The following is a 57671-nucleotide window of genomic DNA, read 5'->3' on the forward strand; positions in this document are numbered from 1 at the left end:
GTCACTAATATCCATAAAGAAATAATTATAAAACTAAAAGTCAACTTATCTACTTTAGGATTTGTTTTAAAACCAATAGTTTCTTTAACAGAAAATAAGTTAATAAAGTAAGCAATAATTAGCATTACAATTAAAAATAGTACTAATTCCGATTCTCCAAAAAAGTCTTTGAAAAATTGGGTATAAACATCCAAAGTTGGCATCTTAATCCATATAGATTCTCTTCCTAAATTATTTAAGATAATTCCTATTACAGGAATATACATCACTATACTTACAATTCCTATTATTAAAGTGTATATGAAAAACTTTTTTCTAGATTCTTTAACGGATATTATTATAAAATACAGAAGTATTAAGTATTGCGAGATGAGAGTAAATAAAGCAAATAGATGACTGTATATCATCAGTGTTGAAAAAATGCAAAATAAAATTGCTGTTTTGATGTTTGGCAATTTTATAAATTTAATTAGGTAGTAAAACGATAATGTTGTTGTTAGAAATAACAAAGAATACATTCTACCTTCTTGAGCGTAATATATACTGAAGAAATTTATAGTTAATAATATTGCAGCATAAATACCCGTTTTTTTTGAACAAAGCTCCTTACCTAAAAGATAAATTGCGTAAACCCCAGCAACACTTAATAGAGCAGAAAGCACTTTTAACACTAAAGCTGTATAACCAAAAATATTAAAAAAAATGTATGCTAGAAGAAAATATAACGGCGGATGAGGGTCAGAAGTAACGATTGAATTATATAATTCCGACAAAGTAAAATTTTGATTGGATTCAATCATTGTATAGATTTCATCAACCCAAAGACTTTGATAATCTAAGTTGAAAAACCTCAAAACTATTGCTACAATTATAATTATAGTCATACTATAATTATTCTTAATCCAAATAAGTAATTTCATTTTATATAATTAACAATTTAAACTTTAATATCTTAATTTTCAGTAAAAAGCAAATACAATTCTTTCACAATTTTAAAACTTGTATTCATTCCTAATTTTGAGCCTTCGATATCTTTCCATTTTTTTAATGGGAATTCTTGACCTTTAGGCAAAAAATTACTTTTACGCAATCGTATAAAAACCTCTACGTCAAAAAGCCAGGAAGTATGAAAACTTTCACTGAAAGCAATTACTGCAGCATCCTTTGAAAAAATTTTGGCACCACATTGCGTATCATATATTCCCAATTTAAATTTTAAATTGATAAGAGTAACAACAATTCGCCCTATTATATGCCTGTACCACTTTCTTTTAATTTCTGCATTTAATAAAAGTACTCTTGATCCAAAAATAAATGAGGTTTCATTTTTATGTAACTCTTCAAACATTCGAATCATCTCTGTAACAGGTGTAGAAAAATCGGCATCAAAATAACCGATAAAATCAAATTTTTGTTTATCTAAAATATGGTTTACCGTTTTATAAATGGTATTCGCTTTTCCTTCATTTTTTTCATAATGAACTACTGAGCATCGTTCTTTATTTGAAGCTGAAAATTTCTCAATAACTTTGAGAGTTCCATCAGTACTTCCGTCATTTGCTAAAAAAATAGCTACATCAGAATGCTCTAATAAATAAAGCAACGAATCTACTTTAAGCCTCTTTTCCTCATTATAACAAGGAAAAATAATTGCTATTTTTTGCATAGACAATAACAAGATAAACCTGGGATTTGAAAACCAATTTTTTTCAACAACAAACTTGTTATAAAATCAGCTTTTAATAAGGTGTTTATAAAAAAAGTTTTTGCTTTACCGCCTTCCCAATTATCAATTGAAGCTTCCTTGTCTTTCTTTAGAAATTTGTCTAATTTCCTAAACATAAGCAATGTGGTAAAATAATACCCTTTGTCAATTATTTCAAACTCATTCTTTTTTAATAATGAATATAGTTCTGGTAAAGTATATCTTCGATAATGCCCCAAAAGAACGTCATGACTAGAAAATACAGATTGAAAAGCGGGTACTGCAAAAAAATAATGATTCTTTTTATTCGACTTCAACAAATCGTCTAAAATTAATTTTTCGTCTTCTAAATGCTCTAAAACGTCCATACATAAATACAGACTCGGCTCTTCAGTCGGATATTTTTCTAAATATTCTTGAAGATTTTGCACATAAATAACCTCACTATTATTGTTATTAATCTTTAATTGCTCTATAACTTCTGGAGTATAAGCGGTATCGATGGCAAAATATTGGCTTGCCATATTTTTTTTAACCAATGTATGAATCACGTAAGCATCTCCACTTCCGATATCCACAATTCTATTAACTGGGAATGCTATTTTGGATTGTTTCAAAAAAGTATGTAAAACATTTTTCCTAGACGTTTCCCAAGGATGTCTATTGTATTTACTTTTGTCTTCTAATCTAGAAAATTCTGATATATCCATTTATAAATTTTTTAAACATTCCTCCCACTCCAAAACCTCAACACCAAATACTGTTTTTATCTTACTTTTGTCCAAAACACTAAAAGCAGGTCGCTTCGCTGGAGTTGGATAACTGCTAGTTGGAATAGGCTGTAAATCTATTTCAATTTTATGAATTTCAAATATTTTTTTAGCAAAATCATACCAAGAACATTGCCCTTCGTTGCTGAAATTGTAAATTCCGTAGTCAGATGCTGAACTATTTTTAACATGACACGTAGTAATTATTGTTAGTAAGGCTTTCGCCAAATCTACAGCATTTGTTGGTGTTCCAATTTGGTCATTTACTACAGAAAGTGTATCACGTTCTTTCCCCAGTCGCAACATCGTTTTCATGAAGTTATTTCCGAATTCAGAATAAACCCATGAAGTTCGAACGATGAAATACTGCTCTAAAATGGCTTGAATCGCTTTCTCACCGTCTAATTTTGTTTGGCCATAAACTCCTGTAGGATTTGGAGTATTTTCTTCTGTATAGGATTTTGTTGCCGTTCCATCAAAAACAAAATCAGTAGAAATATGCAGTAAAACCGTGTTTGATTCTTTGCAGGCTTTCGCCAAATTTTGAGCACCAATTACGTTGATTAATCGTGCCTTTTCCGGTTCTGATTCGGCTTTATCCACAGCGGTATAAGCTGCAGCATTGATGCAAAAATCAGGATTCACTTTTTGGAAAACACTTTTGCATTGCTCCAAATGGGTAATATCCAATTCAGATGATGCGTAAAAATCAAAAGTAATATCCGAATACTGATTTGCAATACTTTGCAACGCTTGACCCAATTGACCTGAAGCTCCAGTAACTAAAACTACCATGCTTTTTTTGCGTTTTCTAAAGTGGGTAAATAAGTATCCTTTTCTGAAATAATTAAGTTTTGAGAACGAAATTGCCAGTCAATATTTAAAGTTGCATCATTATATATAATGCCTCCTTCAGATTCTTTGTTGTAAAAATTATCGCATTTGTAGAAAAAAGTAGCCGTTTCACTCAGGACCAAAAACCCGTGTGCAAAGCCTCTCGGTACAAAAAACTGTTTCTGGTTTTCGGCGGATAATAAAATGCTTACATGTTGCCCAAAAGTTTCAGATTCGGGACGAATATCTACCGCTACATCCAAAACTTCTCCAGATAAAACCCGGACCAATTTGGCTTGCGCATGATTTCCCGTTTGATAATGCAATCCTCTTAAAACACCTTTTGAAGAAAAAGATTGGTTGTCTTGTACAAAATGTACGTCCTGATTAACTCCTATTTGAAATGCTTTTTCATTAAAACTTTCCATAAAATAACCTCTTTCATCCGAAATGATTTTAGGTTCAATAATAAAACATCCTGAAAGAGTAGTAGGTATAAAATTCATGTTTTTAAATAAGACTTAGTAAATGAGTTCCGTAACCACTTTTTAATAGAGGTTGCGCTATTTTTTGCAATTGTTCAGCGTTGATATATCCCATTTTAAAAGCCGCTTCTTCAATAGAACCAATTTTTAATCCTTGGCGTTCTTCAATGACTTGTACAAATTGTGAGGCTTGCATCAAAGAATTAAAAGTTCCAGTATCAAACCAAGCAGTTCCTCGGTCCAAAATACTTACCTTCAGTTTTCCATTTTCTAAATATGCTTTGTTCACATCGGTTATTTCAATTTCACCTCGCAAACTGGGTTTGATATTTGAGGCAATTTCAACTACATTATTGTCGTAAAAATAGATTCCAGGAACGGCAAAATTGGATTTGGGCTTCAGAGGTTTTTCTTCTATGGAAAGTGCTTTTCCGTCATTGTCAAAATTTACCACGCCGTAGCGTTCCGGATCATTGACATGATAAGCATAAATAATTCCACCATCAGGATCATTATTGGCTTGCAATAAATCTGCTAAACCGGTTCCGTAAAAGATATTATCTCCCAAAATTAGGGCTACTTTATCGGATCGAATAAACTCTTTTCCGATGATAAACGCTTCTGCTAAACCGTTGGGATGTTCTTGAACTGCATATTCAAAACGGCAACCCAATTGCGAACCATCGCCTAACAATAGTCTAAAAAGTGGCAAATCATGCGGTGTAGATATGATCAGGATTTCGTTGATTCCTGCCCACATTAAAGTAGACAGTGGATAATAAATCATCGGTTTATCATAAATAGGCATTAACTGCTTACTTACCGCTAAAGTAAGCGGGTGCAAACGTGTTCCTGAACCTCCAGCGAGAATAATTCCTTTCATAATTATGCAGTTATTTCACTTCTTTGTCTAGTTTTTTGTTTCTTATAGAATCCAATGAAAAAGACAATGAAAATGTAGAGACCTACAAAAAGTGCTGGTAACATGACCGGAATTGTAGCTTCACGTTGAACATTGTCAACAATGCTCAATTCTCGAATGATTTTTTCAGTATTTACCAGTTCCAGTTTATAGTAACCCAATTCACTGACTAGAGTACTTTTAGTTTTTAAGACGTTGTCAATCTCACTGTTCTCATTGTTGTAATACATCAACTTACTGTCGGAACCGTACTTATTATCGCCATTAGAAAAATTATCTAAAATGCCATTCACTTGATTCAAAGTCTGTTCAGTGTACTTGATTTTATTTTTCAAGTTCTCCACTTCATTTTTTTGAATTAAGGTAAAATAACTATTATTATTCAAGAAGTTCATCAGCGGGTCAACTGTGTTTTCCCTATTAATCTTATCTTTACTGATAATTAAAATTTGATGGTACTCATATTTCATGCTTGTCATCTCATCCTTTACTACTTTTTCCATACTGCCGTCTTCAGCAATAAGTTTAAGCATTTCCATATTGGATTCCTTCCCATTAACAAAGTCGTACGGATCAATTATAGCTTCAATCTTAATTTCTCGTAGTTTTTCAGGATATTTAATTCCGATGGATTTCAAGAAAACGGTATCCTTGTCCTCTATTTTTATATTCAGTAAATTGATCTTATTGTACAGATATTCAGTACTATTAAAATTAGGCAATACTATAATTTTATGATCGTACTTTTTCTGTACAGAACTTAAATAAAATCCGGCAGCAAGACCAAGAATGAGCAACAATACAATTGCTATTCCATGCTTGATGAAAAACTGAATGCTGTTAAAAATAAAGTAGCCAAAATTGCCTATACTTTTGCCAATTTTTTGGGTCAATTGGTTCAAATCTATTTCTCCAAGATCTTTATCGGGAAGTTGTTGATTCATTTTCTAAACTTATTTTACATTAAATATTTGTTCTAAAATCTTGATGGTAATTAGGTATGTTGGCTTTACACCAGTTGTTCCTAGACCTCCAGAAGCCAATGTACTTCCCGTTTCCAAAGGATTATCCGAAGCATAATACGCATAACGTACTTTTACATTTGGATTGATGCTTTTTCTAATTTTTGATGCCGACTGAATTGCTTTTTGGTAATAAGCACCTTCCATTTCCAATCCAATAACACCCCAAGTAGAATCGTGGAAAAATTTCAATAAATCCTTATTTTGTAAAGAAGTACCTAAAACACTCACCATTGGTCCTCCAAAGACAGCAATGTCATTTCCTTCAAACATTTCTGGAGTCAACTCATTTTCAAAAGAATAATTATCTGCTGTTCCTTCATTAATGTGAGCCGAAGGAATCATAATGTCTCCTTTTCCACCTTGCAAAATTCCAGCTTTACCCATGATAGAAACAGATTCTACATTAAGAAGTACCTTTCGGTCTTTTTCAATTTGGAATGGTTTTAATAGTTCATCAATGGTTTCATAAGCTTGTTCTCCAAATGCATAATCCATGACAATTATTACCGGAGCATCTGCATCAATTTTTGCCGTTGGAAAAGCCGTTTTTTTCCAATCAATTTTTGCCGTGTCAAAGATTTGCACGTCTATATTAGTTCCTGAACTATCAGGAAGCGAAATCATTCCCGCCTCTTTTGCAACCACTTCTACTTTTGATCGAACCTCATCTGCTCCAGAGCGACTCAATTCTTCAAAAATAAACATATCCGACTTCTCCTTAAACTTGGTTTTTAAAACCGTGGTAGCAAAAATAGAATTCATCACACTGTGCATATTGGCACTAATTACATGAATCGGTCGGTTTAAAAGATTGTGGTCTTTTAAAACTTCCTTGATGTTAGTAGCCCAAATTTCGCCGTGAATATGGTGTCCCAAACGTTCCCTTAAAATCGGACTGAACGTGATGGTTCTTTTGTTATTTTGCAACACTTCTTCCAAAGCCAATTTCCCCAACCAATAGATGACGTGTAAAAAACGATCTGGTTTTTCTGCTATAGCAAATGCATCATAAATGTCTAAAACCTCAGCAAAACTGCGGCCTAAAATATGGGACAAATGCGAAACCGCTTTCTCCTTCTCGATTTGCGTCAGCTTCTTAGTTTGCATAACTGCTTGCTCTAGCTTGTACCAATCGCGAGTCAATTCGCCACTATCGTCCAATAAAACTGCGTTTTTAATCTTGTGCGACTCAATAAAAATAAACGTCAAGTGTGTCAAAATATCGTAAATATCCGATCGTCCACGAGTGATTTCCACATTCATTTGCTCCTCATCAATACGATAGCAATTTCTCTTTCTCTTGGGTGGAACAATCGCTTTAAAATGCGAACGCGAATAGCCTTCGTCCGAAGTTAAATTGATAAATCGGCATTCTTCAATCCCAATTGGAAGTCGTTCAATAACATATAAAAGTCCACTTAATTCCACTTTATCTCCCGCAATAGATCCATAAATCTCAGGTCGTAAAGACAATAATGCTTCCCGCAATGTATCTCCCGAAACTCCCATCGGTTTATAAAATCCGCGGTTGAACAAGTGGCGCATTGTAATGTACATTCGCTCAATTGCTGCTGATGATTCTTGTGCTCTTGAACGTGTTATATTTTTTATTTCTATCATATTTACTTTTGTTTTTATTCTCAAGTAGGAATTTAGCATTTGCAAATGAGGTATATTTGAATTGATAATTACATTTTACTAGCGCAAACTCGTGTTTCTACTTTATAACCCACAAATGTAGGATTTTTATCTTTACTTCGAGAGGGAAGAATGAATTCTTCTTTTCATTCAAAAAAACTAATTTAATTTGACAATTGTAACGTCATTGAAGGTTCGTAAAAAGAAAACGGTTTCCCTAAGTCGTCTTCATTACTGTTTTTATGCCATTTTCCACCTGTGAATGTAAATGAAAATGCTTTTCTAACACTGTAACACATTACTTTGGGTGCATACGAAATTTCAGTTTCAGTTGTTCCCGTTTGTTGATTTACACTCGTTTTTTCCACTTTATTCTTTTCAATGCGCATTTTTTCAAAAGCTACAAATATCCCGTTTTCCGGCATTTGGATATTCAGATCATAAATATCAAATTGATGTCGGAAAATTCCCTTTTTTACCGTAACAATTAAATCTTGCGTCAATAATTCTTCGCCGGGAAATCCATTTCCATCCACCGAATAAAGATGCAGTTTTAAAGTTGCTCCTTCAATCGGACTGTCAGTAAAAAGTTTTATTTTCTTAATCCACTTTGTTTTTTTGTATTTCTCAACATACGGAATGAACTTGGCATCCATTTTTGGACCGTTGTCAAATGCTTCTAAAATGGCATTTTCAACTTGTCCAATTTCCAAAATCCTTGGACTTCTGGCTTTTTTAATAACCACGTCTTCTAGTTCAAACGTCTTACTTTCCAAAACGACTTTCGCAGCGTTTGCAGCCAAAACGGTTTTACGTTCAAAACCTAAAGCCGAGAAAATTAACTTGGCATCCGCCGAAACTTGAATACTAAAAGTGCCGTTTTCTTCCGAAGTGGCCGTTTTGTTTTGATTTTCTACAAAAATACTGACATAAGGAATTGGGTTTCCTGAGGTATCTGTGATGGCGCCTTTGGTTTGGGCAAATGCAGAACAGCTAACTAAAAACAATATTATAAATTTCATTAATCCTTGATTATTTTGTCACTATTAAACTAACTGCCATTCCGTAATATTTATTATAAAAAGGATTGGAATTAGATCCTAAAATATACTTTTTCTTGTCCTTATTACTTGAAACCCATTTACCTTCTTTTAACTCCCAAATATTGTTTTTACGCAAAGGAATTACGCCAATGGATGGTGCATATTTTAAAACCTTCTCCGAAGTTTTACCTTCCACTACACTTTGAGTAACTACGTTTTTTTCTAAAATAGTTTGGTCAACACTGTAGCTATTTTCATCAGTAATTAACCACTCAAGGCCAATGAAAATTCCGTTAGTTGGAATCGAAATTTCTTCTGAAGTCACATCAATAGCGTTATCATTTCTGCCCTTTTTACAAGAAAAAATAATAGAATTAGTAATTTCATTTCCAGGACTTCCGTCCAAATTAACTTTGTAAAAGTGCAATTTCATTTTTGCTTCTTCGATTTCAGAATTTGTATTGACTACCACCGTTTTGATGGTAGCGTATTCCTTAATTTTATTGGAATGTTTAAAGAATTTAGCCTTCGTAATCGACTTGTTTCCTATCCCAGAACTGAAGGGGATTTCCGAATGAGAATAGGTGTCAATCACTTTCTGATCTGATGATATCTCAGGGAAATTGCTTTGGGCTTTCATTTGAAAACCAATAAAAATCAACACTAGAATACAAATTTTCTGCACCATTAAATTTTATCTTTATTAAAAAAATCAGCAATCTTTCGATCATTGCTCAACCGCGGAATTTTATTCTGTCCACCTAATTTTCCAATCGATTTCATGTAAGCATTGAATCCATTGGGTTCAACAGAAGTGATGACTAATTTTCGCAACACTTTTCCCACAATCAAATCATCATAATAACTGTTTTGCTTTCGCATTGCATCATCAATTTTCAAGGTGAAATCTGCTAAATTATCCGGTGCGTTTTCAAATTCAATCAACCATTCATGATACGGTAATCCCGTTTCTGGAGTAATTTGTGGCGCAACCGTAAATTCATTCACACGAACCGAAGTTGCTTGCATTGCTTCTTGTAAAGCTTCTTCCACTTCCTTAGCAATCACATGTTCGCCAAAAGCCGAAATATAATGCTTGATTCTCCCCGAAACAATTACGCGATACGGTTTCAATGAAGTAAATTGAACCGTGTCGCCAATATTATAGCGCCACAATCCCGCATTTGTTGAAATAATTAACACATAATTTACATTCAATTCCACCTCACCAATCGTATAACTTTTAGGGTTTTCGTTGAAAAATTCTTCCGATTTAATGAATTCATAAAAAATTCCGGCTTTCAAAAGCAATAACATTCCTTTCTCCGTTTGGCTATCTTGATAAGCGAAAAAGCCTTCCGAAGCTGGAAACAATTCAATACTATCGACTTTCCTTCCTATCAAGTTTTCAAATTTCGCACGATACGGTTCATAATTTACACCTCCGTAAATAAAGAGATTGAAGTTTTTAAACAATTCGCCCACAGGCTTATTCGATTTTTCTTTTAATTTTTCAAAATACATCTGAACCCATGATGGAATTCCCGAAATGACCGACATATCTTCGTTAATGGTTTCGTCAACAACTGCATTTACCTTGGTTTCCCAATCTTCAATGCAATTGGTTTCCCAACTTGGCATTCGGTTTTTCTGCAAATAATTAGGAACGAAATGCGCCACAATTCCAGAAAGTCTTCCGAAATTAATACCGTGTTTTACTTCTAAAAGCGGACTTCCTTGCAAGAAAATCATTTTTCCAGCAACAAAATCGGCATTTCCAGTTTCGTGAATGTAAAGCAAAATCGCATTTCGAGCGGCTTCAATATGAAAAGGCATTGATTCCTTGGTCAGCGGAATGTATTTGGCACCCGAAGTCGTTCCCGATGTTTTAGCAAAATAAAGTGGTTTTCCCGGCCATAAAATATCCGATTCGCCATTTACAACACGTTCCACATACGGCTTCAAATCCTCATAATCTCGAACGGGAACATTTTTAATAAAATCCCGATAGCTTTGAATTTCAGTAAAATGATGGTCTTTTCCAAACTGCGTGTTTTTAGCAGAAGCGATTAAATTATTAAATACTTCATGCTGGGTTTTAACAGGCTGTTTGGCCCAATTCTGGGTCTTATTATAAATAATAGAAGCGAAAATTTTTGCTGCAAATGCTTTTATTTTAACCATAGTTTATTCAAAATCAATAAATTGTGTTGGATCGATGGGATATCCGTCTTTCCAAAGTTCAAAATGCAGGTGAATTCCTGAAGATTGTTCGCCGGAACTTCCTCCAATAGCAATAACTTCGCTCGTTCGAACCACGTCTCCTTGCGAAATGGTAAGTGATTCACAGTGTTTGTAAACCGATAAAATTTCATTGTTATGCCGTAAGATAATCACGTTTCCATTGGTTGGCGTCCAATCGGCAAATATTACCGTACCGTTTGCCACAGCTTTAATTGGTGTGTTTTTTGGCAAGGCAATATCCACAGCAAAGTGTTTTTCCTTTGCATTGTATTTCTCGGTAATTGGTCCTCGAACGGGTGGAAAAAGTACTAAATCCACTTTTGGTTTAGCTTTTTCAAATAAGTTGTATTTGTCTTCCAAAGCAACCTTTTTTCGAAGCTCAAGTTCTGCTTCTGAAGGTTTTAAATTTGATGTTGCATTATCATTCAGTCCAGGTTTTATAGAGTCCTTACTCAATTTCATGTAATCCACATCCCCCGTAAGTGCTTTTCTAACAGAGGTTATGTATATTTCATTATTATGCAAAAGTGAAGTCAACGAATCTGATTTTAACGCTAAATTTGTGGCTTCTTGCTTTAATTTTGAAGAGGAATAACCAGGAATATATTCTTTTAAGGGTGTAAAAGCAATGATGTAAGTGGTGACAAAGATGATAATTACCGCGCCTAAACTTCCTACTAAAAACACGTTCATGAGCGTTAACTTCAGTGAAAAAATTTCTTCAAAAGTTTCTTCGTTCAAGATGACCAACCTGTTTTTTGTGAACAGTTGTTTCTTTATACGCTCTTTTCGAAATCTTTTTAGGGCCATAGTTGCTTTTTGTATCGCAAATATAGTGATTTATAGGATTTTTGATTTAAGCACGTAGCGAAATTTGGCAGAACTGCATTGCTAAAAAAAATTTGATTTATATTTAACACAGCATTAATTGCAAATAAAGCGACTGATTAATAGCAGCAACATAATTTTATTTATCTTTGCTGCATATTTACAAATTTGCGCAAGCATAAATAATCAGATTATGGGAAGACTTGGTACAACGGAAATTATTTTAATTGTTGTGGTCATTTTATTAATGTTTGGAGGTAAAAAAATTCCGGAATTGATGAAAGGGTTGGGAAATGGAATCAAGGAATTTAAAAATGCTTCCAAAAAGGACGAAACGCCACCTATGACGAAGAAAGAAGAATAGATAGTACAAATAGTACAGTACGTAAATCCTCAAATTATGTTTGGGGATTTTTTTTTGTTCTAGAATGTATAGCAGAGAAATGGTATCACTTCCCTGCTTTTCTTTTCTATTACAAAATCATCGTCAATTGAACGCGTTTTCTATCCTCGTCCACTTCCACCACTTTTACTTGAACATGCTGGTGTAACTTCACCACTTCATTCACGTCACTTACAAAACCGGCCTTCAATTGCGAAATATGCACCAGTCCGCTTTCCTTAACACCGACGTCTACAAAACAACCAAAAGCTGTAATATTATTTACAATTCCTGGCAAAATCATGCCGCTTCGCAAATCTTTTATTGTTTTTACGTTCGGGTCAAATTCAAAAACTTTCGCGGCTTTTCTTGGATCTAATCCAGGTTTTTCAAGCTCTTTAACAATGTCTTTCAGCGTTAAAATTCCCACTTCCGCAGTAGCATAATTCTCTAATTTTATTTGTGAAATTTGCTCTTTATTTCCAATTAATTCTTTCACCGAAATTTTCAAATCCTTCGCCATTTGTTCTACAATTTTGTAGGTTTCAGGATGCACCGCTGAATTATCTAACGGATTTTTTCCGTCTTTAATTCGAATGAAAGCTGCCGCTTGTTGGTAGGCTTTTTCGCCTAAACGTGGCACTTTTTTAAGTTGTTTTCGGTCTTCAAAAGGTCCGTTTTCAGAACGATAAGTGACGATATTTTCCGCCATCTTCTCGCCTATTCCACTTACGTAACTCAGTAATGATTTGCTTGCGGTATTGATGTTAATTCCCACTGAATTTACACAACGAACGACTGTATTATCTAATTCTTCTTTTAACTTTGTTTGGTCTACATCGTGTTGGTATTGTCCAACTCCTATCGATTTTGCGTCAATTTTAACCAATTCTGCCAATGGATCTGAAAGTCGTCTGCCGATAGAAACCGAACCACGAACCGTCACATCATAAGTAGGAAACTCATCCCTGGCAATCTTACTTGCCGAATAAACCGAAGCACCCGCTTCCGAAACCACAAACACTTGTACCGGTTTATCAAAGGCAATTTTCTTTATAAAAAACTCCGTTTCCCGACTGGCCGTTCCGTTTCCAATGGATATTGCCTCAATAGCATAAGCGTTCACCATCGACCGAATCTTCTTCATCGCCATCGTCGTGTCGTTTTGTGGCGCATGCGGAAAAATAGTTTCGTTGTATAATAAATCGCCTTTTTCGTCCAGACAAACGATTTTACAACCACTTCTAAATCCTGGGTCAATAGCTAAAATTCGCTTTTCGCCTAAAGGTGGCGCCAATAACAATTGTCCTAAATTCTGTGCAAAAACATCAATTGCTTTCGCATCTGCCTTTGCTTTCGCTTCTTGCAATGTTTCATTAGAAATCGCCGGTTCTAGCAAGCGTTTGTAACTGTCTTTTATGGCAATTTGGACTTGTTTTGCACTCTCATTTTTGCCTTTTAGTACATTTTGTTCAATGAAATCGATTGCCTCGTCACTGTCGATTTCAATTTTCAACTTAATGAAACCTTCATTTTCCGCACGAAGCATTGCTAATAAACGGTGTGATGGCGCTTTTGACAACGCTTCACTCCAATCAAAATACTGTTTGAATTTTTGAGCATCGTCTTCCTCCGCTTTCTTCTTAACCACTTTCGTCGTTACCGATGCTTTCCGTTGAAATAAACGACGCAAATTCTTCCGAACATAGATATTTTCGTTAATCCATTCAGCAATAATGTCCCTAGCTCCTTGCAAAGCTACCTCTTCATTAGCAACTATGTCGTTTAAATATTTTGAAGCCACAGAATCCACATCATCTGCATGCTGACTCATGATGATTTTTGCCAAAGGTTCTAAACCTTTTTCTCTTGCAAGATCTGCTCTTGTTTTTTTCTTCTTTTTAAAAGGTAAATATAAATCCTCAATCTCTTGTAAATCAAAGCTTTTTTCAATCTTGGCTTTTAATTCTGATGATAGTTGGCCTTGCTCTAAAATAGTTTTTAAAACCGAATCTTTTCGCTTGACGATTTCTTCATATTGCTTGGAAAGTTTGGCAATATCTTCAATTTGCACTTCATCTAAATTTCCCGTTGTATCTTTTCGATACCGCGATATAAAGGGAATTGTACAATCTTCAGAAAGTAATTTTAAAGTGGCTTCTATATTTTTATCCGCGGTATTAACTGCAGATTTTATGAATTGAATTTGGTTCATGTAAGAAAATTTAACGCAAAGATGCAACGGTTTTCGCAAAGTTTGCAATGGAATATTCAATATTAAGAATATTTCTGTTTTAGAATATCGTTGCTGATTAAATTCGTGAATTGACAATTAAAGAATAAATTTACCAGAAATAAATTCCTTAAAAATTACACTTTTCATGACCACTTTTTACATTCTTTTAGCAATCAACATCTTTGCTTTTTTATTAATGGGTTATGACAAAAAACTGGCAAAAAGAAAAAAAAGTCGTATTTCTGAAAAAACACTTTTAATGTCAGCCTTCCTTGGTGGAAGTTTAGGTTCAGGAATTGGAATGCTTTATTTCAGGCATAAAACTTCCAAAAACAGTTATTTAGTAAAGTTTTGGAGTATTGTTATTGTACAAATAATCCTACTTTATATTGGTTATGATTTTATAATGAAATAAAGCGATTGGCTTTCCAAAAATGATAATTAAGTTCTTCTAAATTCTAATTAATTCTGTTTAATCTTCCACCTTATAATTCCGAATCATAAAATCTAACGCAGATTGAACGATTTCTCCCATAGAAGTCGCATTTTTAAAACTAACGTCGTGCGTCATTTCATAAATTTCTCCCTGCAATTGTTGGATGTGTTCTAAAGGTGCCAATTTTGTGGATTTCATTGCTGCAACTAAACTTTTTAAGCGATCGTGCGTGTCTACCAATCGTTTTACAATTACAGAACGTTCTTCAATTTGGTACTGAATAACAGATTTTGGGTTCAACCGATCTTGAACCAGTTCAGAATATTTATAGTTTTCTTTAAAAAGGTGGGGTTTATAAAGCTTAAAACTGCCTTCGTAACTTTGTTGGTCAAAGTCAATCGCACGAATTTTAAAAATACGTTGGTCAAAATCATAAATCGGAATCACCACAAAATTATAAGAACGCATATCACCTAATAATCCAATCATGCAACGCTCATTAAACTTAACAAATTCTTTAGCTATTTGGGTTCTTTCATTTTCGTTGCAATTCTTTAAATTCTCTTCTAAAAAAACATCACCTGGAATTCCAACAATGTGCTCTTCTATTAAAGTGTCTTCAAAAACTAAAAAATTGATGGTATTTGGCGAAATAATATGCTCTAATTCCAGACCAAAAATACGCGAAGCATCCGCCTTTTTTACGTAGAAATGCGTGTAATTATCATTCAGAATGTTTCTAACTTTGATCCTGAATGGTTTTGAATTTCCAAAAGTGCAAAAATCAATATTATCAACGCTCAAGTGTTCCAAATTGGTATCGTCACCATCAGAATGCAATAAAGTGTAAATTTTCTTTAAACTGTTGTCAAGTTCTTCCCTTTCAAATTCATTATAATACACTCTAACCCACAAAGTATCTTTATCTTCTTTATCATATACGCCAACACTTCCTTGAAAACGAAGTAAATCATCATAATAAACCCGAGTTTTTGTGAGTCTTTTATATTTTTGAAGGTAACTTCGTAACGTATCGTTAATAGGATAATATTGCTTCTTAAGTTGTGGTTTCTGTTGACTCATTTTTTTTATTTGGTAATGAAGTAAGTTAGCGTTTTAAATTTAAATAAAGAAAAAATCCTGTAGTAATAACTGATCTATCAATAATAGCAGCATTACTACAGGATTATTTTAAAATAGAATTGTATTTATTTACAAGCAATTTTATCCACTCTTGTTTGGTGTCTTCCACCTTCAAATTCTGTATTTAAAAAAGCTTCCACCATTTCAACCGCTTGATTTATAGAAGTATATCTAGCGGGAATACTGATGATGTTGGCATCATTATGTTGACGCGCTAAAACCGCAATTTCTTTGATCCAACATAAAGCACCACGCACTTTTGCATGCTTATTAACAGACATGTTGATACCATTTCCGCTTCCGCAAATTACAATTCCAAAATCTACTGCAGCATTTTCAACATCAGTAGCTACTAAATGTCCAAAATCAGGATAATCTACACTATCTGGAGTATCCGTTCCGTAATTGGTTACTTGGATTCCCTTCGATTCAAGCATCGTAACAATTGCTCTTTTATATTCTGGACCTGCGTGGTCATTTCCAATTGCGATTTTCATCATTATATGTATATTAGTTGTGTGCTACAAATTTACTTTAATGTTATACTACAAACCAAAAAAAGTGCCTTCTTATTTTTAAGTTGAAAATCAGTATTTTACGTTATTAACAATTTATAATTACTTGACAATCAATGCTTTTTTGCAATAAAATTGTAAACTAATTGTAATGTTAATAACGTTTCTTAATGAGTTGGAAATCAGTTAACCTTAAATTAACAACTTTTGTTGATAAGTTGAGATAGAATTTCAGAACTATTATTTGTTTGTTCGGATAAAAATCTTAATCCAAAATTGGTAATTATAAACCTACAAAAGTTTGGCTTATTTTTAGAAAAGTTATCAGCATACTTTCTGATTTTGTTAACAGATATCAACACCTAAACTTATCTACAATTTCATTCTATTTCAGGTTATCAACCATTGTTAATAACGTTTTAAAAGACGTTGAAAAGGAACACTTTACAATTTATAATAGTGTTAGTAAGTCGGAATAAGTAACTATAACTTGATTTACCATACGTTTTTAAGAAAGTTATAGTAGCTATTAACACGCTATAATAACCATTAAAAAATTAATTTAAATTTCCTTTTCTTTTTTATTATTTAAATAAGTGTTGACAACTTAAACAATTTTTAAATCGTTATTGTCTTCCAGTTCTTTCAAAATAAGTTGAACTACTTCAAAATCGTTGGGATGAATCTTAAGTTTAATTCCGCCCAAAGCATTTCCGTAAAAAGGAACAATGTTCATCATCGTTTCATTTTCAAAATAATATTGAATCTCTTCCTGATCTAAAATGTGTTTTAAAACCACAATCTCATGTGGATAATTAAAAATAGCAATGGTTTTAAATTCTTCCATGGTGTATGAACAAAGCCTATAAACGTTATTTTTTCATTAAATCTGACTTTCGAGTTAGAAAGTTAAGTATCTTCTTTGTAATTTTCAACATTATATAGAAAGATTATGAGTAAAATACCTAAAAAATTAGGAAAAAAAGAGAAAGATTTCTCTGGAAAAATAGTAAAAATACTAGCACAGCATGCAAATAGAGCATTTAATTACAAGCAGATAGCTACACTTTTAGAAATAGACGATACCAAAGGCCGGAATGAAATTATAAAGGATTTAAAGATTTTAGCTTCTAAAAAAGAAATTGTTGAAACGGAACCAGGAAGATATCTTGTAAAAGCAATAAGTCAAGATTATTACGAAGGAACCATTGACATGACCGGACGTAAGACCGCTTATTTTGTTTGTCCAGAACTGGAAGAAGATGTTTTTATTCCAACCAATAATTTGAACCGAGCTTTAGACAAAGACAAGGTGAAAGTCTACGTTTACAACCGTAGAAAAGGAAAACGTCCTGAAGGTGAAGTGATTGAGGTTGTTGAAAGAAATAAAACAGAATTTGTAGGAGTTATTGACATCCAAAAGAATTTTGCATTTGTTTCTACGGCAAATCCAAAAATGTATACGGATATTTTTATTCCAAAAGACAAATTAGGCGAAGCCGAACAAGGTGATGTGGTTTTAGTTCACATTGAAGATTGGCCTAAGAAAGCCGACAGTCCTTTTGGTTCTGTAGTGAAGGTTTTAGGTAAACCAGGAGAACACAATACCGAGATTCATGCTATTTTAGCCGAATACGGTTTACCAGCTGAATTTCCAATTGAAGTTGAAGTTTTTGCACAAAAATTAGATACGTCTATTTCTGAAGAGGAAATTGCAAAACGTCGCGACATGCGAGAAACGTTGACCTTTACAATTGACCCAAAAGACGCAAAAGATTTTGATGATGCACTTTCGTTTAAAAAATTAGAAAATGGAAATTACGAAATTGGTATTCACATTGCCGATGTTTCGCATTATTTGCAAGAAGGGACTATTTTAGATGATGAAGCGTACCAAAGAGCCACTTCGGTTTATTTAGTGGATAGAGTAGTGCCGATGTTGCCTGAAGTATTATCTAATTTTGCTTGTTCTTTACGACCAAATGAAGAAAAATATACGTTTTCTGCGGTTTTTGAAATTGATGAAAAAGCACAAGTTGTTAACGAATGGTTTGGTAGAACGGTAACGTATTCGGACCAAAGATTTGCATATGAAGAAGCTCAAGAAATGATTGAAACCAAAGGAAATAAAATTCCAGCTGAAATTTCAATCACGGGTGAAGAATATATTGTGGGTCCAGAAATTGTCGATGCAACATTGAAATTGGATGAACTTGCTAAAATTCTGCGAAGAAAAAGAATGGCTGATGGAGCAATTTCATTTGATAAAGTAGAAGTAAAATTCAACTTGGACGAGCAAGGCGAACCGGAAGGCGTTTATTTCAAAGTGTCGAAAGATGCGAATCATTTGATTGAAGAATTCATGCTTTTGGCCAATCGAAAAGTGGCAGAATTCATTGGAAAACAGAAGAAAACGTTTATTTATAGAATTCACGACGAACCAAACGAAGATAAATTATTTGCAATGCAAACCTTGATTGCAAAATTTGGTTACAAAATTGATTTACGTGAAAAAGGAAATATTTCGCAATCACTGAATCAATTGATGGCGGATGTTAATGGTAAAAAAGAGCAAAATTTAATTGACACTTTGGCCATTAGAACGATGAGTAAAGCCAAATATTCAACAGATAATATTGGACATTATGGTTTGGCTTTTGATTATTATTCGCATTTTACCTCGCCAATTCGTCGTTATCCTGACGTAATGGTACATCGACTATTGCAGTTTTATTTAGACGGCGGAAAATCTGTAAGTGAAGAAGTTTACGAAACTAAATGTCAACATTGCTCTACGATGGAAGGTTTAGCCACAAGTGCAGAACGCGACAGTATCAAGTACATGCAAGTGAAATACATGCAAGACCACAAAGACGAAGAGTTCTTGGGTGTTATTTCTGGTGTAACTGAATGGGGAATTTTTGTTGAAATTATTGCCAATAAATGTGAAGGAATGTGTAGAATCCGTGAAATAAAAGACGACTATTACACGTTTGATGAAAAGCAATATGCTTTGGTAGGCCAAATGTCAAAACAATTATTACAACTTGGTGACGAAGTGATTGTGAAAGTAAAAAATGCAGATTTAGTTAAAAAACAATTGGATTTTACATTGATTAGAAAAAATGAAAAATAGATTTATGAAGAAGATTGCAGTTTTAATAGCGTTAGTAGTTAGTAGTTTAGGTTTTGCTCAAGTAAATAAGAACCTTGGAGAATTTGACAAAATCAATATTTTTGATCGAATTTCAGTACAGCTGATTCCTTCGACTGAAAACAGAATTGAAATTACCGGAAATCGTTCTCAAGAAGTAGAATTGGTGAACAACAATGGAACGTTGAAGATCAGAATGGAGTTTGGAAAACTGTTAGACGGAGATGATATTTCGGCTAAATTATATTTTAAGCAAATTGATGAAATTGACGCCAGTGAAGGTTCTTATGTAATTTGCGATGCACCCATAAAACAGACGGCAATGAAAATCAACACCAAGGAAGGTGCTGAAATCCGATTGGTTTTAGATGTCAAGAAAGTCAATTTAAGAGCGGTTACTGGTGGAATTTTAAAAATAAAGGGTTCTGCTACCAATAGTGATGTTTCGATCGGTACAGGAGGCGTTTTGCAAGCAGTGGATTTGCAAACTGTTCAAACTACGGTAAAAATTACAACAGGTGGAGAAGCTGATGTTCGTGCAAGCGAATTAGTGGATGCCAAGGTTAGAGCAGGAGGGAACATCACCATTTATGGAAGTCCACAACAAATCAATAAAAGCACCACTTTAGGTGGTTCTATCCACGAAAGTAAAAGGTAAGTTGGTATAAAAGTCGGCTCTTTTCTAAAATTCAAGTATATTTGTGATTGCTCAATGATAAATTCATTCAATGATTGAAGATATTTTATTAGGAATTCCACTTGGTATTTTGCTATGCTTTATGATTGGTCCTGTTTTCTTTGTACTCTTGGAAACAGCTGCAATTAAAGGTTTTAGGGCCGCTTTAGTATTTGACACTGGAGTAGTCATGGCTGATTTAGTTTTCATCGCTATTGCCTATTTTAGTAGTTATCGCCTTATTAACAACATAAAAGACGAGCCCGCCTTATTCATTTTTGGCGGACTAATAATGGTTACTTACGGCGTTATTTCTTTTGTTAAACAGAAAAATGCCATAAAAAAACTCGACTTTAAAGATCAAATTGAACTCATCAAGAAAAATTATTTCCAATTGTTGATAAAAGGCTTTTTGCTTAATTTTATCAACGTTGGAGTTCTTGGTTTTTGGTTGTTAATTTTCATCACTTTTGGTCCACAATTAGAACTTAAAACTTCAAGATTAGCGGTATTTTTTGCAACAGTAATTGCTACCTATTTGGTTGTGGATATTGTTAAAATTCTTCTAGCAAAACGTTTAAAAAGTAAAATGACACCTGCCAATATTCTTAAAATTAAGCAAGTTACCAGTGTTTTACTCATTATTTTTGGAATAACCATCATGCTTCAGGGCTGGTTTCCAAGTGACCAAAAATTAGTGAAGCAAGCTTTAGAACAGATCGAACCGCATCACGATTAATATTTATTTCATTATTCTGATTATAATTTGCCATTCTGAATTTGTTTCAGAATCAAATCTTTCTGTATTTTTTAAATCATAATCCTGCTTTCCGTTAAATCTTTTCCCGCAAACACTGCGAGAAAAGGATACCACTGTAATCAGGGATATTTAAACAATCAATAGGCTTCTTTTTATCTTTTGGCTTTTTAAAAATTACGTTATATGAGAAATTTCCACTTTCTGTTATTATTCCTCTTTAGTTTTAGCGTTAACGCTCAATCAGATACAATAATTTCTGCAAAAAGAAGCGTAATTGCTTTAGACAAAGTAAAAACAATTTACCGAGGATTTGCAAATCCCATTTCAATTGCAGTTTCTGATTGTAAATCGTTTAAAGTTGAAGGAATAGGTTTACAAGAAAAATCAAATGGAAAATATGTGTTAATTCCCGGAGCTGGAACTGAATCGAAGATTGTTGTTACAATTACAAATTTTGATGATTCCATTTCGGTTGAAGAACACACTTTCATCATAAGAAATTTTACGAATGCAGTTACTAAAATTAATGGAAGTTATTGTGATAATTGTATTTTACTTTTTAAAAAAGAAGATTTAAAGGATGCTTATATTGATGTTAGTTTTCGAGATTTAAATCTTGATTACAAAACTGAAGTAACTGAATTTACAATTAAAATTTCTAAAAAGGAAAGGATAGTCATTAAAGGAAATCGTATTTCTGATGAAGTTTACAAACTGCTAAAAAGTAATCAAAAAATTGTAATTTCAGATATTAAAACAAAGTTTGAAAGTTTAGGAAATATAATGATTTGTCGAATTCCTTTAATTCTTTTAAAAGTTGAATAATGAATTCCACCAATATGAAAAAAATATTTTAGTACTTTTTTTCTTTTCAACTCTATGCGTTAACGCTCAATTAGATACAATAGTTTCTGTAAAAAGAAGTGTCATTGCATTAGACAAAGTAAAAACAATTTACCGAGGATTTGCAAATCCCATAACAATTGCTGTTTCTGATTGTAAATCGTTTACTGCTGAAGGAATTGGTTTAATGGAAGTTTCAAAAGGAAAATACACCATAAGTCCAGGTCAAGGATTAGAATCTAAAGTTATTATTACAATAATCAATTTAGATGATTCAATTTCGATTGAAGAACATGTCTTTAAAATAGCCAATATTCCTCAAATTATGGCTAAAATAAACAATGAAAATTGCTATAATTGCATAATTGAGCTAACAAAAGATGAAATTAAAAATTCAGTTATATCCATTGGAATTAATGATTTTAAATTCGATTTAGATTTTGAGGGTGAATACTTTAGAGTGAACGAATTTGATATCGTTCCAAAAGGAACTACAATTAAAGTTCAAGGTAATACATTTTCAAAAGATGCATTGACTCTTATCAATAAACTTAAAGTTGGTGCAATTTTTTCTGTTGAAAACGTACGATATGCAAATCCTCATAACATTTGCAGAGGTGTTGTTTATCCAATTAAAATTATGAATATTTATTAAATTTTATTTGATACTTTCCGGTACAATAGCCACTATTAAAATGGCAATCCATAAGTATAAGAATGATTTTTCCCTATCAATATTGAGTTAACATTAATTTTAATGTATTAAAAATTTGAAAAAAAATAATTTATTACTTAATAATTTAATAAAATTTTTAAAATATATTTGCTTCGAAATTTTAAAATATGCACCTTATCATTTATTAACACACGCCATTATGAAAAAATTATTAGGATTATTTTTAGCTGTTATTACATTAACAGCTTGTTCTAGCGATGATAGTAGCTCGAGTAACTCAAAAACAAAGGCAATGATTACATTGCAAAAAACTTCAGGGGAGCCTGTTTCTAATCTTACCGTTTACGCATACGAGCAAGATACTTGGGAAGTAATAGGTGACAAGCCTTTATTTGCTGATTTTCAAGCTGCGTCAGACAGTCAAGGTGTTGCTACTTTTTCTAATATTTATAAAGAAACATCTTTCAATTCAATTAACAATAATACTAATACTTTCCGCTTTTCTGCTCATTATACTTTAAACGGAATTGATAAAATAAAAGTGGTAGCTATAACTTTTCAAAAGGGAGATACCAAATCAGAAACTTTAATACTTAACTAAATCCTGTTAAGTTGCATATTTTAATTTCACTTTTTTTTATTATATTTTATCATTTTTCTTCCTAAAAATTAAAGCTTTGATTCTTATCAAGAAACTTAAAGTTTGTGCAATTTTTTCTGTTGAAAACGTACGATATGCAAATCCTCATAACATTTGCAGAGGTGTTGTTTATCCAATAAAAATAATGATTAAAGAGTAATCTCAATCAACTTTTCCTGCAAGGTTTTCAAAACCTTGTAGGTCTTGTTATTGATACCTACAAGGTCGAAAAAAGACCTTGCAGGAAAAGCGAAAAATGTAGGATTCGAAACACTTCTTTATCTATTTTTTTCTAAAAATTTAAACACAAAAAAACCCTCAAGTTTCCTTGAAGGTTTTAGTGACATCTTCCGGATTCGAACCTTGCCTTTATCTAATTTTTCCTAAAAATTAAACACAAAAAAAAGAGATACATTTCTGTATCTCTTCTTGAGGCATCGTCCGGATTCGAACCGGAGTAGGAGCTTTTGCAGAGCCCAGCCTAGCCGCTCGGCCACGACGCCATTGTTTAAACGGATTGCAAATGTAACTAAAAAGTTTAAAAGTTTAAAGTTTAAAGTTTAAAAAATTTATTAAAATTAAATTCCTCTAACTTTCAATCTTTTAATCCTTATATCATTTAACTACGGTATTCCTCCATTTCAATCGTAACGCGTTCTACATCACCACCAATAGGAGGATTTATTTTTGAAACCGCTAATAAAATTCTAGATACTGAAGGTATTTCATCAAAAATTCGCTTGATAATTCTATGAGCTACATGTTCTAAAAGTTTGGATCGTATCGCCATTTCTTCTTCCACGATGCGATTTAAATGCACATAATCTACAGTATCATTTAAATCATCCGTTTCGGCCGACTTTCGTAAATCAGTTTTTATTTCCAAATCAACTATATAATCAGAGCCAATTTTTCCTTCTTCAATCAAGCAACCGTGGTTGGTATATACACGGATATTCTGCAATTTTATCGTTCCCATTTCATTCTATTTTTATTCAACCCCAAAGTTAAGTTGTTTTAAATGATTTTTAAAAAACTTTAAACTTTAAACTTTAAACATTTTCTATCTTTGTCAAAATTACAAAATAATGTCAACAGAAGAGAAATCATTGAATTTCATTGAACAAATTATTGAAGAGGATTTAAAAAATGGTTTATCGAAAGATAAATTGCGTTTTCGATTTCCTCCTGAACCTAATGGTTATTTGCATTTAGGACACGCGAGTGCTATTGCACTAAATTTTGGTTTAGGAATTGATTATCAAGCTCCTGTAAACCTTCGTTTTGACGATACTAATCCTGCAAAGGAAGAACAAGAATACGTTGACGCCATAAAACGTGACGTAGAATGGTTGGGTTACGAGTGGTCGGAAGAACGTTATGCATCTGATTATTTTCAGGAATTATACGATTGGGCTGTGATGTTAATCAAATCTGATAAAGCGTATGTAGACAGTCAATCTTCTGAAGAAATGGCTGCTCAAAAAGGAACACCAACAACTCCAGGAATTGACGGACCATTCAGAAACCGTTCTGTTGCAGAAAATCTTGATTTATTCGAAAGAATGAAAAATGGAGAATTTGCAGAAGGCGTTCATATTTTAAGAGCAAAAATCGACATGAAATCAACTAATATGTTGATGCGTGACCCGATTATTTATAGAGTTATCAATAAATCACACCATAGAACAGGTGACAAATGGTGCGTTTATCCAATGTACGACTGGGCTCACGGCGAAAGTGATTATTTGGAACAAGTTTCACATTCATTTTGTACGCTTGAATTTTTGCCACACCGTGAATTATACGATTGGTTTTTGGACCAAGTTCGTGATGAAAATAAAGTACGTCCGAAACAACGAGAATTTGCCCGTAGAAACCTTTCGCACACCATTGTAAGTAAGCGAAAATTATTACAATTGGTAAACGAAAAACATGTAACAGGTTGGGACGACCCAAGAATGCCTACGATTTCAGGTTTGAGAAGACGTGGTTATACACCAATTTCACTTCGAAACTTTACCAAAACCATTGGTATTGCCAAAAGAGAAAACCTAATAAGTGTTTCTGTTTTAGAATTCTGCATTCGTGAAGATTTGAATAAAATAGCACCACGAGTTATGGCTGTTTTAGACCCAATTAAAGTGGTAATTTCTAATTATCCAGAAGATAAAGTGGAATGGTTAGAAGCTGAAAATAATCAAGAAGATGAAACTGCAGGTTTCAGAAAAGTGCCTTTTTCACGCGAAATTTACATCGAAAGAGAAGATTTTATGGAAGAAGCACCTAATAAATTCTTCCGTTTGTCTTTAGGAAAAGAAGTTCGGTTGAAAAATGCGTACATCATTAAAGGTGAAAGTGTCACTAAAGATGCAGATGGAAATATTACAGAAATTCAAGTTTCTTACGATATTGATTCTTTAAGTGGAAGTGGGACAGAGGCAAGTCAACGAAAAGTAGCCGGAACTTTGCATTGGGTTGACATCAAACATGCGATTCCAGCTGAAATTAGGCTTTATGACCGCTTATTTACTGATGAAACACCTGACGGACACAAAGAGAAAGATTTCCTTGAATTCGTTAATCCAGACTCTTTAAAAGTAATTACTGGATATGTTGAACCAAGTTTATTAACCGCTCAAGCAGAAGATAAATTTCAGTTTCAACGTTTAGGATATTTCACGGTTGATAAAGATACCACAGCTGAAAATTTAATTTTCAACAAAACCGTTGGACTTAAAGACGCTTGGGAAGAAAAAGGTAAGAAAGAGGAAAATGCAATCAATAATTCTTTGAAAGACATCAATAAATACTTCAAAGTTGATGCAGAAAATCAGAAAATAATTGAACAAGCGATTGCTCAAAATATCGAAAGTATTTCTGATTTTAGTTTGTTGCAAAACGCGATTCGCAAAAATACCAACAACAATAAAAGTTCGCTTTTGTTTGCCAATTGGTTATTTAAATATTCAAAAGCCATCAAAATTTCAGATGTTGAAATGGAAGCTTTGCAAAAATTGTACGGCATGTCCTTGAAAAGTGAATCTCCATTTGTAAGAATGGAAGCGATTCAACTTTTAACACAAGATGTTGAAAATTTAGCACATTTCAAAAATCAATTAACTGAGATGTTAGAAAAAGATAAAAGTGAAGAGGTTAAAATTCTAATTTCTGAAACTATCTAGATTATAGTTTAAATCGATGAAAAGCCTGCAATTGGCAGGCTTTTTTTATTATTGAAAATTCTGATTGTTTTATAATATTTAATCAATTTGTACTATTGAAAGTGGCTTTAAATTAGGCGATTTAAGCTAAGAACAAGAAATTTATATGGAACATTACCATCTTTAGGATTTTTCTTTAAGCAATAGCGTTTGTGTTATTTTCACGATTAATTAAAACTACTTTAACGGCTTATTAACAACATTAACGTAAATTGTTTGTAACTTTATTAAAAATTAATAAACACACAAAGCTATGTCAGTAAAAGATAACGGAGGAACAGTATTAGCGCTTTTAGCGGGTGCTGCAATTGGAGCAGGATTAGGAATTTTATTTGCTCCAGAAAAAGGAGAAAAAACAAGAGGTAAAATCAAAGACAAGTACGACGGTCAAAAAAATGACTTGATGGAAAAATTTGGTGAATTATCTGAAACCGTAAAAACGAAATTTGCTAAAACCAAAGTAGATTTAGAAAAAGGTTTTGATGATTTGGTTGACAATGCAGATGAGAAATCAGAAGAAGTAATAGCCAAGTTAGAAAAAAAATTACAAGAGTTGAAAAAAGCAGCTCACAATTCATAATTAATTTCTATAATTGAAATTATTAATTCAATAAAAAAGAGGCCGTAAAGCCTCTTTTTTTTATTCCTTTAATTCTCGAAATTAAATTCTTGAATCATAATTATCACCATCTTCTGGTTGTTCTTCATCTTTTAAATTCTGATAATCGTCAGAAGGTTTAAAATCGTCAGAAGCCTTTTTTGCTTTTTTATTTGCAATACGGTTTCTGTTTCCTTCTTTCATTGCTTCACCAATTTGGTTTGAAGCAGAGAATGAAGCGACCATATTATTTAACATGTCACTTCCAGCTTGTGGCGAATTTGGTAGCAAAATTAGATTCGAATTCGTATCAGCACCAATTGCTTGCAAAGTATCATAATGTTGCGTAACGACAATCAATGCAGAAGCTTCCTGCGAGTTAATTCCCACTTTATTCAGAACATCTACACTTTCAACCAATCCACGAGCAATTTCACGTCTTTGGTCGGCAATACCTTGTCCTTGTAAACGTTTACTTTCAGCTTCTGCTTTTGCTTTTGCAACAATTCTAATTCGTGAACTTTCAGCTTCAAATTCAGCAGCCGTTTTTTCACGGTCAGCCGCGTTAATTCGGTTCATCGCATTTTTCACTTGAATATCTGGATCGATATCAGTTACCAATGTGTTGATAATATCGTAACCATAAGTAGTCATTGCTTCGTTCAATTCTCGTTTTACAGCGATTGCAATATCATCTTTTCTTTCGAAAACATCATCCAATTTCAATTTTGGAACTTCAGCACGAACTACGTCAAAAACGTAAGCCGTTATTTGGTCGTGTGGATATTCTAATTTGTAAAATGCATCATACACTTTATCTTGAATCACCTTAAACTGAACCGAAACTTTCATTTTCACAAAAACGTTGTCTTTCGTTTTAGTTTCAATAATAACGTCTAATTGTTGAATTTTCAAATTTACTCTACCTGCAATTCTATCTACAACCGGAATTTTTAGTTGTAAACCGGAACTTCTTACACTTGTAAATTTTCCGAAACGTTCGATGATAACTGCCGTTTGTTGCTTAACGGTAAAAAATGAAGAGAGAAATAGGAAAAATCCTATTACGAGAATGACATAAAAAAATACATCCATTGCTTTTGGGTTTTAATTGTTTATTAAATAAGTCGCTTATAAGAAGGGAAAGTTACAACTTATTTTCAACAAAAAATCCTTTTAAAATTTGACTTCTAAAAGGATTTATTTGTTTTATAAACTTGCGATTGCTTTTTCAATCCGCTTGATCGTTTCTTCTTTCCCGATAATCTCAATGATATCAAATAGGTGAGGGCCTTTTAAAGCTCCTACAACGCTTAATCGCAGAGGTTGCATTACTTTTCCCATTCCTATTTCAAATTCAGTCATCCAAGCTTTTACAGTCGTTTCCACATTCAGTGAGCTGAAATCTTCTATTTCGTTCAACAAATCAGCTACGTTTTGCATTAAAAGAGGTGTTTCTTCCTTCCAATTTTTTGTTGCTTTTTCGTCGTATTTTTCTGGTGCTACGAAGAAGAAATCTCCAAGTTCCCAAAATTCTTCTACAAAATTCGCTCGTTCTTTAATTGAACTTACAATTTTCACCAAAGTCGTGTAATCAATAGAAATTCCTTTTTCATATAAGAAAGGTGCAAACGCTTTCGCTAAATCATCATCACTTTGCAACATTAAGTAGTGGTGGTTGAACCATTTGTTTTTCTCCGGGTCAAATTTGGCTCCAGCCTTGTGAACTCGATTCAAGTCAAATGCTTCTACTAATTCTTCAAGTGAATATAGTTCTTTGTCCGTTCCGTCATTCCAACCTAGCAAAGCCAAGAAGTTAACAACAGCTTCTGGGAAAAATCCTTTTTCTCTATAACCTGATGAAATCCCTTCAGCAGTTTTCCATTCTAATGGAAATACGGGGAACCCTAATTTATCGCCATCTCGTTTTGATAATTTCCCGTTTCCAACAGGTTTCAAAATCAAAGGTAAATGTGCAAATTCAGGAGCTTCCCAACCAAATGCTTTGTAAAGCAAAAAGTGGAGTGGAAGGGAAGGCAACCATTCTTCACCACGAATCACGTGTGTCGTTTCCATTAAATGGTCGTCCACAATATTCGCTAAATGGTAGGTTGGCATTCCGTCGCTTTTGAACAAAACTTTATCGTCAAGTAAATTCGAATCAAATTTTATATCGCCACGAATGATATCTTTTAATTCTAAAATTTCATTCACAGGCGTTTTAAAACGAATGACATAATCTTCTCCTTTTGCAATTCGTTCGGCTACTTTATCCGCTTCAACGGTTAGTGAATTGTCCAATTGTTCCCGAATTGTATGATTGTAAATGAACGTGTTTCCTTGTTCTTCGGTGTTTTTACGCAATTGGTCTAAATCTTCCGAAGAGTCAAAAGCATAGTAAGCCCAACCGTTTGCAATCAATTGTTCGGCATAACTTTGGTACAAATGTTTCCTTTCGCTTTGACGATAAGGACCAAATTTTTCGTTCTTTCCAACCGTTTCATCAGGCGAAATCCCTAACCATTCCAAAGCTTCCATAATGTACTCTTCAGCACCTGGAACAAATCGGTTTTGGTCGGTATCTTCAATTCTCAAATAGAAAGTTCCGCCGTGTTTTTTAGCAAAAAGATAATTGAATAACGCGGTTCTAACTCCGCCAATATGTAAAGGTCCCGTTGGACTTGGTGCAAAACGCACACGAACTTGCTTTGACATTTTAGGTATATTTTTTTGCAAAGATAAGATATGTAAAATCTTTATTGCCACAGATTATAAAGATTAAAATGATTTAATCTGTGAAAATCTTTTTAATCTGTGTCATAAATTATTCCTTATTGCCTGTAATTTAAGCATTTTCACTATCATTTTCTTTAATTCTTGGAAGTTCCCCTCCATTTCTTTCCTAACGCAGAATTTTTAAGGTTTAATGAGTCGGGTCGGGCTGCCACTCCCGCTTTTATTGCTTTCTGCAAAGCAATAAAGAGCTCCGTTCACATCCCTAACTCGAATAATTTTGATTCATGAATTCCCTTTCATTTTTTAAAGATTCATTTTATACGAATATTTCAATGTTTCGGGAACTTTGCAAGACTATTAATTTGTGAAAATTTGTGCAATTTGTGGTTTATAACTTAAAAACCACTAACTTTTTTTAACATTTTAAGTTCATATAAATCATTACTTTTAGCGGTTATAATTAAAAGTGATTTCAATTTGGAAAACAAAGCATTGATTTATCAGAAATTAGAAGCATTTATCCGTAAATTCTACACCAACGAATTGATAAAAGGAATTTTATTTTTCGTCGGCTTGGGATTACTGTACCTTTTGTTTACACTTTTCGTCGAATATTTCCTTTGGCTAAAACCAGTAGGAAGAACGATTTTGTTTTTGACATTTATTATTGTCGAAGTTCTTTTAGTCGTTCGTTATATTCTTTTTCCAATATTCCAATTGTTCAAAATCAAAAAGGGAATTGATTACAATCAAGCGTCAATCATTATTGGAAATCATTTTGGCGAAGTCAGTGACAAGCTTACTAATTTCTTACAACTTTCAAAAGATGAAAATTCTTCTGAATTATTAATCGCTTCAATTGAGCAAAAAGCAAAATCGCTTCAGCCAATTCCATTTCAGAACGCCGTTAATTTCAAAGGAAATAGAAAGTACATTCCTTTAGCGATATTGCCAATTCTGTTTTTTGCATTTTTCTACCTTTCAGGAAATAGTAAAATGATTAGCCAAAGTTTGAATCGTGTGGTGAATTACAAAGAACAATTTACGCCACCAGCTCCGTTTGAATTTGTAATTCTGAATAAAGATTTACAAACACAAGAAGGAACAGATTTTACAGTTCAAGTGAAATCCGTTGGAAATGTAATTCCTGAAAACGCGATGGTTTATATAGATAATGAAAGTTATTTTATGGAAACTTCCAAAGCAGGAGTTTTCGAATATACTTTTTCAAAACCACAAAAGAACATTTCGTTCCACGTGGAAGCCAATAAAGTTTCTTCACACGATTACGAATTGAAAGTAGTGGAAGTTCCTACTATTGCAAATTTCGAAATGACGATTCAGTTTCCATCTTATTTGAATCGTAAATCTGAATCCATTCAAGGAACAGGAAATGCAATTGTTCCCGAGGGTTCAAAAATTACGTGGAAAATGGCAACTCAATCCACAGATATGGTAGAATGGACTGATTTTAAGACTAAATCTACTTTTACAGCTGATAATAACAGCTTTAATTGGAGTAAAATTATTTCACAAAACACAGAATATCAAATTATTACTTCAAATAAGAACGTTCAAAGCTTTGAGAAATTAAACTATCAACTATCCGTTATTAAGGATCAATTTCCTGTTATTGCTGTAAACAACGTTCCAGACAGTTTAAAAGTAGATGAAAACGTAATTGTTGGTCAAATTTCAGATGATTACGGTTTGTCGAAATTGCAAATTGTCTATTATCCGTCGAATGCAAAGAACAAAACATTTAAGAAAGAGTTAGCTGTAAAGCGTGATGTTTTTGACCAATTCATTTTTAGCTTTCCTGGAGATTTACCTGTAGAAGAGGGAGTTTCTTATGAATATTATTTCGAAGTTTTTGATAACGATGCTTTGCATAATTTCAAAAGTACAAAATCAACTGTTTTTTCTGAACGCATTCAGACGGTGCAAGAAAAACAAGACGAGTTGATGCAAGAACAAAATAGCAATATTAGTGGTTTGCAGAAATCATTAAAATCGCAAGACAAGCAACTTTCAGAATTAGATAAACTGCAGAAGTCGAACAAAGAGAAATCAAGTCTTGAATTTAAAGACCAACAAAAAGTAGATGATTTTATCAAACGTCAAAAACAACAAGACGAAATGATGAAACAATTTACGAAGAAGATGGACGAGAATTTGGATAAAATCAAATCGGATAAAAAGGATGAATTCAAAGAAGCTTTGCAAAAACGATTAGAAGAAAGCCAAAAAGATTTAGAAAAAAATCAAAAGCTTTTGGACGAATTGCAGAAGTTGAACGATAAAATCAAGCAGGAAGAATTGTTTGAGAAAATGGAACAGTTCAAACAAGTCAGTAAAAACCAAGCAAAAACTTTGGAACAATTGGTGGAACTTACAAAGCGTTTTTACGTTGAAAATAAAGCAGAACAAATTGCGGATAAGTTGGAAGAGCTTGCAAAGAAACAAGAACAATTATCTGAAAAAGAAGATAAGAACAATGCCGAGAATCAAGATAAAATCAACAAAGAATTTGATGCAATTCAAGAAGATTTAAAAGAATTGGAAAAGGAAAATGAGGAATTAAAAGCTCCGATGGATATTCCGATGGACAAAGAGCAAGAGAAAAGTATTGACGAAGATTTAGAAAAAGCGAAAGAAGAACTTCAGAAAGACAATGCCAAGAAAGCAAAGCCGAAACAAAAAAGTGCTGCGAAAAAAATGAACGAAATGTCGGGTGCGATGGAAGAAAGTACGGCTGGTGGCGACAAAGAACAAATGGAAGAAGATGTTGCGATGTTGCGTCAAGTAATGGATAATTTACTTTCGTTTTCATTTTCACAAGAAGACTTGATGAAGAGTTTTCAAAATTTGAAACGTGGTACGCCTTCGTATAATAAGTATTTAAAAACACAGCAAGATTTACGATTGCAATTCCAGCATGTAGATGATAGCTTGTTTGCTTTATCGTTACGTAATCCACAACTCAACGAGACTATTACAAAAGAGATTGGAAACGTACATTATAATATTGAAAAAGCGTTAGATAATTTGGTTGAAACCAATGTTTCTCGAGGTACGTCTCACCAACAATACACGATTTCAGCTGCAAATAAATTAGCGGATATGTTGAGTGATGTTTTGAATAATATGCAAATGTCGCTTTCAGGTTCAGGTCAAGGCAAGCCAAAACCAAGCTCCGGAAAAGGGGAGATGCAATTACCAGATATTATGATGAAGCAAAAAGGTCTTGGAGAAAAAATGAAGGAGGGAATGAAGAAAGGTAAAGAAAGCGGTAAGAAAGAAGGTGAAGGTAAAGAAGGAGAAAGTGGACAAAAACCAGGTCAGAAGCCAGGTCAAAAACCGGGACAATCGGGTAGTGGTGGTAAAGATGGTGAAGGTGAAAATGGCGAAAACGGTGAAGGAAATGCCAAGGAAATAATGGAAATTTACAAAGAGCAAAGACAATTGAGAGAAGCTTTGCAAAATGAATTGAACAAGAAGGGAATGTCAGGAAGTGGTCAAGGTACTTTGGATAAGATGAAAGAAATCGAAAAGCAATTGCTTAATGAAGGTTTTAAAAATGAAACTTTGCAGAAGGTTTTGAATTTGAATTACGAATTGCTCAAATTGGACAAAGCTATGCAACAGCAAGGGGAGGAAGAGAAAAGGCAAGCTGAAGCCAATACAAAGCAATTTGACGGTAGTAAAGGCGCTCTAACTCCGGCATTGAAAGAATATTTAAACAGCATAGAAATATTAAACCGACAAAGCTTACCTTTGCGCTCGAATTTTAGCCAGAAGGTTAAGGAATATTTTAATGTAAATGATTAGTTTTAACTACGAAACAGATTTTGAATTAGGTAACGAGTCCGCTTTTGAAGATTGGATCTCTCGTGTAATTTTATCGGAAGGTAAGAAGGAGGGAGACATCAATTACATCTTTTGTGATGATGAGTATCTACATAAGCTCAATGTCGAATACCTAGAGCACGATACACTAACTGATGTCATCAGTTTCGACTATTCTGTCGGAAACGAATTGCACGGCGATATCTTTATCTCTGTCGAAAGAGTTGCTGATAATGCTAAAGATTTCGAGGTGTCTTTTGCAGACGAATTGCAGCGTGTTATAGTTCATGGCATTTTGCATTACTGTGGCTTTAAAGATAAATCTCCTGAGGAAGAAGTTAACATGCGAACTAAAGAAGAAGAGAAAATCCAAATGTTCCACGTGGAACAATAAGAACCAAGTATCTTGATTGAGATTAATTGTTCCACGTGGAACAATTTAATGGATTGGTTAATTTGGTTTAAAATTATACAAAGAAAATAGATGTTTGAAGAGATTTATGATGTGATTGTTGTTGGAGCCGGACATGCCGGTTCAGAAGCAGCCGCTGCTGCAGCGAATATGGGTTCTAAAACTTTATTGGTTACAATGAGTTTACAGAACATCGCTCAAATGTCTTGTAATCCTGCCATGGGTGGAATTGCAAAAGGTCAAATTGTGCGTGAGATTGACGCTTTGGGTGGCTATTCAGGAATTGTTTCTGACAATACCGCGATTCAATTTAAGATGTTGAACAAGTCGAAAGGTCCAGCAATGTGGTCGCCGAGAGTTCAAAGTGACCGAATGCGTTTTGCAGAAGAATGGAGAATGATGTTGGAAGGGACGCCTAATCTTGACTTCTATCAAGAAATGGTGAAAGGATTGATTATTGAAAATGGAGTTGTAAAAGGAATTCGTACTTCGCTTGGAACTGAAATCCGTTCGAAAGCGGTTGTTTTAACCAATGGAACTTTCTTGAATGGATTGATACATATTGGCGAAAAACAATTTGGTGGAGGTAGAGCTGGAGAAAGTGCCGCATACGGAATTACCGAAGATTTAGTGAAAGCTGGTTTTGAATCTGGAAGAATGAAAACAGGAACGCCTCCTCGAGTGGATGGCCGTTCTTTGGATTATACCAAAATGAATGAAGAATTAGGTGATGCAAAGCCTGATAAATTCTCTTATTCGGACGAAACAAAACCGTTGGTTCATCAACGTTCTTGTCATATGACTTATACTTCTTTGGATGTTCATGATATTTTGAGAGAAGGTTTTGACCGTTCGCCAATGTTTAATGGTAGAATTCAAAGTATGGGTCCAAGGTATTGTCCATCAATCGAAGATAAAATCAATCGTTTTGCTGATAAAGAAAGACATCAATTGTTTATTGAGCCAGAAGGTTGGAAGACGTGTGAAGTTTATGTAAACGGATTTTCGACTTCTTTGCCGGAAGACATTCAGTATAAAGCTTTGAAATCAGTCGCTGGTTTTGAAAAAGTCAAATTTTTCCGTCCAGGATATGCTATCGAATATGATTACTTTCCACCAACACAATTGAAACATACTCTTGAAACGAAGTTAGTTTCAGGTTTGTATTTTGCTGGACAAATTAACGGTACTACAGGTTATGAAGAAGCGGCTTCGCAAGGATTGATGGCTGGAATTAATGCACATTTGAAAATTAATGAAAAAGAACCGTTGATATTGAAACGTGACGAAGCTTATATTGGCGTTTTAATTGATGATTTAATTACGAAAGGAACAGAAGAACCTTACAGAATGTTTACTTCAAGAGCGGAATACAGAACGCTGTTGAGACAAGATAATGCAGACGAACGATTAACTCCAAAAGGATTTGCAATTGGTTTAGCTTCGGAAAAGCGTTTGCGAAGAATGGAACACAAATTCAATGAAGCAGAGAAGATGGTTAATTTCTTCAAAGAAACAAGTGTAAGTATCGCAGAAGCAAATCCAGTTTTAGAGGAAAAGGGGAGTGCTTTAGTTTCCCAATCGGATAAGATGTTTAAGATATTTTCTCGACCTCAAATTGATTTAGCTGATGTAATGAAGTTTGAAAAAGTAAAAGAATATGTTGCTAACGCTAATGTAGACCAAGAAATTTTAGAGCAAGCTGAAATTCAGGTTAAATATTCTGGATATATTGAGAAGGAACGAAACAATGCAGATAAGTTAACTCGGTTAGAAGATGTAAAGATTCCAGAGAACTTTGATTACGAAAAAATCAAATCGATGTCGATTGAAGCGAAACAAAAACTGTCGAAGATTCGTCCAGTCACCATTTCTCAAGCGTCAAGAATTAGCGGAGTTTCACCAAGTGATATTTCGGTATTGCTTATTTACATGGGAAGATAAAATGAGTGTTTCACGTGGAACAACTTTGTTAAGGCTTGTGAATAGTAGGTTAGTTGTGATTCTGATTTTAATTCTGATTACAGTTGGTTGCGGAATCCAAAAGCCTAAATACTTTATTGAAGATTATGTGTTGGTTCCAAATGGAAAAGAGATATTAGGATACGATGGTTTAACGGCCTTTGTTTTTGAAAATAATAAAAAGAGTATTCCTTTTCAACAATTTTTGGCAATACAATATAAATTGCAAACACTCAATGAAAGAGAAATACCATTTGTATTGAATGATAAAAATTTCATACTACATGTTTACGATTCAGATGAGACGTTGAAATATATAAATACATTTGATTTTGCATTGAAAAATCAAATTCCTGATCTATCGAAAATGGGAAATCAAGAAGATTTCATTGTATTATCTGTTACTAATGATACCAATGAAGATTGTTTAAGTGACAATTCCTTATATCAAAATATTACCATAAAGTACCTCCAAATTTTAAAAGAAGAATATTTCAGCAATGACAGATAACGCTAAAAAGATTTATTTAACGGTCAAAGACTTTTCGGTTTCCAAAGAAACTTTTGCATTGTATCGCGATGTAAAATACGATATGTTGATTACGTTTCCAAAACCAAGCTTGATCGATTTACCAAATTATTACGAAAGTGAAGATTACATTTCGCATTCAGATAAGAAAACTGGATTGTTTAGCAAGGTGTATCAAATTGTGCGAAGTTTCACTTTAAAAAATAAATTAAAAGTAATCGAGCAGTTTCAACCTGAAAAAGGAGCGTTGTTGGACATTGGGGCGGGAACGGGACATTTTCTGGATTTGGCACAGAAAAACAATTGGACGGTTACAGGAATAGAACCCAATGAGGGAGCGCGAAAAGTAGCTTCTGATAAAGGGATTATTTTTGCTACAGATATCCAATCATTGGAAAATAACAGTTTTGATGTAATTACAATGTGGCATGTTTTAGAACATGTACCAGATTTAGATGAACAGGTGAAACAGTTAAAGCGGATCTTGAAACCTAATGGAACAATTGTCATTGCGGTTCCAAACTTCAGATCCTTTGATGCAAAATATTATAAGCGGCATTGGGCGGCTTTTGATGTACCTAGACATTTGTGGCATTTTTCGAAAAAGTCGATTAAGGTGCTGTTTCAAGAAAAGAACATGACCGTAATTAAAATGCTACCGATGAAGTGGGATGCATTTTACGTAAGCTTGCTTTCTGAAAAATACAAGAAAGGATACATGAACTTTTTTAAAGGAATAGTGATGGGTCTCAGATCCAATTGGAAAGCAAAGAAGCGTTTTCAGTATTCATCGATCATTTACGTCATAAAAAATGATAAAAATACAAAATAAGGCGATTTAAGACACGTTTGTGGTTTTGGATAAGAATTAATATTACTTTTTTTTGAAAGTTTCTTAGAACTAATTAATTTAATTCAATATTTCGGTTATTTCACTATTATAAATGTTTTTGTCATAATTAAAATCTATATTACTTCATTTGAAGTAGATTAATTATAAATTTCAGAATCCAATACTTTTTTACTATTTTTGACGTCCAAATAAAAAATTAACTTTCACATTTATAAAATGAAAAAATCACTTTTGATTATCGCTCTTGCTGTTTCAATTATTTCTTGTAACAAAGAGCAAACTACCACTTCCAACGAAATGAAAACAGCTTATGTGGATACAGCCAAATTAATGGAAGAGTATACTGAGGCAAAAGATTTAGAAGCAAAATTTAAATCGAAGTCGGAAGCGGAAGCAAAGAAATTTGAAGTTGAAGAAGCTAACTTTAAAGCGGAAGTAGCTAATTTTCAAAAAAACGCGCAAGCCAATGGTCAGGCATGGGCTCAACAAAAAAACGCTGAATTAGAGCAAAAACAACAACGTTTGCAATACGCAGCTCAAAGTGTGGGTCAAAAGTTGCAAACTGAAAGTGCTACCGAAATGGACAGTTTGGTAAAAGGTGTAAAATCTTTTATTAAAGGTTACGGAAAAGATAAAGGATACGACTTTATCTATGGTACAGGAGATGCAGCAACGGTTTTATATGCAAAAGATCAATATGATATTACTGCAGAGGTAATTAAATTGATCAATGAAAAATATGCAGCAGATGCAAAGAAAGAGCCTGCTACAGATGCTGAGAAAGAAGAAGCAAAAAAATAATTTTGCTAAACAATAGAATAAGCCTTCCTTTGGGGAGGTTTTTTTTTGGATTACTTTTTTTTGTAGATTTGATACCTGCATTATATTTTTAATACTTATCTCTATGCCAAATGGATACTATTGCTTCAACCGCTGATTATGTACTTAAGTTTGTCAATCAAACCAATCGTTCTGTATTTCTAACAGGAAAAGCAGGAACGGGAAAGACTACGTTGCTAAGAAAGATACTAGAAACTACACATAAAAATGTGGTGGTGGTCGCGCCAACGGGTATCGCTGCGTTAAATGCAGGTGGAGTAACCGTTCATTCGATGTTCCAATTGCCTTTTGGCGGTTTTATTCCTGATAAAATTTTCCAAAACGACTTTTCCAATAACATTAAATTCGAGAACAAGAACACTTTGGGAAGACATTTCCGAATGAATGGCGTTAAAAAAGCAGTCATTCAGAATATGGAATTGTTGATAATTGATGAAGTCAGCATGTTGCGTCCGGATGTTTTGGACGCCATGGATTTCATGATGCAGACCGTACGAAAAAAGAAAGTTCCATTTGGTGGAATTCAAGTACTTTTTATTGGCGACTTATTGCAACTACCTCCCGTAATTAAGGATGAAGAATGGAATGTATTGCGAAAGTATTACGGCGGAAAATTCTTTTTCCACTCCCAAGTGGTGCAGCAAAATCCACCTTTGTACCTTGAACTTTCTAAAATTTTTAGGCAAGACGATAACACGTTCATTGATTTGCTGGACAGTTTGCGTAACAATACCATTTCTGTGGAACAACGCGACACACTTAACAAGTACGTTCAGCTTGATTTTGATCCAAAGAAAAACGAAGGGTACATCATGTTGACCACGCATAATCATAAAGTGGACGCCATAAATAAGGAAGCGCTGTCTGAATTAGTTGGCACAGAAATTACTTTAAGAGCCGACGTAGTAGATGATTTTCCAGATAAAATTTTCCCGATAGAAGCAGATTTGAAACTCAAAAAAGGCGCTCAAGTCATGTTTGTCAAAAATGATACTTCGGCGGACAAAAATTTCTTCAACGGTAAAATGGGTTTGATTAAGTCCGTTTCTAAAAATGAAGTTTTGGTTGAATTTCCCGAAGAAAAAAAGGTAATTGAAGTAGAACGTTTTGAATGGAAAAACATCCGTTATTCTGTAAATGAAACTTCTAAAGAGATCGAAGAAGAAGTTTTAGGAACGTTTACACAATTTCCATTAAAATTAGCTTGGGCAATAACGGTTCATAAAAGCCAAGGTTTGACCTTTGACAAAGCAGCGATTGATGTTTCGCAAGTTTTTATGCCTGGACAAGCTTACGTTGCGCTTTCTAGATTACGTTCCTTAAACGGTCTTATATTGCTATCTCCATTAACCATGAACGGCTTTTCCAATGATAAAGAAGTCATGCAATATGCCGAAAATAAGTGTTCAGAAGAAAAACTAGCGCATGAACTGCAATTGGACACGCAGCATTTCTTGTATAAATCGCTGACTACTACTTTCGAGTGGGAAAATTTATTGCAAGAATGGCGCAATCATTTGTTTTCTTATAAAAATGATGAAAGTAGATCTACGCAATCTTTGCATGCCGTCTGGGCGAAAAAGCAGTACGATGCGTTGGACAAAATAGTTCCGCTTGCACAAAAATTTATAAGTCAACTGCATTCTATTTTCCGACAACCAAAGGTCGATTTAGATTTTTTACAAGAACGTTTTACCGCAGCGTATAATTATTTCATGCCTGTTTTAGATCAAATGGTGTACGACTTATTATTTAAAATGGAAGAAGTAGTGCGTCTTAAAAAAGCGAAGGGATTTTATACTGAACTTCTTGAATTGGAAAATGCACAAATCAAAACCGTCTTGAGTTTAATGAAAGCGCAAAAATTAATTATTGTGGTGCTTTCGGGACAATTGATGGACAAAGATAATTTAACTTCGTATGAAATTAAAACGTACAAAGGCACAATTTTGCAAGCGGTAAAAGAAGATTTTAAAGATCAAAGAGGAACTTTAGTCGAAGATAATGTGGATGAAAACCGCTACACTTCCACAAAAAAGGAGAAAAAAATCCTGAAGAAAAATACTTTTGAAGAAACGCATGAAATGTGGTTGGAAAATAATTCAATTGAAGCTATTGCTATCGCTCGAAAATTAACCAAACAAACCATTTCTGGACATATTGCTAAACTTATTGAAGCCGGAAAAATAGATATTAAAGACGTTTTACCTTCATTACTTCTTGAGAAATTAGAACAAGCATTTTACGGCTACAGCGAAGAATCACTTAATCCTTTAAAAGAAAAGTACGGTTCAGAATTTTCGTGGGATGAATTAAAGATGTTTAAAGCAAATTTGAATCGCGTTTAATTTAACTCAACCAATAACACGCTATAATTGCCGGAATAAAGTAAATCACAATCGTTTTTGCACCTTCATATTCCTTTGCCATTCGTTGTCCAACAAGTAAGAAAATCAAGGTAATACAACTCATTACGGCTCCATAAAATCCAAAAGTACGTTGGTTGTTCATCATTAATTGTAAAATTCCAGCTAAACACAAAATTCCAGAAATTAATTCTAAAACAAGAATTATGAATAGGGAAGCAGGAACCATATTTTTAATAGGTGTCTTTGCAAAATGTCCTTTTAACCAACCTAAATTATCTTGCCAATACATCGTTTTATCATAACCGGATTGAATAAATGTGGCGGCTAACAAAAGTAAAACAAGGATGAAGGGGATATTACTAGTGATCATATTTTTATTTTTTGTGAATTAAACGAGTCAGTTTTATAGATAAATCGGTCAGTATAATTTTAGCATTTCCGTTACGTTCGATGTGATAAATGGCGTCAGAAAGTTCAGCAAAAATAGCGTCAATATTACTACCATTGACAAAAGGAGCAAAATTTTCGAGTTTAAACTTCGCAACTTTAGGTTCCATGTATACCAAACTGGTGGTTTGATAGTTAATCAGTAAGGCTTGACGAAACATTTCAATACAATAATTCAAGAATTTTTTTTGTGTCTCTCGACCGATTCCAGCAATGGTTTCGCTCCATTTTATCAAATCGCTAATGGCACTTGCATTTCCTTTGGCCCGAAAAGCCGCTCGAACCCATTGCACAAACCATTCTTCAAAAGCAGTGTCTTCGCCATTTTCATTGATTAATTTCAGCGCTTTATTGAAATTGCCTTGAGCTTGGTGCGCTAATTTCTTTGCATCGCGTTCTTCAATATTAAATTGAGTCATTAACCTTTCGGCAATGTTATTTTCGCTTAAACCATTAAAATGCAACACTTGACAACGCGATAAAATCGTTTGAATAATATCTTCTTCATTTTCGGCAACAAGTAGAAATAACGTTCGATCCGTTGGTTCTTCCAATAATTTCAACAATTTATTAGAAGCGGCAATATTCATTTTATCGGCCATCCAAATGATCATCACTTTATAACCGCCTTCATAGGATTTCAACGATAGGACACGGACAATTTCTTGTGCATCGTCCACGCGAATTTCCCCTTGTTTGTTTCCAGCTTCAAGAAAATTGAGCCAATCAAACAAACTACCGTACGGATTCTCCTTTAAAAAAGCGCGCCAATCGGTAATGAAATCAATGCTTTTTGGCTTGGTTTTGACGTCGGTTGTAGTAACCGTTGGATATACAAAATGCAAATCCGGATGCGTCAGGTTGCTAAACTTTAGATTGCAACTTTCATTTCCACCTTCATTTTCGCCACTAGAATTTTTGCACAAAATATATTGAGCATAAGCTATGGCTGTAGCCAAAGTTCCCGAACCTTCTGGACCGACAAAAAGTTGAGCATGCGGAATCCGGCCGGAATCTGCACTTTTAGTAAGGTGATTTTTGAGGTGCTCTTGACCAATGATTTCTGAAAACTGCATTTGACAAAGATATTCAAAACGGTTAAAATCGAAACATTTCGGGAACTAAAATTACAATTCGTTATTTTCATTCAGTTTCCGAATGACTTTCGCCGGATTTCCAACGGCTAAACAGTTTTCAGGAATGTCTTTTGTAACCACAGAACCAGCTCCAATAACACTTCCCGAACCAATCGTTACACCCGGACAAATTACAACTTGACCACCTATCCAACAATCATCACCGATATTTACTGGTTTTGCAATTTCGGTATTCTGACGTTCTAATTTATTTAGCGGATGTGAGGCAGTATAAATATGAACTCCAGGTCCAAATAATACATTTGAACCAATTGTGACTTTCATGGAATCCAATACGACACAATTTACATTAAAGAAAACATTTTCACCGCATTCAATATTATAGCCATAATCACAATGAAATGGAGGTTCGATATGAACTACATTTTTTGAATTCGACAACAGTTCTGCAATTAGTTTCCGCGTACTTTTATTCATCCAATATTCGGTGACATTGATTTTATATAATAGTTTTTTGGCATGAATCCGTTCCTTAACCAGTTCTTTATTAGCAGCTGAATAATTTTCACCTGATAGCATTTTCTCTTTTTCTGATTTCATGAAAATAGGTTGTATGTTATAAAATAGTTGTAAATTGCTTAAAAATACCTACTTATAGGGATTTTTACCAGTAGTTAAGCGATGTATTTTTACACCATCAAAATTAAACATTTGATTATGAAAAATCTTCTTTTTATCCCAACCTTATTTTTTGTAATTTTTCTAACGTCAATTATTACGAGCTGTTCTTCTACGGACGAAAATAGTAGAGTTGAAGTTGCTCGTGGAGCTAAGACCGATAGTAATTCCATTGTGTTTGAAAAAAGTGCAGCGTCTGATTGGAAAAATAAGAAGGTAGAAGTTAGTTTTGAAGATGCTTTTCAAAAATTTTCACCAATAGATGCTTTTGCACAAAACGGTAAAAAAGTGGGATACGGTTTATCCAATAACAACCTGAAACAAGGTTTGACTATTAAAATTAAAGTATCTGATTCCATTACAAATTCACAGAAAATAAATGAAATAATGGTTGAAGGATTTGATTTGGAAAAAGGAATCAATGAATTTACCATTGGATGCAATGAAAACAAAGCCTATATTATTTATTAGAGATTTACGCCAATTAGAAGATTTAAAACTAAAACCGTATAAATTATTTTATACGGTTTTTTAGTTGTTAGTTACACTAGGAGGTTATCATTTTTTCTTTCTTCAATACAATAGCATCATGAATGCCGTTCCAAAGTGCAAGTCGTTGTTGCATTGATTTAATGGATGCTTCTTCGGCTTCTTGCCAAAAATTGGCATCGGTACCGCAAAGTTTGAAAGTCTTTTCTAAAGCGAGATTACTGTGATGGTCGCTATCCATTTCAATATGTCGTTCCAAATAATATTTAAAAATTCCAAGCGAATCTGGTAATTTCTAATGCATAGCAATCACTGTGGAGTGAAACATTGCAGGAATCAAATCTTCCCTGCCAAAAGTAAAAAAGGCTGCTTGTAGATGACTTTTGCCAGGATTAATGCAGTCAAAAGTATAATTCACAAAATTTTGGGAGCAGTCTATCATTTCGGCCACCTTTTAAAATCATACAAAAATCCTATATTTGTCTTTCTCAATTAAAATAAAACACAAGCAAATATGAAAACCCTTCAAGATTTTAGTTTTAAAAATAAAAAAGCATTGGTTCGCGTGGATTTTAATGTGCCTTTGGATGCCGAATTTAATGTAACCGATGCCACCCGAATTCAAGCTGCAAAACCAACCATTGACGCCATTTTAGCGGATGGTGGAAGTGTTATTTTAATGTCGCATTTAGGAAGACCAAAAGGAAAAGAAGAAAAATATTCATTAAAGCATATTGTTGCAAAAGCAAGTGAAATTTTAGGACACGAGGTGAAATTTGCCACAGATTGCAGAGGAGAAATTGCGCAGGATGCCGCAAATAATTTGCAGACTGGCCAAATTTTATTACTAGAAAATTTACGTTTTTATCCAGAAGAAGAAGCAGGAGACGTGGAATTTGCCGAAGAATTAGCGTGGCTGGGAGATATTTATGTAAACGATGCCTTTGGTACAGCCCACAGAGCACATGCCTCAACCACCATTATTGCACAATTTTTTCCGGATGCAAAGTGTTTCGGGAACTTATTAGCAGCCGAAATAGAGAGTTTGAATAAAGTGTTGAAAGATTCTAAAAAACCTGTTACCGCAGTATTAGGCGGTTCAAAAGTATCTTCAAAAATCACGGTTATTGAAAATATTTTGGATAAAGTGGACCACTTAATCATTGGTGGCGGAATGACTTTTACGTTCATCAAAGCACAAGGCGGAAAAATTGGTGACTCTATTTGCGAAGACGACAAACAAGAATTGGCGTTAGAAATTTTAAAAATCGCTAAGGAAAAAGGCGTTCAAGTACATCTGCCTGTTGATGTTATTGCAGCAAACGCTTTTTCAAATGATGCAGAAACAAAAATTGTAAATGTAAATGAAATTCCTGACGGATTGCAAGGTTTAGATGCTGGACCAAAATCATTGGAACAGATTAAAAAAGTAATTTTAGAATCTAAAACTATTCTTTGGAACGGACCATTAGGTGTATTTGAAATGGAGAAATTTGCTAATGGAACTATTTCGTTAGGAAAATATATTGCAGAGGCTACACAAAACGGCGCTTTTTCTTTAGTAGGCGGTGGCGATTCTGTTGCAGCTGTAAAACAGTTTCATTTGGAAGATCAGATGAGCTATGTTTCCACTGGTGGTGGGGCAATGCTGGAGATGTTGGAGGGTAAAACGTTACCAGGAATTGCAGCCATACTAGATTAAATATTCTTGTTAATATAATAATTATAAAAAATTTAAGTTATAGCATGTAATGATTTTGTTATAAGATTATTATGTTTGCATTGTGATGCATCTGGTTGAAATCTAACTTGATACCTACCAAGTTAGATTTTGACGCATTATAAAATAAATTTGAATGCTTGTAATGGCTTAATATTTGTTGCAAGCAATTAACCAAAAAATAAATAAATGAATACAAGAAATTTAGTCGTTGCCGCTGCCTTAGTGATTTCGGGAACCGTTTTTTCGCAAGATTCAGTTTCGTCTCAAATCAATCCTCCTTTAGTAAAACTTTCCTATCTTGATTCTGTAAAAGCCAGTTTTGTCCATGATGAAGTTGCCGCTTGCGTAGACAGTTTGTGGTTAAAAGAATTGACCAATCAAGATATTTTTCCTGAGCTACTGAATGACATTGCCACAATGGACATTGATGAAAAAGTGGATTATGAACTTTCTACGGAACTTTTGAAAAAACGTTTTAAGGAAATGGATGCCAAATCTCCTTTCAATATTCAATACAATCCTGCCGTTGAAAACGTAATTAAATCCTTTTTGAAAAACAGAAAAAAATCTTTTGAGCGCTTGATGGCTATTTCAGAGTATTATTTTCCAACTTTCGAAGAAGCATTGGCAAAGCAAAATGTTCCTCTAGAAATTAAATATTTATCAATAGTAGAATCAGCATTAAACCCAAAAGCAGTTTCTAGAGTAGGAGCTACCGGTTTGTGGCAATTTATGTATGCAACGGGTAAAGAGTATAATCTGAATGTAGATTCTTTTGTTGATGAAAGAAGCGATCCCATCAAATCCAGTAAAGCAGCGGCTCAATACATGACCAATATGTACCGTATTTTCGGGGATTGGGAATTGGTTTTGGCATCTTACAATTCGGGAGCGGGAAATGTTGCAAAAGCAATCAGACGTTCTGGAGGTCAACAAAACTATTGGAACATCAGAAAATATTTACCAAAGGAAACACAAGGATATGTACCTGCATTTTTAGCAACAATGTATATTTATGAATACCACAAAGAACACGGAATTGTACCGAATCGCGCTTTAGTAAAGCATTTTGAAACAGACACTGTAATGGTTAGAAAAGAAATGAGCTTTAAGCAAATTGCTGATTTAATGGATGTTCCGGTTTCGCAAATCCAGTTGTTAAATCCTGTTTATAAAATGAATGTGGTCCCTTTTTATCCAGATAAGCCTCATTATTTAAGATTGCCAAAAGAAAAAATTGCGGTTTTTACTTCTAACGAAGATAAAATTTACGCTTACATAGATAAAGAACGTGATAAAATTGAAATGCCTTATTTTGTTTCTAGTTCAAGAGTAGCTTCTAATGATACCGCTTCAAATTCAAAATATAATACCAAAACGAAATACCATACTGTACGTCGTGGCGAAAGTTTAGGTTTAATTTCTAATAAATATAATGTTGCCGTTTCGGATTTAAAACGTTGGAATAACCTACGAAGCAGCACAATTAATACAGGTTCAAAATTAAAAATTGTTTCTATAGTAAAGGAAGCTGTTCCAAAATCCAAAGTAGCGCCAACAGTTGTTGAAAAAGAAAAAGAGACGGCTGTCGCTTCTTCTGATGTAGAAACTTCAGATGATGACGATAAAGAAGTAACGTTTTACACCGTGCAAAAGGGCGATAATTTATCCACAATTGCACGAAAGTTCAATATTTCGGTGGCTGAATTGAAAGAGTTGAACAACTTAGAAGATTCCAATGTAAAATTAGACAGCAAACTGAAAGTCTTGAGAACGGAAGAAGTTGCCGTAGTTAAGAATGAAATTGACATCAAAAACTTCTTAACTTACAATGTAATTAAAGGCGATAATTTAGGATCTATAGCCAAGAAATACAATGTGTCGGTAGCTTCACTTCAAGAATGGAATGATTTGAAAGACAACAATGTTGTAGTAGGGAAGAAAATATTAATTTTATCAGACAAAAAACAAGTGGTTTCTACTACTGAAAAAACAGCACATTACTTGGTCAAAAAAGGCGATTCTTTATTTAAAATAGCACAAAAATTTCCTGGAATAACGGTATCTGATATAGAAAATTGGAACGGAATTAAAGGCAATGATTTGAAACCGGGTATGAAATTAAAGATCAGCAGTTAAATTGTAAAGAATAAATTTTTAAAATAAATTTTAAATTCCTTATTTGGCTGGTCCATTTAAGGAATTTATTTTTGTAAAAAGAGGTATGTCAAAAACGAATCTAAAACGGCTCACTTACAAATCACCAAATAAATTTGCTGTGGTATTTTCTATGGTTCTGTTTTTTGCAGTTTTAAGTTCTTGTAAGAAACAAGAGGAATTGAAACCCGAAGCTCCTGCCGAAATCAATGCGCTTGCTATAGCAATCAATGATCAACTTTGGAGCGGCGAAATAGGCGACAGCTTGCGCAAAAAGTTTGCCGCACCTGTTGACGGACTTCCGCAAGAAGAGCCACTTTTTACCATCAAGCAATTTCCAATTCGATTGTTTGATGCCAATAGAAATTCCAACACCAATATAATTCTAATAAAGAAAGAAGAGCAAAATAAATACCAATTGATTCAAGATCGGTATTTAAAGCCGCAGAATTTGGTAGTGATTTCGGGAAAGACAAATGCCGAAATTTTGAAGTACATTGAGGAAAGTGCCGATTCTCTTGCAACTATTTTTCGGGAAACAGAAATCAAACGGAGTCAGACTTTAATTCGAGAAAATCTTTTAAGCGATGCGCCAATAACCAAGCGATTCAAAATCTTGTTGGACGTGCCAGCAACTTTTAATTATGTTGTGGAAAAACCTAATTTTATTTGGTTGAAGAAAGAAATTTTAAGCGGAAACACGAGTATTTTAGTGTATAAAGTGCCCTTTAAAACGTTGCTTAAAAATGATAACATCGTGAATAATATCATCGAAATGCGCGATAAAGTTGGTGCTCGATATATTAAAGGAAAAGAAAATAACAGCAGAATGATTACTGAAGAATCCTACGCACCGTATTTCGATATCACAGTAATCGACATGAAAAGGGCTTACGAAACTAAAGGCACGTGGGAACTTAAAGGCGATTACATGTCGGGCTCTTTTATCAATTATGCTATATTGGACCGCAATAAAAAGGAGTTTATCATTATTGAAGGTTTCTGTTACGCACCTTCCACTTCCAAACGGGATTTAATGATGGAACTAGAAGCAATTATTAAATCAGTCAAATTTTTATAAATACATGAAATTACAATTCGAAATAAAGCGTTTTAACGCACTATCTACCCTTGAACTTTATCAATTGTTGCAATTAAGAAGTCAAGTCTTTGTTGTAGAGCAAAATTGCGTTTACCAAGACATTGATGGTAAAGACGAGAAAGCAGTGCACGTATTGGGCAAAATGGACGATAGAATTGTAGCTTATTCTCGCATTTTTAAACCAAACGACTACTTTGACAACGCATCGATCGGTAGAGTAGTGGTATCAGAAAATGCGCGAGCTCATAAATTTGGATTCGATTTAATGCAAGAAGCCATTGCAGCAGTGGGTAGTGAATTTGGAATCCAACCCATCACCATTTCCGCACAATTGTACTTGAAAAAATTTTATGAAAGTCTGGGTTTTCAGCAAGTGAGCGAAACGTATTTAGAAGATGGAATTGAACATATTGAAATGGTACGCGACTAGATCTTGGTAATTACCAATTCTACTCTTCTATCGTACTCAGTACCTTTTCCAAGCGGAACCGTATTACCATATCCTTTAAACGTCATTCGTTCTTTGGGAACCCTTTTTAGAATTAGGTATTTGTAGACAGCTTCCGCTCGATTGTGCGATAATTTTCGTTTTCTAGTATGACGATCAATCGCTTCTTTCTGCTGTTTTGGTGTACAGCAAATGTGTCCTTGAATTTCAAAGTGAATGTTTTTATTGCGCAGCAACACGCGTGCAAGTTTACTTAAATCCGACTTTGCTTTAAACGTTAAAAAACTACTTCCGCGGTCAAAAAGCAAATCGTCTAGATAAATATGATCGCCAATAACATGGGTTTTCTGAACGGTATTGTAAAATCCAGGAAGCTGAATTTTAGGCAATGGTTTTAAGTTCAAAACCACATCCACACGCCGGTTTTTAGAGCGGACTTCCGGAATATTGTCCACAATATCGTCGTCAATCATGATTCTGCCTTTCCCTTCAATTGTAACAATTACCTTGTTGGTAATCCCATTTTTTAAAATTTCTTGTTGAATAGTATTCGCACGGTTTTGCGATAAAATAAAATTATAAGCTTCTTTTCCACGATCGTCGCAATACCCAAAAATCTCGATGGTTTCAATTCGGGTAGAATCGGTAGTACGGATAAAATCCACCACGCTTTGCAATTGTTCGGACTTCAAGCTGAATTTGTCAAACTCAAAATAAACCGAATGAATCACTTCCTCCTGAGCATGTAGTATTCCAATGAAAAGCAGCGGTATGAATTTTAAAAATCGAAACATTATTGTAAAAGTATTTTATTATATGCTGCAGGATTATTTAAAATTGCAGACGCCTTTTTAATTTCAGAGTTGCTTTTTAAATAATATTTATACAATCCTTCTCGGTATTGATAGCGCAAAATCAACTCATCTACCATTAAATTTTTAATTTCATTCTGGTGCTTGTTGATCAAAACGTCTTCACTTTTCTGAATGGCAAGCGCCAATTGGTTGTACTCTGCTTTTATGGATTCATCAATGCCTTCCTTTTGTGCCAATTCAAAGGCTTTTTTCAATGTCTTTTGTGTTTCTGTATCCAAAGAAAATGCAGCTTTTTTCAAAAACTGCTTGAAAGCCGTGTAATCCGCATCAGTCAAAACTGGTATTTTTTCGCCAAGCGAAGGATTTCGGTAAAAGTAGTCGGTTGCAAAATTAAATAGAGCGTCATTTTGCTGCAAAGCCTCTGAAATTGGATTCAATTTGGTTTCCTCTAAAGCAATGTCTGGCGAAATGCCACCACCGTCATAAACCGTTCTGCCTTTTCGGGTTTTGAAGGCATTGTAATTTTTGGCATCCGTCCGAAGTGCTTTTCCACTTTCGTCTTTCTGACCGTAATCTAGCGCTTGAATGCAGCGTCCGGATGGCGTATAATACCGCGAAATGGTTACTTTAACTTGTGTTCCATAAACCAAATCAATTGGTCGTTGAACCAATCCTTTTCCAAAACTGCGACTCCCAATAACCACCGCTCGGTCCAAATCTTGTAACGCACCTGCCACAATTTCTGAAGCAGAAGCACTCTTTCCATCTACCAAAATCACTAATGGAATTTCTAAATCTACGGGCTCAAAAGTGGTTTTATAGGCATTATTGTGTTGTTCAATTTTTGATTTAGTGGTGACTATAATTTCATTTTTAGGAACAAATAAATTACAAATATTCACCGCTTCATGTAGAAGTCCGCCAGGATTCCCTCTTAAATCCAGAATGATTTTTTCGGCACCGTCTTTCTTTAAACTTTCCAAAGCAGCTTTTACATCCGTTGATGCTTTTCGGTTAAACTGCGTTAGAACAATATAACCTGTCTTATCGTCCACTTTGCCAAAAAACGGAACCGCTTTTACTTCCACTTCTTCTAAAACAAGTTGTGTAGTTGCAATTTTTCCTTGTCGTTTGTACTTAATAGCAATCTTTGTGTTTTTTGCTCCTTTCAATAATTGTGAAATATCGTCCTTAAAATCCACAATATTTATGGTTCCAATTTGGATAATTTCATCACCCGCTTTTAAACCTGCTTTATCGGCGGGATAATCTTTGTACGGTTCTCTAATGATCAGTTGGCCTTCCTTTCTAGAAATAACAGCGCCAATTCCGGTATATTCTCCCGTAGCATTGATTTTAAACTTAACCACATCCTGCTCGTTGAAGTAATTAGTGTACGGATCTAAATCGGCAAGCATCGTTTTAATTGCCTTATCCATCATCTGACCCGGATTGGTCTGATCCACATAATTCATATTTACAGTTTTAAAAACTTCCGTAAAAATTTCAATTTGCTTGGCAATTTCAAAGAAATCATCTTTAAAACTCGTGCTTATAAAAAAAACACCCGCTGCTACCACAGGAAGTACTATTCTTTTTCTAATATTAATTTGCATGCTTAAATGTGTTGGAACGTGTCATTAAAATTGGTTACTAAAATAAACATTAAATACAGAAAAATAGCGGATTACAACAAAACCTTGATATTTAAGTACAAAAAGTTTTACTTGGGCGTGCCCCTTTACGTTCTCGTCTTGAAGGACGAGAACTTAAAGGGTCGGGCTGTACGTTCCCGCTTTTATTGCTTTCTGCAAAGCAATAAAGAGCTCCTCTGCCATCCCTCACGCAAAAAACAAAGTTCCTCACGCAGTAAAAATCCTTGCAATTGAAGCAATATTGTAAAGAAATTTCAAATCAAACAGACGGTTTTTCATGCTGTTTTTTAAGTTCCAAAACCCATTTCTCAAAAAGCTGAATCGTTTTTTGCTCAATTTCTTGGTACGTCAGTCGCTCTTTGGTTTGATAAAAAAACATAAAAATATAAGGTTCTTGCAAGTGTTCGCGCAATAAGTGTTGATTCAATCGGTACGTTTCCCGAAGAATACGCTTAAAATAATTGCGATCCACAGCGTGCTTGAAATATTTTTTAGAAACCGAAACGCCCATCTTCATCATTTCACCATCCATTTGTTGCTCATTTGCCACAGCATAAACCAACCGCAACGGGTATTTTGAAACCGACTTTCCCTTCGAGAAGAGCAAGTCAATACTCGTTTTGCTTTTGAGTTTGTGTTTTTTAGGATACGTAAAGGTCATCAGTTTATTTTAGGAGACAAAGTTACAAAGGTTAGTACAAAAATGGCGCTTAAAAATTTACAAACCGCAATATCAAAATGAATTAAAATAGTTTGATAAAAAAAGTATTTTTAGCTTCTAAACTTTTTCTGATGAGCGGTATGATTTTGCCAAAAGTAAGACTTCTTTTACTTTTAGTACTATTTAAAGTATTCGTTGTCAGACAAGAAAGAAATTTTAAATTTGCTTCAAGAGCGATTTGCGAAATTGGAAAAGAGCTTTCCAAATAAGATAATTCGTATACAAATTGTGCTATAATTTAAAAAAACGAGGTAGTATGTATTCTAAATCGTATTAGCGATAAAAATTAATTCTGCTAAACTGAGCTTCATTTTATTTTGTGAAAGTCCAGAAGAACCCAACTTTCCGTACAGTTTCAATGCAGATTTGCAATAAACCAATTTCAGATTTAATACGTTAAACTATATCTTTGGAATCGTTTTACCGCTGTAATTATTTAGAAACGTAGACATTGTAAACAATTTTCACATCGTCATAGTTGATGTAAAACTGTTTTCTATTGTCTTCATTTTTCTTGGTTACAATTAAAATCGTGCATAATCCACCGTCATTGTCAGCACATTTCATCGGAATGGTTTCAGAATTATTTTCTACTACTTTTTCGCCATAAGCTAAAATGCGGTACAACTGAATTTCCTTAGAATTCACAATAATTCTATCCTTTTTTGCATCTAATGAAATGACTACTGGACTGTTATTGAATTCGGTCCATTTTCCCCATTTTCCGTTCGCATTTTTTTCAATAATGCTAAAACTGTCGGCTTTAAAACGGTACACTTGCGCAGCAACATCTTGAATGGCAAAGAAGAATAAAAAGAAAGGAACTACAATTTTCAGGATTTTCATGTCAATGATTTTGAATCGCAAAACTACAAATTCTATTCCACAAAAGAAGCGAACTTTTTAGGGTTCGCTTTAAAATTTGGAATGTTTATTTATTCTTGAATGTAAACATTGTTTTCTTTTTCAATATCGGCCATCATTTCTGTTGGATCAATTATAATTTGCTTGATGCTCTTTTTAGGCTTGTCAATAGAGAATTGGTACGTACCAAAACTCCAAGCCCAATCTGCTAAAACCGTTCTTTTTAAATTGGTAAATGGATTTAGTTTTTCGCCAAACATCATGCGTAACGGAATGTAAAAAGTTTCGGCAGTTCCGTCCGTGTATTCTACGTAAAGATCAATAGGCATTGGCATTCTACCAATTCTTTCCAAGGTGATTGAGGTCTTGTTTTCCTTTTCAACAACTTCCTTAATGCTGTAATCAATGGTATTTGTTGTTCGTGTCCAATCGTTTAAATACCATTCCAACTGCGTATCGGATACTTTTTCTGCAATTCGGATAAAGTCGTTTGGTGTAGGGTGTTTAAATGCAAATTCCTTGTAGTAACGACGAAGGGTTTTCATTAAATTTTCATTTCCAATCACGTAGCCCAATTGACTTAGAAACACACTTCCTTTGCTGTAGGCCGAAATACTATAAATTTGATTGACATCATGACGGTCTGCATGCGTAGTTTGCGGTAGTTCTTTTCCGGAATTGACCATAAAAGCATAACTTTTATAGGAGCCTTCCAACGGATTATCTACTTTCTTTTCATTAATGGCATTTTCCGCAAGGTCAGAAATAAAAGAAGTAAATCCTTCGTCCATCCAGTAATGCTTGCTTTCATTGGTAGCCAAAACAAATTGGAACCACGAGTGTGCCATTTCATGAGCCGTAACTCCTTGCAAGCCTTGCATTGTACCGTTTCCAAGAATTAAAGTGGACATAGCGTATTCCATTCCGCCATCGCCACCTTGAATAATCGAATACTGTTTGTACGGATAAGGTCCCACATTTGCATTGAAAAATTCCATCAATTGAACGGCTTTTGGTTGCAAATTTTTCCAGTTTTCCTTTATGTCTGGATTGTTTTTATAGAAGAAATGCAATTTTGCACCACCCGGAACTTGAGCCGTATCGTGGATATAATCCTTGTCTGCCGCCCAAGTAAAATCATGAACGTCTGGTGCTAAAAAATGCCACGTTAACGTTTTGGTTTTCCTGGAATGTTTTACAACGACGCCATCGTCTTGATAACCATAACCTATTTCATTAGGATTTTGCAAATAGCCAGTTCCGCCGATGATATAATCCTTGTCCAAGCTAATTTTTACATCAAAATTTCCCCAAACGCCGTGAAATTCTCTGGCAATGTAAGGATCCGCGTGCCAACCTTGAAAATCATATTCGGCCATTTTTGGGTACCATTGTGCCATTGATAATGCAATTCCTTCAGAACTGTTTCTGCCCGAACGTCGAATTTGAAGCGGTACTTGTCCGTCAAAATTAAACGTAAAAGTGGACTTCTGATTGGGTAATATAGGTTTCTGAAGCTGTACTTCTAAAATGGTTCCTATGGTTTTTGTTTCAGCAGATTGACCATCTTGTTTGAAGTCTAACACTTTTAAAAAACCGATTTCATTTGGTTTCAAAGCACTAATTCGACTTTCATACGTGGTTTTTTCAGGCGTTTTGAATGTTTTAACCATTCGTCGGTCAGGATCAGAAATACTTTGCAAACGTGCATCCATTTCACTTCCCGGTTGGAATGCGTTGTTAAACAAGTGAAAGTACACTTTCTTCAACGTATCAGGCGAATTATTGGTGTAAATTAATTCTTGAGTTCCTGTGTACGTGTAATTTTTTACGTCCATTTTCACGTCCATCTTGTAATCCGCTTTTTGTTGCCAATACGAATTACTTTGTGCGAAACTGATCGAACATACAAGTAGAAATAAGGATGTGATTGTGGTTTTTCTCATAATTTATATAAATAAAAACGGAAGGCGCGAACCTTCCGTTAGTGTTCAAAATTCAAAAATATTATTTACCAGACATTTTTGCAGCCATTTGCAAAGCCGTGTAAGCATTTACAATTCTTCCGGATTTAGATAAAGTAGAAAAATCTTTTAAATCTCCTTTTTTTCTACCTACTTGAACCTTTGAATTTATCTTAGTTCCTGAATCCATCAAGATGTGTTTTACTTGACTTGCAGAAAGTTTTGGATAATACGAACGAATCAAAGCAGCAACTCCAGCAACGTTAGGCGAAGCCATTGATGTTCCAGCTAAATATTGGTAGGTATCTTCTGGCGTAGTAGCGTAAATCTGAACTCCTGGAGCAAAAACATCCACGTTAAGAGCTCCAAAATTAGAGAAATTAGCCATGACTTTTTCGCCGTATTCAAAGTTTAATGCACCAATAGTAATTAAATTATCAGCAAATTCTGTGATTTTATCGTCAGAATCATTCGGGAAGTTGTCTTCAACATCAATGTCTTTAGCATCATTTCCAGCAGCATGAACAATTAAAACATCTTTTTCTTCTGCATATTTAATTGCATCATATACCCATTGTTTGTGTGGAGAAAATGATTTTCCAAAACTTCCGTTAATTACTTTTGCACCATTGTCAACTGCATATCTAATTGCTAAAGCGATGTCTTTATCGTACTCATCACCATCTGGCACCGCTCTTACCGCCATAATTTCAACATTGTTAGAAGCAATACCATCTCCTCCAATATTGTTATAACGACCTTGAGCAACAATTCCGGCAACGTGTGTTCCGTGAAGTGCTTCACCTTTATCTGGTCCAATTACGTTGTTATTTCCGTACTTGGTATCAGTAAGATCGTTTGGATTATCTCCAACAACTTTACGGTAATCCATTTTTAAATTAGAACCATTCATCGTAGCGATATATCCTTCTAACTCTTTCTTAATTTCCTCTTTTAATTCCGGAACCGGTAAACCGTAAGAAAGCATTTGTTTCATCGCTTCTTTACTTTGCACAATTGCTGCATCAGTAGAAGTAATTGCCTCTAAATCAGCAATGGTATAGGTCTCTTTTTTAAGCTCTTTTTTAAGAAGTTCATCGGCACTATTAATTCCCATCATCATGGATTCTAATTGTGTACGACCTTTGTTAGCATCTGCAGATTTTTTATCTACAATATCTTTGGCTTTCTTATAAGTTGCCTCGTCTACAATTGATTTGTCTTTTACAATTCGCTCATATTCTAAGTTTTCTTTGGTAATATCTCCTAAGAAGTTCCAACCGTGCATGTCGTCAATGAAACCGTTGTTGTCATCATCAATTCCATTTCCTGCAATTTCTTTTGGATTGGTCCAAACTGCTGCAGCTAAGTCAGGATGCTCGATATCTACACCTGAATCAATAATTGCAACAATAACTTTTACGCCTTCTTTATCTTTCAATAATTCGGTATAAGCTTTATCAACGCTCATTCCAGGAATAGTGTCTGTTAAAACATCCAAGTGACTCCATCTTTTTAACTGATCATCGGTAATTTTTGCCTTTTTTACAGGAAGGGCATCCACATTGTACATCGCTACTTTTGTAGTACTACAACCTGTTAAGGCTAAAGCAAGTGCTAACGATAAATACGTTAATTGTATTTTTTTCATTTTATAGATTAGTTTGATTTTTCAATATATTAGTTCCAAAGGAAGCAATTTTGTTACACAATTTCTCAAAAATAACAAAATTTTTACACTTTGCAGCATGTAATTTCTAAGCGCCAAATACTTGATTATAAGTAAATATTTCTTTGAGTCGCACTCCTTTTTCAGTTTCTTCAACAGTAATGATTTCATTATGAGCATCGTGTTCCAGCCATAAATAGTAATTATTTTGAGCAGCTTCACGCAGAAATTTTTCTTTTTCGGGCAAAGTTAATAGCGGTCTTGTATCATAACCCATCACGTAAGGCAAAGGCAAATGTCCTGCAGTTGGCAATAGATCAGCCATAAAACAAAGGGTTTTTTCTTGATACAGAATTTTTGGAATCATCATTTTATCGGTATGACCGTCGGCAAAGAAAATGTCAAAATTCATATCCTCACTTTTAGACCATGCTTCAGTTCCTTTTTCAATAAAGTTCAATTGACCACTTTCCTGCATTGGCAGAATATTTTCTTTTAAAAAAGACGCCTTTTCTCTTGGATTCGGATTTGTTGCCCAATTCCAATGGTCTTTATTACTCCAAAATTTAGCATTTTTAAAAGCAACTTCATAACCCGTTTTATCTTTGTTCCAAATAACGCTTCCGCCACAATGGTCAAAATGCAGGTGCGTCATGAAAACATCAGTAATGTCGTCTCTGTGAAAACCATATTTCGCTAGTGAAGCATCAACTGAATGTGTTCCCCAAAGTGAATAGTATCCAAAAAACTTCCCCGATTGCTTATTTCCCATTCCGTTATCTATCAGAATAAGTCTTTTTCCGTCTTCAATAAGCATGCAACGTGTGGCAATATCGATGAGGTTATTTTCGTCAGCAGGATTGGTTTTGTTCCAAATGGTTTTGGGAACAACGCCAAACATGGCACCGCCGTCTAATTTGAAATTGCCGGCTTCTATTGGATATATTTTCATTGGGATAAAGGTTTAAAATTCTCGTAAAGATAGGAGATTCATTTTTGAACAAAAAATGGAATGTATTGGCATTTTTAATTTCGAATGGTGTTAAAGAATATTTTTGATTTAAAAGTCGTGGAATGCTGTTATAGTTATAACTTATCAAATCATACGTTATAATAATGTTAGGCATTGGTCTAAAAAGTATAAATGACGTATCTTTGCACTTAATTTAGACAAAATCAATATAACATGATTAAAGTATCCGATGACGCAAGTAAGAGAATCGTTTCGATGATGCAAGAAGGCGGTTATGATGCATCTGCTGATTACGTGCGAGTTGGCGTAAAAAGTGGTGGTTGTTCAGGTCTGTCTTACGAGTTGAAATTTGACAAAGAATTAGGCGAAAACGATAAAGTTTTTGAAGATAATAACGTAAAAATTGCTGTAGAAAAAAAGTCGTTCTTGTATCTTGCAGGAACAATTTTAGAGTATTCGGGAGGTTTAAACGGAAAAGGATTTGTGTTTAATAATCCAAATGCACAAAGAACTTGTGGTTGTGGAGAATCATTTTCTCTTTA

General features: G+C 34.1%; 52 protein-coding genes, 1 tRNA gene and 1 pseudogene (2 of these 54 cut by a window edge). 23 read left to right on the forward strand and 31 right to left on the reverse strand.

The window, feature by feature from the left end; translation table 11 throughout:
* From H602_RS0106325 to H602_RS0106380, 12 genes are all read right to left on the reverse strand, one after another.
* Window positions 1-920, reverse strand: partial view of a glycosyltransferase family 39 protein gene (locus H602_RS0106325; RefSeq protein ID WP_026977255.1) — the 5' end (the start) only. 937 nt of this gene lie to the left of the window's left edge; 920 of the gene's 1857 nt are visible here — the first part of the coding sequence; the start codon lies at window positions 918-920; the stop codon falls past the left edge of the window.
* Window positions 921-952: 32 nt separating this feature from the next.
* Window positions 953-1666 (reverse strand): glycosyltransferase, encoded by a 714-nt coding sequence (locus H602_RS0106330; RefSeq protein WP_026977256.1) that lies wholly within the window; start codon window positions 1664-1666, stop codon window positions 953-955.
* The gene (locus tag H602_RS0106335) at window positions 1654-2415 is read right to left on the reverse strand and encodes a class I SAM-dependent methyltransferase (RefSeq protein WP_026977257.1); all 762 of its coding nucleotides are present in this window, start codon (window positions 2413-2415) and stop codon (window positions 1654-1656) included. The genes H602_RS0106330 and H602_RS0106335 overlap by 13 nt, the downstream gene beginning before the upstream one ends.
* Window positions 2416-3270, reverse strand: coding sequence for a dTDP-4-dehydrorhamnose reductase (rfbD, locus tag H602_RS0106340; RefSeq protein ID WP_026977258.1), 855 nt, complete (start codon window positions 3268-3270; stop codon window positions 2416-2418). It abuts the gene before it with no gap.
* Entirely contained in the window at window positions 3264-3815 is a 552-nt protein-coding gene (rfbC, locus tag H602_RS0106345) for a dTDP-4-dehydrorhamnose 3,5-epimerase (protein ID WP_026977259.1), read from the reverse strand. Before rfbC ends, rfbD begins: the two co-directional genes overlap by 7 nt.
* A 4-nt stretch (window positions 3816-3819) precedes the next feature.
* Window positions 3820-4677, reverse strand: coding sequence for a glucose-1-phosphate thymidylyltransferase RfbA (rfbA, locus tag H602_RS0106350; RefSeq protein ID WP_026977260.1), 858 nt, complete (start codon window positions 4675-4677; stop codon window positions 3820-3822).
* A gap of 2 nt (window positions 4678-4679) precedes the next feature.
* Window positions 4680-5660 carry a hypothetical protein gene (locus H602_RS0106355; RefSeq protein ID WP_026977261.1) on the reverse strand — a complete coding sequence of 327 codons (981 nt, stop codon included), beginning with the start codon at window positions 5658-5660 and terminating at the stop codon, window positions 4680-4682.
* Window positions 5661-5669: 9 nt separating this feature from the next.
* The gene (locus tag H602_RS0106360; protein WP_026977262.1) at window positions 5670-7361 is read right to left on the reverse strand and encodes a DUF6909 family protein; all 1692 of its coding nucleotides are present in this window, start codon (window positions 7359-7361) and stop codon (window positions 5670-5672) included.
* Window positions 7362-7543: 182 nt separating this feature from the next.
* Window positions 7544-8401 carry a carboxypeptidase-like regulatory domain-containing protein gene (locus H602_RS0106365; RefSeq protein ID WP_026977263.1) on the reverse strand — a complete coding sequence of 286 codons (858 nt, stop codon included), beginning with the start codon at window positions 8399-8401 and terminating at the stop codon, window positions 7544-7546.
* Between the two features lie 10 nt (window positions 8402-8411).
* Window positions 8412-9062 carry a hypothetical protein gene (locus H602_RS0106370; protein ID WP_157504941.1) on the reverse strand — a complete coding sequence of 217 codons (651 nt, stop codon included), beginning with the start codon at window positions 9060-9062 and terminating at the stop codon, window positions 8412-8414.
* A 47-nt stretch (window positions 9063-9109) separates the two neighbouring features.
* Window positions 9110-10606 (reverse strand): GH3 auxin-responsive promoter family protein, encoded by a 1497-nt coding sequence (locus H602_RS0106375; protein ID WP_026977265.1) that lies wholly within the window; start codon window positions 10604-10606, stop codon window positions 9110-9112.
* 3 nt (window positions 10607-10609) lie between these two features.
* On the reverse strand, window positions 10610-11476 hold the full coding sequence (locus tag H602_RS0106380) for a M23 family metallopeptidase (RefSeq protein ID WP_026977266.1): 867 nt from the start codon (window positions 11474-11476) through the stop codon (window positions 10610-10612).
* Window positions 11477-11687: 211 nt separating this feature from the next.
* Between H602_RS0106380 and tatA the strand changes: the two genes are divergently transcribed.
* Window positions 11688-11858 carry a twin-arginine translocase TatA/TatE family subunit gene (tatA, locus tag H602_RS0106385; protein ID WP_026977267.1) on the forward strand — a complete coding sequence of 57 codons (171 nt, stop codon included), beginning with the start codon at window positions 11688-11690 and terminating at the stop codon, window positions 11856-11858.
* 109 nt (window positions 11859-11967) lie between these two features.
* On the opposite strand, the gene H602_RS0106390 is transcribed toward tatA, so the two are convergent.
* On the reverse strand, window positions 11968-14091 hold the full coding sequence (locus H602_RS0106390; protein ID WP_026977268.1) for a Tex family protein: 2124 nt from the start codon (window positions 14089-14091) through the stop codon (window positions 11968-11970).
* Window positions 14092-14257: 166 nt separating this feature from the next.
* Here H602_RS0106390 and H602_RS0106395 point away from each other — a divergent pair, with 166 nt between their 5' ends.
* A complete protein-coding gene (locus H602_RS0106395) occupies window positions 14258-14527 on the forward strand; it encodes a DUF1294 domain-containing protein (protein ID WP_026977269.1) in 270 nt (89 codons plus the stop codon).
* A 57-nt stretch (window positions 14528-14584) separates the two neighbouring features.
* Here H602_RS0106395 and H602_RS0106400 read toward each other — a convergent pair whose 3' ends face one another.
* From H602_RS0106400 to H602_RS0106410, 3 genes are all read right to left on the reverse strand, one after another.
* A complete protein-coding gene (locus H602_RS0106400) occupies window positions 14585-15631 on the reverse strand; it encodes a hypothetical protein (RefSeq protein ID WP_026977270.1) in 1047 nt (348 codons plus the stop codon).
* 125 nt (window positions 15632-15756) lie between these two features.
* Complete coding sequence (locus tag H602_RS0106405; protein WP_026977271.1) at window positions 15757-16188, reverse strand: RpiB/LacA/LacB family sugar-phosphate isomerase; 432 nt, start codon at window positions 16186-16188, stop codon at window positions 15757-15759.
* 625 nt (window positions 16189-16813) lie between these two features.
* On the reverse strand, window positions 16814-17053 hold the full coding sequence (locus tag H602_RS0106410) for a hypothetical protein (RefSeq protein ID WP_026977272.1): 240 nt from the start codon (window positions 17051-17053) through the stop codon (window positions 16814-16816).
* Window positions 17054-17158: 105 nt separating this feature from the next.
* Between H602_RS0106410 and rnr the strand changes: the two genes are divergently transcribed.
* From rnr to H602_RS0106440, 6 genes are all read left to right on the forward strand, one after another.
* Entirely contained in the window at window positions 17159-19342 is a 2184-nt protein-coding gene (rnr, locus tag H602_RS0106415; RefSeq protein ID WP_026977273.1) for a ribonuclease R, read from the forward strand.
* Between the two features lie 4 nt (window positions 19343-19346).
* Complete coding sequence (locus H602_RS0106420; protein WP_026977274.1) at window positions 19347-20018, forward strand: head GIN domain-containing protein; 672 nt, start codon at window positions 19347-19349, stop codon at window positions 20016-20018.
* Window positions 20019-20088: 70 nt separating this feature from the next.
* Window positions 20089-20775, forward strand: coding sequence for a LysE family translocator (locus H602_RS0106425; protein WP_026977275.1), 687 nt, complete (start codon window positions 20089-20091; stop codon window positions 20773-20775).
* 204 nt (window positions 20776-20979) lie between these two features.
* A complete protein-coding gene (locus H602_RS0106430; protein ID WP_026977276.1) occupies window positions 20980-21621 on the forward strand; it encodes a GldM family protein in 642 nt (213 codons plus the stop codon).
* A complete protein-coding gene (locus H602_RS0106435; RefSeq protein ID WP_026977277.1) occupies window positions 21614-22294 on the forward strand; it encodes a GldM family protein in 681 nt (226 codons plus the stop codon). Before H602_RS0106430 ends, H602_RS0106435 begins: the two co-directional genes overlap by 8 nt.
* A gap of 115 nt (window positions 22295-22409) precedes the next feature.
* Complete coding sequence (locus tag H602_RS0106440) at window positions 22410-22916, forward strand: hypothetical protein (RefSeq protein ID WP_211224048.1); 507 nt, start codon at window positions 22410-22412, stop codon at window positions 22914-22916.
* A gap of 471 nt (window positions 22917-23387) precedes the next feature.
* Here the strand turns inward: H602_RS0106440 and H602_RS19840 are convergent.
* Both H602_RS19840 and folB read right to left on the reverse strand, forming a co-directional pair.
* Window positions 23388-23458 (reverse strand) — tRNA-Cys (locus H602_RS19840).
* Window positions 23459-23574: 116 nt separating this feature from the next.
* Window positions 23575-23934, reverse strand: coding sequence for a dihydroneopterin aldolase (gene folB, locus H602_RS0106445; protein ID WP_026977279.1), 360 nt, complete (start codon window positions 23932-23934; stop codon window positions 23575-23577).
* Window positions 23935-24043: 109 nt separating this feature from the next.
* On the opposite strand from folB, the gene H602_RS0106450 reads away from it, so the two are divergent.
* Complete coding sequence (locus H602_RS0106450) at window positions 24044-26140, forward strand: glutamine--tRNA ligase/YqeY domain fusion protein (RefSeq protein ID WP_026977280.1); 2097 nt, start codon at window positions 24044-24046, stop codon at window positions 26138-26140.
* Window positions 26141-26432: 292 nt separating this feature from the next.
* A complete protein-coding gene (locus H602_RS0106455) occupies window positions 26433-26759 on the forward strand; it encodes a YtxH domain-containing protein (protein WP_026977281.1) in 327 nt (108 codons plus the stop codon).
* 81 nt (window positions 26760-26840) lie between these two features.
* On the opposite strand, the gene H602_RS0106460 is transcribed toward H602_RS0106455, so the two are convergent.
* Entirely contained in the window at window positions 26841-27872 is a 1032-nt protein-coding gene (locus tag H602_RS0106460; protein ID WP_026977282.1) for an SPFH domain-containing protein, read from the reverse strand.
* A 114-nt stretch (window positions 27873-27986) separates the two neighbouring features.
* On the reverse strand, window positions 27987-29492 hold the full coding sequence (gene gltX / locus H602_RS0106465) for a glutamate--tRNA ligase (protein WP_026977283.1): 1506 nt from the start codon (window positions 29490-29492) through the stop codon (window positions 27987-27989).
* Window positions 29493-29990: 498 nt separating this feature from the next.
* Between gltX and H602_RS0106470 the strand changes: the two genes are divergently transcribed.
* The 7 genes from H602_RS0106470 to H602_RS0106500 all read left to right on the forward strand — a co-directional run bounded on the left by H602_RS0106470 (window position 29991) and on the right by H602_RS0106500 (window position 40306).
* The gene (locus H602_RS0106470; RefSeq protein ID WP_026977284.1) at window positions 29991-33344 is read left to right on the forward strand and encodes a DUF4175 family protein; all 3354 of its coding nucleotides are present in this window, start codon (window positions 29991-29993) and stop codon (window positions 33342-33344) included.
* Window positions 33337-33756, forward strand: coding sequence for an rRNA maturation RNase YbeY (gene ybeY, locus H602_RS0106475; protein WP_026977285.1), 420 nt, complete (start codon window positions 33337-33339; stop codon window positions 33754-33756). Before H602_RS0106470 ends, ybeY begins: the two co-directional genes overlap by 8 nt.
* Window positions 33757-33846: 90 nt before the next feature.
* Complete coding sequence (mnmG, locus tag H602_RS0106480; RefSeq protein WP_026977286.1) at window positions 33847-35718, forward strand: tRNA uridine-5-carboxymethylaminomethyl(34) synthesis enzyme MnmG; 1872 nt, start codon at window positions 33847-33849, stop codon at window positions 35716-35718.
* A 1-nt stretch (window position 35719) separates the two neighbouring features.
* Window positions 35720-36247: a hypothetical protein gene (locus H602_RS0106485; RefSeq protein WP_026977287.1), complete on the forward strand. Its 528-nt coding sequence runs from the start codon at window positions 35720-35722 to the stop codon at window positions 36245-36247.
* Window positions 36237-37097 (forward strand): class I SAM-dependent methyltransferase, encoded by an 861-nt coding sequence (locus H602_RS0106490; RefSeq protein WP_026977288.1) that lies wholly within the window; start codon window positions 36237-36239, stop codon window positions 37095-37097. Before H602_RS0106485 ends, H602_RS0106490 begins: the two co-directional genes overlap by 11 nt.
* Before the next feature lie 237 nt (window positions 37098-37334).
* The gene (locus H602_RS0106495; protein ID WP_026977289.1) at window positions 37335-37919 is read left to right on the forward strand and encodes an OmpH/Skp family outer membrane protein; all 585 of its coding nucleotides are present in this window, start codon (window positions 37335-37337) and stop codon (window positions 37917-37919) included.
* Between the two features lie 110 nt (window positions 37920-38029).
* On the forward strand, window positions 38030-40306 hold the full coding sequence (locus H602_RS0106500) for a helix-turn-helix domain-containing protein (protein ID WP_026977290.1): 2277 nt from the start codon (window positions 38030-38032) through the stop codon (window positions 40304-40306).
* 1 nt (window position 40307) lies between these two features.
* On the opposite strand, the gene H602_RS0106505 is transcribed toward H602_RS0106500, so the two are convergent.
* From H602_RS0106505 to H602_RS0106515, 3 genes are read right to left on the reverse strand one after another with little or no spacing between them, the layout of a single operon-like run.
* Window positions 40308-40697, reverse strand: a complete 390-nt coding sequence (locus H602_RS0106505; protein ID WP_026977291.1) for a hypothetical protein — start codon at window positions 40695-40697, stop codon at window positions 40308-40310.
* A 4-nt stretch (window positions 40698-40701) separates the two neighbouring features.
* A complete protein-coding gene (locus H602_RS0106510) occupies window positions 40702-41850 on the reverse strand; it encodes a DNA polymerase III subunit (protein ID WP_026977292.1) in 1149 nt (382 codons plus the stop codon).
* 51 nt (window positions 41851-41901) lie between these two features.
* Window positions 41902-42471 carry a sugar O-acetyltransferase gene (locus H602_RS0106515; RefSeq protein WP_026977293.1) on the reverse strand — a complete coding sequence of 190 codons (570 nt, stop codon included), beginning with the start codon at window positions 42469-42471 and terminating at the stop codon, window positions 41902-41904.
* Between the two features lie 117 nt (window positions 42472-42588).
* On the opposite strand from H602_RS0106515, the gene H602_RS0106520 reads away from it, so the two are divergent.
* Complete coding sequence (locus tag H602_RS0106520) at window positions 42589-43020, forward strand: hypothetical protein (protein ID WP_157504944.1); 432 nt, start codon at window positions 42589-42591, stop codon at window positions 43018-43020.
* A 76-nt stretch (window positions 43021-43096) separates the two neighbouring features.
* On the opposite strand, the pseudogene H602_RS20335 reads toward H602_RS0106520, so the two are convergent.
* A pseudogene (locus H602_RS20335) lies at window positions 43097-43480 on the reverse strand (DUF3050 domain-containing protein).
* Between the two features lie 72 nt (window positions 43481-43552).
* Between H602_RS20335 and H602_RS0106535 the strand changes: the two are divergent.
* The 4 genes from H602_RS0106535 (at window position 43553) to H602_RS0106550 (ending at window position 48450) form a co-directional block, all read left to right on the forward strand.
* Window positions 43553-44740: a phosphoglycerate kinase gene (locus H602_RS0106535; protein WP_026977296.1), complete on the forward strand. Its 1188-nt coding sequence runs from the start codon at window positions 43553-43555 to the stop codon at window positions 44738-44740.
* A gap of 207 nt (window positions 44741-44947) precedes the next feature.
* Window positions 44948-46900 carry a LysM peptidoglycan-binding domain-containing protein gene (locus H602_RS0106540; protein WP_026977297.1) on the forward strand — a complete coding sequence of 651 codons (1953 nt, stop codon included), beginning with the start codon at window positions 44948-44950 and terminating at the stop codon, window positions 46898-46900.
* Between the two features lie 85 nt (window positions 46901-46985).
* A complete protein-coding gene (locus H602_RS0106545; protein ID WP_051224229.1) occupies window positions 46986-47999 on the forward strand; it encodes a DUF4837 family protein in 1014 nt (337 codons plus the stop codon).
* Window positions 48000-48003: 4 nt separating this feature from the next.
* Window positions 48004-48450: a GNAT family N-acetyltransferase gene (locus H602_RS0106550; RefSeq protein ID WP_026977299.1), complete on the forward strand. Its 447-nt coding sequence runs from the start codon at window positions 48004-48006 to the stop codon at window positions 48448-48450.
* Here H602_RS0106550 and H602_RS0106555 read toward each other — a convergent pair.
* The 7 genes from H602_RS0106555 to H602_RS0106590 all read right to left on the reverse strand — a co-directional run bounded on the left by H602_RS0106555 (window position 48447) and on the right by H602_RS0106590 (window position 57108).
* Window positions 48447-49262 carry an OmpA family protein gene (locus H602_RS0106555; protein WP_026977300.1) on the reverse strand — a complete coding sequence of 272 codons (816 nt, stop codon included), beginning with the start codon at window positions 49260-49262 and terminating at the stop codon, window positions 48447-48449. The two genes, H602_RS0106550 and H602_RS0106555, sit on opposite strands and share 4 nt — an antisense overlap.
* Entirely contained in the window at window positions 49262-50899 is a 1638-nt protein-coding gene (locus H602_RS0106560) for a S41 family peptidase (RefSeq protein WP_026977301.1), read from the reverse strand. The genes H602_RS0106555 and H602_RS0106560 overlap by 1 nt, the downstream gene beginning before the upstream one ends.
* A 298-nt stretch (window positions 50900-51197) precedes the next feature.
* A complete protein-coding gene (gene rnpA / locus H602_RS0106565; RefSeq protein WP_026977302.1) occupies window positions 51198-51599 on the reverse strand; it encodes a ribonuclease P protein component in 402 nt (133 codons plus the stop codon).
* A gap of 492 nt (window positions 51600-52091) precedes the next feature.
* Complete coding sequence (locus H602_RS0106575; protein WP_035759054.1) at window positions 52092-52505, reverse strand: hypothetical protein; 414 nt, start codon at window positions 52503-52505, stop codon at window positions 52092-52094.
* A gap of 89 nt (window positions 52506-52594) precedes the next feature.
* Entirely contained in the window at window positions 52595-54469 is a 1875-nt protein-coding gene (locus tag H602_RS0106580; protein WP_026977304.1) for a M1 family metallopeptidase, read from the reverse strand.
* 61 nt (window positions 54470-54530) lie between these two features.
* Window positions 54531-56138, reverse strand: coding sequence for a S8 family peptidase (locus H602_RS0106585; protein WP_026977305.1), 1608 nt, complete (start codon window positions 56136-56138; stop codon window positions 54531-54533).
* 106 nt (window positions 56139-56244) lie between these two features.
* On the reverse strand, window positions 56245-57108 hold the full coding sequence (locus H602_RS0106590; RefSeq protein ID WP_026977306.1) for an MBL fold metallo-hydrolase: 864 nt from the start codon (window positions 57106-57108) through the stop codon (window positions 56245-56247).
* A gap of 234 nt (window positions 57109-57342) precedes the next feature.
* On the opposite strand from H602_RS0106590, the gene H602_RS0106595 reads away from it, so the two are divergent.
* A protein-coding gene (locus H602_RS0106595) for a HesB/IscA family protein (protein WP_026977307.1) crosses the window boundary here: on the forward strand, window positions 57343-57671 show its 5' portion. It continues 1 nt past the right edge of the window; the window shows 329 of its 330 coding nt (coding positions 1-329); it begins with the start codon at window positions 57343-57345; its stop codon straddles the right edge of the window (only 2 of its three bases are visible, at window positions 57670-57671).

The organism is Flavobacterium tegetincola DSM 22377 (genome assembly GCF_000425485.1).
In the GTDB taxonomy this organism is placed as follows: domain Bacteria; phylum Bacteroidota; class Bacteroidia; order Flavobacteriales; family Flavobacteriaceae; genus Flavobacterium; species Flavobacterium tegetincola.

Excerpts from the sequence above, each read along its gene's own strand:
- rfbC (WP_026977259.1), bottom strand. The coding sequence starts at position 3,815 with ATGAATTTTATACCTACTACTCTTTCAGGATGTTTTATTATTGAACCT.
- H602_RS0106545 (WP_051224229.1), top strand. The coding sequence starts at position 46,986 with ATGTCAAAAACGAATCTAAAACGGCTCACTTACAAATCACCAAATAAA.
- H602_RS0106550 (WP_026977299.1), top strand. The coding sequence starts at position 48,004 with ATGAAATTACAATTCGAAATAAAGCGTTTTAACGCACTATCTACCCTT.
- H602_RS0106330 (WP_026977256.1), bottom strand. The coding sequence starts at position 1,666 with ATGCAAAAAATAGCAATTATTTTTCCTTGTTATAATGAGGAAAAGAGG.
- H602_RS0106505 (WP_026977291.1), bottom strand. The coding sequence starts at position 40,697 with ATGATCACTAGTAATATCCCCTTCATCCTTGTTTTACTTTTGTTAGCC.
- H602_RS0106500 (WP_026977290.1), top strand. The coding sequence starts at position 38,030 with ATGGATACTATTGCTTCAACCGCTGATTATGTACTTAAGTTTGTCAAT.
- H602_RS0106555 (WP_026977300.1), bottom strand. The coding sequence starts at position 49,262 with ATGTTTCGATTTTTAAAATTCATACCGCTGCTTTTCATTGGAATACTA.
- gltX (WP_026977283.1), bottom strand. The coding sequence starts at position 29,492 with ATGTCAAAGCAAGTTCGTGTGCGTTTTGCACCAAGTCCAACGGGACCT.
- H602_RS0106430 (WP_026977276.1), top strand. The coding sequence starts at position 20,980 with ATGAGAAATTTCCACTTTCTGTTATTATTCCTCTTTAGTTTTAGCGTT.
- H602_RS0106400 (WP_026977270.1), bottom strand. The coding sequence starts at position 15,631 with ATGAGTCAACAGAAACCACAACTTAAGAAGCAATATTATCCTATTAAC.
- H602_RS0106370 (WP_157504941.1), bottom strand. The coding sequence starts at position 9,062 with ATGAAAGCCCAAAGCAATTTCCCTGAGATATCATCAGATCAGAAAGTG.
- H602_RS0106515 (WP_026977293.1), bottom strand. The coding sequence starts at position 42,471 with ATGAAATCAGAAAAAGAGAAAATGCTATCAGGTGAAAATTATTCAGCT.
- H602_RS0106365 (WP_026977263.1), bottom strand. The coding sequence starts at position 8,401 with ATGAAATTTATAATATTGTTTTTAGTTAGCTGTTCTGCATTTGCCCAA.
- H602_RS0106590 (WP_026977306.1), bottom strand. The coding sequence starts at position 57,108 with ATGAAAATATATCCAATAGAAGCCGGCAATTTCAAATTAGACGGCGGT.
- H602_RS0106575 (WP_035759054.1), bottom strand. The coding sequence starts at position 52,505 with ATGAAAATCCTGAAAATTGTAGTTCCTTTCTTTTTATTCTTCTTTGCC.
- tatA (WP_026977267.1), top strand. The coding sequence starts at position 11,688 with ATGGGAAGACTTGGTACAACGGAAATTATTTTAATTGTTGTGGTCATT.
- H602_RS0106405 (WP_026977271.1), bottom strand. The coding sequence starts at position 16,188 with ATGAAAATCGCAATTGGAAATGACCACGCAGGTCCAGAATATAAAAGA.
- H602_RS0106460 (WP_026977282.1), bottom strand. The coding sequence starts at position 27,872 with ATGGATGTATTTTTTTATGTCATTCTCGTAATAGGATTTTTCCTATTT.
- mnmG (WP_026977286.1), top strand. The coding sequence starts at position 33,847 with ATGTTTGAAGAGATTTATGATGTGATTGTTGTTGGAGCCGGACATGCC.
- H602_RS0106335 (WP_026977257.1), bottom strand. The coding sequence starts at position 2,415 with ATGGATATATCAGAATTTTCTAGATTAGAAGACAAAAGTAAATACAAT.
- H602_RS0106520 (WP_157504944.1), top strand. The coding sequence starts at position 42,589 with ATGAAAAATCTTCTTTTTATCCCAACCTTATTTTTTGTAATTTTTCTA.
- H602_RS0106490 (WP_026977288.1), top strand. The coding sequence starts at position 36,237 with ATGACAGATAACGCTAAAAAGATTTATTTAACGGTCAAAGACTTTTCG.
- H602_RS0106360 (WP_026977262.1), bottom strand. The coding sequence starts at position 7,361 with ATGATAGAAATAAAAAATATAACACGTTCAAGAGCACAAGAATCATCA.
- H602_RS0106380 (WP_026977266.1), bottom strand. The coding sequence starts at position 11,476 with ATGGCCCTAAAAAGATTTCGAAAAGAGCGTATAAAGAAACAACTGTTC.
- H602_RS0106510 (WP_026977292.1), bottom strand. The coding sequence starts at position 41,850 with ATGCAGTTTTCAGAAATCATTGGTCAAGAGCACCTCAAAAATCACCTT.
- H602_RS0106485 (WP_026977287.1), top strand. The coding sequence starts at position 35,720 with ATGAGTGTTTCACGTGGAACAACTTTGTTAAGGCTTGTGAATAGTAGG.
- H602_RS0106390 (WP_026977268.1), bottom strand. The coding sequence starts at position 14,091 with ATGAACCAAATTCAATTCATAAAATCTGCAGTTAATACCGCGGATAAA.
- H602_RS0106355 (WP_026977261.1), bottom strand. The coding sequence starts at position 5,660 with ATGAATCAACAACTTCCCGATAAAGATCTTGGAGAAATAGATTTGAAC.
- H602_RS0106535 (WP_026977296.1), top strand. The coding sequence starts at position 43,553 with ATGAAAACCCTTCAAGATTTTAGTTTTAAAAATAAAAAAGCATTGGTT.
- rnr (WP_026977273.1), top strand. The coding sequence starts at position 17,159 with ATGAGTAAAATACCTAAAAAATTAGGAAAAAAAGAGAAAGATTTCTCT.
- H602_RS0106425 (WP_026977275.1), top strand. The coding sequence starts at position 20,089 with ATGATTGAAGATATTTTATTAGGAATTCCACTTGGTATTTTGCTATGC.
- folB (WP_026977279.1), bottom strand. The coding sequence starts at position 23,934 with ATGGGAACGATAAAATTGCAGAATATCCGTGTATATACCAACCACGGT.
- H602_RS0106450 (WP_026977280.1), top strand. The coding sequence starts at position 24,044 with ATGTCAACAGAAGAGAAATCATTGAATTTCATTGAACAAATTATTGAA.
- H602_RS0106420 (WP_026977274.1), top strand. The coding sequence starts at position 19,347 with ATGAAGAAGATTGCAGTTTTAATAGCGTTAGTAGTTAGTAGTTTAGGT.
- rfbA (WP_026977260.1), bottom strand. The coding sequence starts at position 4,677 with ATGAAAGGAATTATTCTCGCTGGAGGTTCAGGAACACGTTTGCACCCG.
- ybeY (WP_026977285.1), top strand. The coding sequence starts at position 33,337 with ATGATTAGTTTTAACTACGAAACAGATTTTGAATTAGGTAACGAGTCC.
- H602_RS0106395 (WP_026977269.1), top strand. The coding sequence starts at position 14,258 with ATGACCACTTTTTACATTCTTTTAGCAATCAACATCTTTGCTTTTTTA.
- rnpA (WP_026977302.1), bottom strand. The coding sequence starts at position 51,599 with ATGACCTTTACGTATCCTAAAAAACACAAACTCAAAAGCAAAACGAGT.
- H602_RS0106585 (WP_026977305.1), bottom strand. The coding sequence starts at position 56,138 with ATGAAAAAAATACAATTAACGTATTTATCGTTAGCACTTGCTTTAGCC.
- H602_RS0106560 (WP_026977301.1), bottom strand. The coding sequence starts at position 50,899 with ATGCAAATTAATATTAGAAAAAGAATAGTACTTCCTGTGGTAGCAGCG.
- H602_RS0106580 (WP_026977304.1), bottom strand. The coding sequence starts at position 54,469 with ATGAGAAAAACCACAATCACATCCTTATTTCTACTTGTATGTTCGATC.
- H602_RS0106455 (WP_026977281.1), top strand. The coding sequence starts at position 26,433 with ATGTCAGTAAAAGATAACGGAGGAACAGTATTAGCGCTTTTAGCGGGT.
- H602_RS0106540 (WP_026977297.1), top strand. The coding sequence starts at position 44,948 with ATGAATACAAGAAATTTAGTCGTTGCCGCTGCCTTAGTGATTTCGGGA.
- H602_RS0106375 (WP_026977265.1), bottom strand. The coding sequence starts at position 10,606 with ATGGTTAAAATAAAAGCATTTGCAGCAAAAATTTTCGCTTCTATTATT.
- rfbD (WP_026977258.1), bottom strand. The coding sequence starts at position 3,270 with ATGGTAGTTTTAGTTACTGGAGCTTCAGGTCAATTGGGTCAAGCGTTG.
- H602_RS0106410 (WP_026977272.1), bottom strand. The coding sequence starts at position 17,053 with ATGGAAGAATTTAAAACCATTGCTATTTTTAATTATCCACATGAGATT.
- H602_RS0106495 (WP_026977289.1), top strand. The coding sequence starts at position 37,335 with ATGAAAAAATCACTTTTGATTATCGCTCTTGCTGTTTCAATTATTTCT.